Origin of the sequence: Mesorhizobium sp. NFR06, assembly GCF_900115245.1 — a bacterium.
GTDB lineage: Bacteria > Pseudomonadota > Alphaproteobacteria > Rhizobiales > Rhizobiaceae > Mesorhizobium.
On record NZ_FOVT01000003.1, the window covers coordinates 1 to 57,088 of the forward strand.

Genomic DNA, 57,088 nt, shown 5'->3' on the forward strand with positions numbered 1-57,088 from the left:
TCCAGTTCCACACACAGTTCGTCGAGCGTCAGATCGCCATTCTCGGCCATCCGCTGGCGCACGAAGTCGGCGTGAGCGGCCAACTTGCCGCCGCCAGTGCCATGGCCTTGCCGGCGCGGCTCAAGCGAGCCCCGCTCGGCGCGCAGCTTCATCAGATCGTTCACGAACTTCGGCGAAACCCGGAAATGACGCGACGCCTCACGGTTGCTGTTGCCCTCATCCACAAACGCCGCAACACGCTTACGCAACGCCATCGGTAACGGCTTGCCCATCACGGTTCTCCCTTCCGCCGCAATGAATCATCAAACCGTCATTCAGGGAATCCCGAATCCTTTAAAGGGCGACGTGCTTTAGAACTCGATCCCCTGCTGCGCTTTCACGCCGCCCGAGAAATGGTGCTTGGTCAGCCCCATCTCCGTGACGAGGTCGGCCGCCTCGACAAGCAGCGGCTTGGCGTTGCGGCCGGTGACGATCACATGCAGATCGTCCCGGCGCGCCTTGAGCGCCGCGACGACCTTCTCCAGATCGAGATAGTCGTACCGCAGCGCGATGTTGAGCTCGTCGAGCACCACGAGGCTGATCGACGGATCGGCCATCAGCTCAAGCGCCTTGGCCCAGGCGGCTTCGGCGGCGGCGATGTCGCGCTTCAGGTCCTGCGTTTCCCAGGTGAACCCCTCGCCCATCGCATGCCAGACGACGCGGTCGCCGAAGGCTGCGAAAGCGTCCTTCTCGCCGGTATGCCATTTGCCCTTGATGAACTGGACGACGCCGACACGCTTGCCGTAGCCGAGCATCCGGAGCGCCAAGCCGAAGGCGGCCGTGGTCTTGCCCTTGCCCGGCCCGGTGTTGACGATCAGCAATCCTTTCTCGATCGTCTTGCCGGCCACTTCCGCATCCTGCACCGCCTTGCGCTTGGCCATCTTGGCGCGATGGCGCTCGGCTTCCTTGTCATGGATCTCGGTCATGTCATTTCACCTTGAGCGGCAACCCCGCCACCATCATAAGCACGCTGTCGGCTATCGCCGCGACCTGCTGGTTGAGGCGACCCGCCGCGTCGCGGAACCGGCGCGCCAGCGCGTTATCGGGCACGATGCCGAGACCAACTTCGTTCGAGACCACGAACCACGGCCCACGCGGCCGCGACAGCACATCCGCCAGTTGCCGGCATTCGGCCTCGACATCATGTTCGGCCAGTATCTGGTTGGTGAGCCACAGCGTCAGGCAATCGATCAGCACAGGCTGGTGATCCGGCAAGGCCTGGACTGCGCCGACCAGGTCGAGCGGCGCATCAATGGTCACCCAGCCTTCGCCCCGCCGCGACCGATGCAGCGCGATGCGTTCGCGCATCTCGTCGTCATAGGCCTGCGCCGTGGCGATGTAGGCCCAAGGCGATGGAAACGCCGTCGTCAGGCTTTCGGCATGCCTGCTCTTGCCCGAGCGCGCACCGCCGAGGATGAAAGTCAGTTTCCGATCGGAAGCTGTGCCGCCGCTCGCGGCTGTCGCGCCGGTCATTCCTGGCCTTTCATTCTCGGATGAATCTTTGTCGTGGCTATGAACAGCCAACGGCGCGCGACTTTAGGCAGAACCGCCGTGGCCGGCAAACCAAATTCCGGCACCGCAAGCACGATTGCGGCAAGGCTTTCGTGCTACGCAGCGGCGATGCGGGCGGCGACGAGCTGCTGCAGCCGCCACAGATGCGCGTCACGGATGCCGCGCTGCTCGAGATTCTTCACCGTGTTGTAGAGATAGTCGGCGCCCGAGCCCCAATGGCCGCAGGATGTGGCAAGCCTCTCCACCACTTCGTCCTCGCTGAGCGGGCCGGCATAAGTGGTGCCCTGGCGATTGATGACGAAGACCAGCGCCCGCAACGGTCCCTCGTCGGTTGAAAGCTGCAGCAGGCGCGGCCAGTAGCTCGTCGGCTTCAAGGTCATCTCGCGCCGGAAAAGCTTGTCCAGCGCTTGCCTGCGGTTGTCCTCGACCAGCCGGAAAGCAACCCCTTTGCACTGACCTCCGCGATCGAGCGCCATCATGAGGCCGGGTTGCTCCTTGGTGCCGCGCCAGCGCGTCATCTTCATGCAGAACGAGCGGTGCCAGCCGCGCGCAAGCGCCACGCGTTCCTCGGTGTGCTCGATCTCCGGCTTCCAGATCAGCGAGCCATAGCCGAACAGCCAAAGCGGCTCGGTCGCGGGAAGCTGCGCCTCGAACGCGTCGAGCATCGCCTCATAGTCGCCGTCATCTAGATGCGACGCGTGAGGATCAGGCCCCGTGTCCTCGACCACGCGAAAACAGCGGGCGACCAGTTCCTCGGTAAGCGACATGGTTCTTGGCAGCATACACCCGACTTTAAGGTCCCCGCGCCGGCGCTACAATCGGGGAGGACCGACAATTGACAACGGCTTTGCCCGGGTGTCGGCTGTCCTCTGCCAGGGAGAAGCCGATGCAGCCCAATCCAAGCGATCGCGATCCTTACAACGGCCTGACCAGCCTCGAGCCGACTTTGCCGTCGGCCGCTTATTGGGACGCCGATGCGTACCGGCGCGATCTGGACGCCATCTGGTATCGAAGCTGGCTGATGATCTGCCGCGAGGCCGATCTCGCCGAACCCCTCGCTTTCCGCACGATCCGCATCGGCTCGCAGGAGATCCTCGTGCTGCGCGACGAGACCGGGAGCCTGCGCGCCTTCCACAACACCTGCCGGCATCGCGGCTCGCAGCTTTGCCAGGAAAGCGCCGGCCGGCTGAAAGCCAGGCTGCTGACGTGCCCCTACCATGCCTGGTCCTATTCGCTGCGCGGCGACCTGGTGCGCGTGCCGTCGAAATCACTGCCCGAGGGCTTCGACAAGGCCGACTATCCGCTCTATCGCGTGGCGCTTTCGGTGTGGCGTGGCCTCGTCTTCATCAATCTTTCCGACGGCCCCGCCGGCTCGGCGGAAAGCGCCTTTGACCGGGCCTCCGGCGATCTTTCCAACTGGCCGCTTGAGACGCTTGTGACCGGCCACCGGCTCACCAAGGTGATGAACTGCAACTGGAAGATTTTCTGGGAGAACTTCAACGAATGCCTGCACTGTCCAGGCGTTCACAAGGATTTGTCGCGGCTGGTGCCGATCTATGGGCGAGGCCTGATGGCGAGGCATGACGATCCGGAATGGATCCGCCACGCTGACAACGATGCGCCGGAATTCTCCGGCCGCCTGCGCGCCGGGGCCGAGACCTGGTCGAAGGACGGACACGTCCACGGCCCGATCTTTCCCGGCTTGACACCGGCCGAGCGCGCCGCCGGCCAGACCTATGCCACGTCGCTGCCCTCGATGTTCATCGTCGGCCATGTCGATTACATGCGCATCGTGCGGCTGGCGCCGCTCGGCCCCGAGCAGACTGAGCTCACCGCCGAATGGCTGTTCGCGCCGGATGCGCTGGGAAGGACCGATATCGACAACATCGTCGCCTTCGGCACCCAGGTGCTCGAGGAAGACGCGGCGATCTGCGAGGTCAATCAGAAGGGCCTGCGCTCGATGCGCCATCAGGCCGGCGTGCTGATGCCGGAAGAATACGACCTGCATCGTTTCCACGACTGGGTGCGCGAGCGCCACGCCGCATATCAATCCGGATCAAAATGACTTCGGCAGATAGCGCCAGGTGACGAAGCCGCAGAAAGCGGCCAGAATTCCGAGGGTGACAAACACCGAGCCAAGGCCGAAGAAGGAGAGCACCACCGAATAGACGAGCGGCGGCGTCAGCTCGGAAAAATCGAGATAGGTGCGGTAGACCGCCGCCATCTGGGCCTTCTCGTAAGCGCGCACCGAGCGCAGGAAGGCGGTCGAGCCGAGCGCGTCGAGCGCGATGGTGAACAAGGCGCCGCAGAGCAGCAGCGCGCCGGAGAGCAACGGCGCGGCCTCGCCGATGCCGCCCGCCGCAAACAACGCTGCCGACATGGCGAAATAAGCGAAAGTCATGACGCGTCGCCCGCCGAAGCGCTTGCCTGCCCTGCCCCAGAAGATCGCCACGAACAAAAGCGCATTGCCTGCCGAAACCAGCAATCCGCCGGCGAGTTCGCCCTGGCCGGTGATCACCATGAACAACGGTCCATAGACGAAGAACGTCGTCCAGAAGCAGGAGCGGCCGAAGGCGATCAGCCAGGCGAGCCGCAGCCTCGGCTGCGCGACAAAGCGGCCGATATTGGCAAGCGGATTGGCGGGGCGCGACTTGCCGGGCCGTATCGACTGGTTGTCGGTCAGCCGGTAGAACCAGAACAGGCAAAGCAGCGCGAACGCAAACACCACGACTGCGCCATGCGCGGCATAGATGCCAAAATGGGTATAGAGGAAGATGCCGAGCGTCGGCCCGCCCGTCCAGGCGAACATCGACCATGCCATGCGCAGCGATTCCGCTTGCATGAAGTCGGTCTTGCGGATGTGGTCCATGATGTAGAGGTTGAGCGTGATCGACAGCGCGCTCGCCCCCATGACGCGGCAAAGCATGCCGGCGATCTGTCCCGGCAGCGTGTGGGTGACGAAGAAGGCTGAGCCGATCGCAAGCAACAGACAGCCGGCCGTGTAGACCCAGCGTCGCGCGAAGCGACGGATGAGCATCGGCATGAACAGCGTGACCGAAAGGCCCATCAGCGACACGATGGTGTAGAGGATCGAGACGATCCGTTCGTTGTGCAGGATCTCGTAGGCCTCGATCGGGATCACGCTGGAGACCGTGGCGCGGGCGAACGATTCCACCGCATAGAGCGAGGCGAAGGTGCGTGCGTCCGCCGGCCGCAAGGCCGGAAGCCAGATCGGATGGCGCACATGGGTGGACATCGCCCCTCCGAAACGTGAATCACGCCCCAAATCTGGCCGGACCAGACGCGGGCCAGTAGCAGGAAACCGACCCCGAGAGGCCGAAAAGCGAAGCCTGCCAAAGGCTTTCCGCCGCTGGCCTAAAGCGACGGCCCTTGCGGGGAGCGGCGCGCCCTGCCTTCTGTTGCCACGCAGAACCGTGATAGTCGTTCGGCAAGACTGAATCGGATTGCGAGATCAATGAGCTTTCAAACGTCCAGCGAACCCGTTCAGGACACCCCAAAGCACGGCCGCATACAGGCTATCGACATCCTGCGCGGCATCGCGCTGATTGCGATGGCGAGCTATCATTTCACCTGGGATCTCGAAAACTTCGGCTACACCGCGCCCGGCCTCACCGCCGTCGGCTGGTGGAAGCTCTATGCGCGCTGCATCGCCTCGACCTTCCTGTTCCTGGTCGGCGTCAGCCTGTTCCTCGCCCATGGACGCCAGATCCGCTGGCCTGGCTTCTGGAAGCGCTTTGCCATGGTCGCCGGGGCGGCGATCGCCATTTCCGCCGTTACTTATTTCGTCACGCCGGACGGGTTCATCTTCTTCGGCATCCTGCATGAGATCGCCCTGGCCAGCCTGCTCGGCCTCGCCTTTCTCAGGCTGCCCTGGCTGCTGACGGCCATCATTGCCGCAGCCGTCATTGCCGCGCCTTACTATCTGCGCGCGGAGTTCTTCGACCATCAGGCGCTGTGGTGGGTCGGCCTTTCCGTCACGAATCCGCGTTCCAACGACTATGTGCCACTTTTCCCGTGGTTCGGCGCTGTTCTGCTGGGTATCGCCGCGGTGAAGCTCGCCTCCTCATCCGGCCTCCTCGCCCGGTTGGGAACGCGGGTGCCCGGCCGCTGGTCCAACCCGCTGACCTTCATCGGCAGGCATAGCCTGGCCTTCTACCTCATCCACCAGCCGTTGCTGTTCGGCTCGGTGTGGCTGTTCTCCCAGGTCATGCCCGCCGCCCCTCAGGATAGGGAAGCCGGGTTCCTGCGGGCTTGCCAGGCCCAGTGCGAACAGCAGCGGGACAGCAAGTTCTGTTCCAGCTATTGTGGCTGCATGCTGGACACGCTGAAGGGCGAAGGGTCTCTCGACAAGCTCTACGCCAACGACCAATCCAGCGTCTGGAAATCGCATCTGGCCGATCTGGCGAGCACCTGCACCGCCGCCACGGAGGATCAGATGCAGGGAGGGCAGCAATGACAGGTATCGCAAAGCCCAGACACGGGATCATTCCATGGCCGCCGGTGATCTATGTGGTGGCGATCGCGCTCAGCGTCGTCCTCGGCATGCTCTACCCGCTGCCGTGGATCGGCGACATCTTCGGCGATCTCCTGTTCGGCGTCGGCTGGGTGGCGCTGTTCGGCGTCGCCATGCTCTGGGTCACGGCCATTCGCGTCATGATGCGGGCCAAGACGACATTGGATCCCAATGCCGAGCCCGATCATCTGGTCACGTCGGGTCCCTTCGGCATAACCCGCAACCCGATGTATCTTGCGAACACGCTGCTGCTGATCGGCGTCGCCTTCATCACCGGCATCGCCTGGTTCTTGCTCCTTGCTTTCCTCGCCGCCTTCGCGACGCAGAAACTGGCGATCGAGAAGGAGGAAAAAATCCTGGCGGCGAAGTTCGGCAAGAAGTACCGCGACTATGCCAAGCGGGTGCGACGCTGGATTTGAGGCCGCGTTGCCTGGATCGGTCGCGCGTCAAGCGACCTCAGTCGGCAGATCGCGTACCTTCGCGTTTGGCCGGAACGCCCGATCCCTCGTCATCCTAGGGCGAAGCAAGGAGCGGAGCGACGCGCGCAGACCCTAGGATCCATGCCATGACGCTAAGGCGTTGCAACGGTTCAGAATTCTGCTCCGCTGTACTCTACGATCAAGGTAACGGCATGGATCCTAGGGTCTCCGCGACGCCGCTCCGCGGCTGCTCCGCCCTAGGATGACGAAGCTCGAAAGCTCCTGCTAATCTCGAACGTTTGCGATAATTAGCCCTGCAATCTCCGGCTTGCTGTGCTTCACGTATTCACGCCCAACTCAGCCAACCGTTCCACGCAGGACTCCTCAGCCTGGTCGAGCTCGGCCAGAGTCTCTTCGAGGTCGCGCCGCTTCTGGCGCAGGTCCTCGCGCTTTTCCTCGATGCGCTTGATCATCAGCTTGAGCTGGCCGACCTCGCCGGGCGGCTCCTTGTACATCTGGATGATCTCGCGGATCTCGTTGATCGAGAAACCGAGCCTTTTTCCGCGCATGATCTGGCGAATGAGATGCCGGTCGGAGGGGCGAAACAGCCGCGTGCGGCCGCGCCTCACCGGCTGCACCAGCCCTTCATCCTCGTAAAAGCGCAACGTCCGCGTCGACACATCGAATTCACGCGTCAGCTCGGTGATCGTGTAATATTCCCGCATTCCCGCTCCCAAGCCCGGGCATCGCCGTTTGGAGCGTCGCCCTTCCCTCCGATTAGACCCATCCCGCGCCGGAATCGGCGCGCGACCCCGGGACAACCTCGCATGGCATTTACGTAAAAGTCAATTAACGGCAGGTTGCTGATTTTAGGGAACCCTAAACCACCAGGTCGCCAACCCGAGGAAGGCGAAAAAACCGACGCAGTCGGTAACGGTGGTGACGAAGACGGCCGATGCCACCGCCGGATCGATCTTGAAGCGGTCGAGCACCAGCGGGATGAGGATCCCGGCAAGTGCCGCGGCGAACATGTTGATGATCATTGCCGCCGCGATGATGCCGCCCAGATTGGAGTCGCGGAACCAGAAGCCGGCGACCATGCCGATAAGCACCGCAAAGACAATGCCGTTGATGAAGCCGACACCCAGTTCGCGACGGATGATGCGGGCGGCGTTGTAGATATCGAGGTCCTTGGTCGCCAGCGCGCGCACGGTGACGGTCATGGTCTGCGAACCGGCATTGCCGCCCATGCCGGCGACGATCGGCATCAGCACCGCTAGCGCCACGATATGCTCGATCGTGCGGTCGAACAGGCCGATCACCGAAGCGGCGAGGAAGGCGGTCACAAGGTTGACCAGCAGCCAGGGCACGCGCGAGCGCGAGGTGGCGAGCACAGTGTCGGACAGTTCTTCGTCGCCGACGCCGCCCATGCGCAAAAGGTCCTCCTCCGCCTCCTCCTGGATGACGTCGACCACGTCGTCGATGGTGAGCACGCCGACCAGCCGCTCGTTCTCGTCGACCACGGCCGCGGAGAGCAGGTTGTATTGCTCGAACTCCCGCGCCGCCTCCTCCTGATCCATCGTGGCCGGGATCGCATGCAAGGTCTCATGCATGACCTCCTCGACCTTGACCGCGCGTTTGGTGCGCAGGATCTGGTCGAGGTCGATGGCCCCCATCAGCTTGAAGCTCGGGTCGATGACGAAGATCTGGCTGAAGCGCTCGGGCAGGTTCTTGTCCTCGCGCATGTAGTCGATGGTCTGGCCGATCGTCCAGAATGGCGGCACGGCGACAAACTCGGTCTGCATGCGCCGCCCGGCGGTCTCTTCCGGATAGTCCAGCGCCCGCCGCAGCCTGATGCGCTCGGTGAACGGCAGCTGCGACAGGATTTCGTCCTGGTCTTCCTTCTCGAGGTCCTCGAGGATGTAGACGGCATCGTCTGAATCGAGTTCCTGCACCGCCTGCGCGATCTGCGCGTTGGGCAAATTGTCGACGATGTCGAGGCGGATCGCCTCGTCGACCTCGGTCAGCGCCGAGAAGTCGAAATCGGAGCCGAGCAATTCGACCAGCGCGCGGCGCTGTTCGGGATGAAGCGCCTCCAGCACGTCGCCGAGCTCCGACTGGTGCAGGTCGTCGACTTCGCGCTTGAGCGTGATCGTGTCACGGTCGGCGATGGCTGCGCCGATCCGGGCAAGGAAAGAGGCACGGACGGCGCCGTCCTCGCCATAGACATCGGCGTGGTGCTCCTCGGCGGGCGCGGCGCCCGTCGTCTGTCTGTCCTGGCCTTCCACCAGCATCTCCCGCCAACAGGAATCCCGAAGGGTGTCAAAACTGGTCTAGTGCATGATCCCGAAAAGAGGAAACCGCTTTTGGGAAAATCCAAGACCGGCTCGGCAGATAGCGCGGCAATGAGATTCGTCTTTGCAGGATGTCACGCTAGAGCCCGGAATGGCCAAGGAAATGTCGCGGCGATCCACCCTCCAGAGACGCTAGATTGCGATGCGTCGCGGGTGTGACAATGGCTTCAGCCGACGCGACAGCGCATGTCGCTGGGGAAAGAGCACGCCTTCACCGTTGAGGCAGAATTGCCATGACGCGCGATCCAGCCGGATCGGGACGTCCCCCAATCGGTCGAGGACAAACGCTGCCCTTGAACATCAAGTCTGGAAAGACGAACGAGGGAAATACCGAGCGGCGCGTTCGCGTGGTCGTTGCCGAACGCAATCCATTCGTTGTTTCGGCGCTGCGCGAAATGCTGGAATGCGACGGCCGCTTCGATTTGCTGGGTGCCGTGCACAGCGGCGCGCAATTCCTGGAACTGGCCGCCACCACGAATTTCGATGTCGCCGTCATCGGCTGGAAACTCGGCGATATGGATGGCGCAGATGTGCTTACAGAGGTTCAAAACCGCCAGCTTGGCGTGCGCATCACGGTCTTCTCCAACGACCACGACATCGGCATCCTGAAACAGTGCGTCCGTCTTGGCGCGCAGGGCTACTGCTTCCAGTTCGACGATCCGCCGGTGATCTTCGAAACGATCCTGGCCGTCGCGCATGGCCGTATCTGCATCCCCTATATCGACATCAACAAGGTCAACGACACGCCGCTGTCCCGGCTCACCGTGCGCGAGCGCGAATTGCTTGCGGTGCTTTCCGACGGCTGGACCAACCTGCAGATCGCCACCCGGACCGGGATTTCCGAGAATACGGTGAAGTATCACTTGAAGAATCTCTACGACAAGCTGGACGTGCGCAACCGCGCCATGGCCGTCGCGCTCTATTCCAGCGAGAAAGGCCGCACGCCCAAATCGCCTATCGGGTAGGCCGGTCGGGTAGGATCGTGCCACCCGCAAGGGCCAACAACTTACCCGGCAAGGTGTTGTTGCGAAGGCTCTTCAAAACGAGAATTCCTCCACAATCCCAAACGACCGGAGGAGTTCGCGCATGGCTGGGTTCACGCATCTTTTCATCCCGGGGCCCACCAATATTCCCGAACAAGTCCGCCAGGCCATGAACCTGCCGATGGAGGACATGCGCGCCGCCTCCTTCCCCGACCTGACGCTGCCGCTGTTCGAGGACATCAAGAAGGTTTTCAAGAACGAGACCGGCCGCGTCTTCATCTACCCCTCCTCGGGCACCGGCGCCTGGGAAGCGGCGATGACCAACGTGCTCAGCCCTGGCGACAAGGTTCTGATGTCGCGCTTCGGCCAGTTCTCGCATCTGTGGGTCGACATGGCCGAGCGCCTCGGCTTCGATGTCGACGTCATCGATTGCGAATGGGGCACGGGCGTTCCGCTCGAAACCTATGCCGAGCGGCTGAAGGCCGACAAGGCGCACCTCATCAAGGCGGTATTCTGCACGCAGAACGAGACCGCGACCGGCGTCACCAGCGATGTCGCCGGCTGCCGCGCCGCGCTCGACGCGGCGAACCACCCGGCCCTGCTTTTCGTCGATGGCGTCTCGTCGATCGGCTCGATCGACTTCCGCCAGGAGGAATGGGGTGTCGACTGCGCCGTCAGCGGCTCGCAGAAGGGCTTCATGCTGCCCGCCGGCCTCGGCTTCCTGTCGGTCAGCAAGAAGGCGCTGGCTGCTTCGCGGGTGGCGACGCACCGGCATTGTTATTTTTCCTTCGAGGACATGATCCGCACCAACGACGCCGGCTATTTCCCCTACACGCCAGCGACGCAGTTGCTGCGCGGCCTGCGCGCCTCGCTCGACCTCATCGCCGAGGAAGGACTGGACAACATCTTCGCCCGCCACCATCGCCTGGCGGAAGGCGTGCGCAAGGCGGTCGACGCCTGGGGCCTGAAACTCTGCGCCAAGGCGCCGAAATGGCATTCCGACACGGTGAGCGCCATCCTCGTGCCGGACGGCACCGACAGCGCCGACGTCGTCAAGCGCGCCTACCAGCGATACAACACCTCCCTCGGCGGCGGCCTCAACAAAGTGGCCGGCAAGGTGTTCCGCATCGGCCATCTCGGCTGGTTGAACGAGGTGATGGTGCTCGCATCGCTCTCCGCCGCCGAACTGACGCTGCTCGACTGTGGCGTCGACCTGGCGCCCGGCTCAGGCGTCGGCGCGGCGATCGAGCATTTCAGGCGCACCGCCGCAATGCCGGTCGCAAAGGCAGCGTGAGGGGCGCATCATGAGCCACACCATCAACCACCTCAAGAAACTCAGGCTGCAGCGTAGCGAGCTGGCCGTGCCCGGCTCCAGCCCGGAGATGATCGACAAGGCGGCGAACAGCGCTGCCGACTTCGTCTTCCTCGACATCGAGGACGCAGTCGCGCCGCCCGACAAGGAGCGCGCCCGCAAGAACATCATCCAGGCGCTGAACGACATCGACTGGCGCGCCAAGGGCAAGACCGTCTCGGTGCGCATCAACGGCCTCGATACCCACTACATGTACCGCGACGTCGTCGACGTCATGGAACAGGCCGGCGACCGGCTGGACACCATCCTGGTGCCGAAGGTCGGCGTGCCGGCCGACCTCTATATGGTCGAGGCCATGGTCAACCAGATCGAGATGGCCAAGGGCTTCAAGACCCGCGTCGGCCTTGAAGCGCTGATCGAGACCGCGCTCGGCATGGCCAATGTCGAGGCGATCGCCGCCACGCCCGGCCGGCTGGAAGCCATGCATTTCGGCGTCGCCGACTACGCCGCCAGCAACAAGGCGCGCACCGTCAACATCGGCGGCCTCAATCCCGACTATCCCGGCGACCAGTGGCATTTCGCGCTGTCGCGCATGACGGTCGCCTGCCGCGCCTATGGCTTGCGCGCCATTGACGGGCCGTTCGGGGATTTCTCCGACCCGGAAGGCTACACGGCGGCCGCCCGGCGTGCTGCCGCGCTCGGCATCGAAGGCAAATGGGCGATCCACCCTTCGCAGATCGCCTTGGCCAACGATGTGTTCTCGCCGCCGGAGAAGGAGGTCACACGCGCCAGACGCATTCTCGAGGTGCTGAAGGAGGCGGAGGCGCTTGGCAAGGGTGCGGCGGCGCTCGACGGCAAGATGATTGACGCGGCGTCGGAACGCATGGCGCGCAACGTGCTGGTGGTGAACGAGGCGATCGAGCGCGCCGGCCAACTTGGTTAGCTGACAAAAGCCACACGCCGCGCATTAAGGCATTAAGAATTTACCGGGAGGACATGATGGACATTCACGAATACCAGGCCAAGGAACTGCTGGCCCGTCACGGCGTGCATGTGCCGCGCGGCGGTCTTGCCTACAGCCCCGAGCAGGCGACTTACCGGGCGCGCGAGATCGGTGGCTCGAAATGGGTGCTGAAGGCGCAGGTTCATTCCGGCGCGCGCGGCAAGGCCGGCGGCATCAAACTCTGCTCCAATGATGAGGAAATCTCCAACGCGGCGGAGGGCATGCTCGGGCGCAAGCTGGTAACGCACCAGACTGGCCCGCGCGGCAAGCTGATCTCGCGCCTCTATCTCGAGGAAGCCGTCGACATCGCGCAGGAACTCTATCTCGGCTTTGTGCTCGACCGCAAGGAAGAGCGCGTCATGATCGTGGCCTCGGCCGCCGGCGGCATGGAGATCGAGGACATCTCCGAAAAGAAACCGGATTCCATCATCCGCGCCACCGTCGATCCCGGCGTCGGCATGCAAGGCTTCCAGGCGCGCGAAATCGCCTTCGGCCTCGGGCTTGAAAGCAGCCTGATCGGCAAGGCCACGGAAACAATCCTCGGCTGCTACCAGGTGTTCCGCGACTACGACGCCTCGATGCTGGAGATCAACCCGCTGGTGGTGACGCGCGACGGCAGCCTCGTCGCGCTCGATGCAAAGATGTCGTTCGACGAGAACGCGCTGTTCCGCCGGCCGGAAATCTCCGAACTGCGCGACAAGAGCCAGGAAGATCCGCGCGAAACTTTCGCCAGCGACCGCGGCCTTTCCTATGTCGGGCTGGACGGCAATATCGGCTGCATCATCAACGGCGCTGGGCTGGCCATGGCGACGATGGACATGATCAAGATCGCCGGCGGCGAGCCTGCCAACTTCCTCGACATCGGCGGCGGCGCTTCGCCCGAGCGGGTGGCGAAATCCTTCCGCGCCGTGCTCGGCGACAGACAAGTCGAGACCATCCTGGTCAACATCTTCGCCGGCATCAACCGCTGCGACTGGGTGGCCGAGGGCGTCATCAAGGCGATCCGCGAGGTCGGCGTCGAGGTGCCGCTGGTGGTGCGGCTCTCAGGCACCAAGGTCGAGGAAGGACGCAAGATCCTGGCCGATTCCGGCGAGAAGGTGATCGTCGCCGACACGCTGGCCGAAGCGGCCGAAAAGGCCGTCGCCGCCTGGCGCGCGGCCACCAAGAACAAAAAAGCAGCCTGAGGGAGGTCGACAAATGGCAATCCTGCTCAACCGCAGCACGCGCGTCATCGTTCAGGGTTTCACCGGCAAGATCGGCAGCTTCCATGCCGACGACATGAAGCGCTACGGCACCAAGCTGGTCGGCGGCGTCACCCCCGGCAAGGGCGGCCAGACGCATCTCGGCCTGCCCGTTTTCAACACCGTCAAGGGCGCGGTGCGCGAAACCCGCGCCGAGGCCAGCATCGTCTTCGTGCCGCCGCCCTTCGCCGCCGATTCGATCATGGAGGCGGCGGATGCCGGCATCAAGCTTTGCGTCTGCATCACCGACGGCATCCCCTCGCAGGACATGATGCAGGTCAAGCGCTACATGCGCCGCTACCGCTTCGAGGACCGCATGCGGCTGGTCGGCCCGAACTGCGCCGGCGTCATCACGCCGGGACAGGCGCTGATGGGCATCATGCCGGGCAGCATCTATCTGCCTGGTCGCGTCGGCATCGTCGGCCGCTCCGGCACGCTCGGCTACGAGGCCGCCTCGCAGATGAAGGCACTGGGCATCGGCGTGTCGACCAGCGTCGGCATCGGCGGCGATCCGATCAACGGCTCGTCCTTCAAGGACATCCTGCAGCTTTTCGAGCGTGACGAGGACACGGACGCCGTGGTGATGATCGGCGAGATCGGCGGCCCGCAGGAAGCCGAAGCCGCGATCTGGGCGCGCGACAATATGAGGAAGCCGCTGATCGCCTACATCGCCGGCCTATCCGCGCCGAAAGGCCGCCGCATGGGCCATGCCGGCGCCATCATCTCGGCCTTCGGCGAGTCGGCGCAGGAAAAGGTCGAGATCCTGAAGGAAGCCGGTGTCGTCATCGTGCCGACCCCTGCCTCGTTCGGCGAGGTCGTGGCCGACACGCTGGCGCGGACGAAGAAAGCGGCATGACCGCTGCCCATGGAACGGCAGGAAATTCGATGAAACCGCGTTTGATTGTCACCAGGAGATGGCCGGCGGCCGTCGAAGCGATCCTCTCCGACCGCTTCGACACGACGCTTAACGCCAGCGATACGCCGCTCAGCCCTGCCGCAATGACGTCGGCCTTCGCCGATTTTGACGCGATCCTGGCAACGGTCAGCGACCGTTTGCCTGGCGCGGTATTTCCCGAGGGCGCCGCCCGTACCCGGATCATCGCCAATTTCGGCGTCGGCTTCAGCCACATCGATGTCGCGGCGGCCAGCGAACGCGACATCGTGGTGACCAACACGCCGGGCGTCTTGACCGATTGCACCGCCGACCTTGCGCTCAGCCTGATGTTGGCTGTCGCGCGCCGGACCGGCGAGGGCGAACGACAGCTGCGGGCCGGAGAGTGGCCTGGCTGGTCGCCGACTCACATGGCCGGCGCGAAGGTGTCTGGCAAAACCCTGGGCATTGTCGGCATGGGGCGCATCGGCAAGGCGACAGCCAGGCGCGCGCATTTCGGCTTCGGCATGAAGATTGTGTTCTTCAACCGGTCGCCGGTGGATGATGAGGAGACGCGCGCCATGGGCGCGGAGCAGATGCCGACCTTGGACGATGTGCTCACGGCGTCCGATTTCGTGTCGCTCCACTGTCCGGGCGGTGTGGAAAACCGCCATCTGATCGATGCTCGAGGCTTGCGCTTGGTGAAACGCGGCGCGTTCCTGATCAACACGGCGCGTGGCGACGTCGTTGACCAGGATGCCCTGATCGGCGCGCTGGAGAGGCGCGAGATCGCCGGGGCGGGTCTCGACGTCTTTGCCGACGAACCGGCGGTTCCGGAGGCACTCAAGCAATTGGAGAACGTCGTGCTGCTGCCGCATCTCGGCAGTGCGACCGAGGAGACGCGGGTGGCGATGGGCATGAAGGTGGTGGAGAACCTGACCGCCTTCTTCGAGGGTCGCCCGGTCCCCGACCAGGTCGCCTGACAGCCGGCGCCGCCTTCGATTTGAGGGGGGCGCCAATGCGACAATCGATGCGGATGGGTCAGCGGTTGGAACAGAGCAGGCGCATCAAGTTTCGCGAGGACGAGCGCAGCCTTTTGTTGCGCCTGCTGCTTCAGGTCGCCAGCGCGCGCGAGCCCGAGATCGCCGCGGTTCTGAACGGACGCAGGTCGCTTGTCTCGCTTGCCGCCGAGCAGCGCATCCCAGCGCTTCAGGCGACCGGCGTATGGTTCCAGTTGCTGACAATCGCCGACGAGCTGCTTGCCATGCGGGCACGTCGCGAACTCGAGCAAGGTGCTGGTGTCGACGAGGTGCCCGGGTCCTTCGCCAGCGTGATCGCGCAGATGGCGGCGAACGGGCGCTCGGCAGAGCAAGTCCAGGCGGCGCTCGATGAGCTTTGCGTCGGCCCGACGATGACCGCGCACCCGACGGAGGCCAAACGCGTCACGGTGTTGGAGATCCACCGCCGCATCTATCGCAAGTTGACTGAGCTCGACCAGCCGCGCTGGGCGCCACGCGAGCGCGACCTTTTGGTCGCCGATCTGGAAAGCGAGATCGAGCTCCTTTGGATGACGGGCGAGCTGCGACTTGAGCGCCCGACGGTCGAAGGCGAAATCGCCTGGGGCCTGCACTTCTTTCGCGAGGTCATCTTCGAGGCGACGCCGCAGCTCTACGGCAAGCTTCAAGGCGCCTTCGAGCATCACTACCCGGGAAAGCCGATCAGAATTCCCTCTTTCATGCGCTATGCCTCGTGGATCGGCGGCGACCGCGACGGCAATCCGAACGTGACGGCCGCGGTCACCGCCCATGCCATGGCCGAATACCGCAACACCGCCATAGGTTGGTATCTGACGCAGGTGCAGCGGCTGGTGACGGTGCTCAGCGCCAGCTCGAACGTCATCGGCCTGCCGGCCAGCTTCAAACCGCTGCTGCAAAAGGCGCTCGAGAAAAGCGGACAGGCGCAGGAGATTGCCGCCCGGAACCCGGACGAGCCGCTTCGCCAGTTCGCCTCGGCCTCGCTTGCCCGGCTGGTGGCGACGCGAGACGGCGGTGCGGTGGCGTATCTTTCGGCAGAGGCGTTTCGAGCCGATCTGAACGCCTTGTCTTCAGTGCTCGACGCGATTGGAGGGCGTGCTGTCGCCAGGCGTTTCGTCCAGCCTCTGCTTTGGCAAGTGGGGAGCTTCGGCTTCCGCACGGTCTCGCTCGACATGCGCCAAAATTCCACCGTCGTCAACCGGGTGCTGGCCGAGTTGTTTGCGCTGACAAATCCGGCCGATCCGGTCGCAGCCGGCACGCCGCAATGGTCGGCGCGCATTCGCGCGGCCCTCAGCCAGGGCGAACGTCTGGAGATCGACCCAGGCCGGCTCTCGCCTGAAGCGGGTGAACTGCTTTCGACATTCGCGGTTATCCGAGAGCATATCTCCAGCGCGGATGCGGATGGTGTCGGCGCTTTCGTTCTCAGCATGACGCGCTCGGCCGACGACCTGCTTGCGGTCTATCTGCTGGCGCAATATTGCGGACTTTCGACCGGTCTTGGTAGCGACCGCACGATCAGGCTGCGGATCGTGCCGCTGTTCGAGACCATCGCCGATCTACAAGCCGCCCCCGGCATCCTGAACGGATTGCTCGACGTTTCGCTGGTGCGGCGGACGGTGCGGGATTTCGGCGCGCGCCAGGAAATCATGCTTGGCTATTCAGACTCCAACAAGGACGGCGGTTTCCTGGCCTCCAATTGGGAACTGGCAAAGGCGCAGAAGCGCCTCGCCGCCATCGGCCGCAAGCACAAGGCCGGGATCAGTTTTTTCCACGGCCGCGGCGGCTCCGTCAGCCGTGGCGGCGCGCCGACCGGCCGGGCTATCGCGGCACAGCCGCAAGGCACGGTAGCGGGAACCATGCGGGTGACCGAGCAGGGCGAGGTCGTTTCGTCGAAATTCGCCAATCGCGGCACCGGCCTCAACCAGCTCGAGATACTCGCCGCCGGCGTGCTGGCCCACAGCGCCGGATCGCCTGGCGATGCCGGGACGAGGGAAACGCCGGAATTCGACGAGGCGCTGGAAGCGCTGGCGGGCATGTCGCAGGCATCCTATGCCGCGTTGATCGCCGAGCCCGGCTTTCTCGATTATTTCAACCAGGCGAGCCCGGTCGCCGAGCTGGCGCTGCTCAAAATGGGCTCGCGGCCGGATCGCCGTTTCGGCGCCAGCGGCATTGCCGACCTGCGCGCCATTCCATGGGTGTTCGCCTGGAGCCAGAACCGTCACCTGTTGACCGGCTGGTATGGCATCGGCAGCGCGCTGAGCTCCTTCGTCACGGTGCGCGGCGAGGCCGGGCGCGACCTCCTGGCGCGCATGTTCGAGCACTCGCGCTTCTTCCGCCTGATCGTCGACGAGGCCGAGAAGACGCTTTACCAGTCCGACATGGAGATCGCGCGGCTCTACGCCGGCCTCGTGTCCGACGGCGATGCGGCTGGGCGGATCTATTCCCGCATCGCCGCCGAATACGAGTTGACGCGACGCCTGATCGGCGACCTGACGGGCGGCGATCTTTCCGCGCGCTTTCCGATGTTCAAGCGGCGTTTCGACAATCTGCGGCGACTGATGGACGACATTCACCGGCTGCAGGTCGATCTGCTGCGTGAAGTTCGGGCAAACACCGGCACGGCGGATCAGAAGCGGGCGACCGATGCCCTGCTTGTGTCGATCAACTGCATCTCGGCAGGCTTGGGCTGGACCGGGTAGCTCAGGTCCTTACCGTCGTTGTCCAAGACTGGAATCTGTAGCGTCGCACTTTCGGCTACCAGTTACTAACGCTGCGTCGTAGCGTGAGGAACAGGCGTTCTTGCGCAGCTTGACCTCAACCGCATTGACGGAAAAGCGCCTACGCATCGCGCCTTTCGGAAAATTCGCAACAACAGCGCCCTGTCCATTGCCGCTATAAATTCGCGTATATCGTGGCGGAAGAGTCGCATGTCGTTCACGATTGTAGATTGGCGCGAGACGATAGCTTCAGAGTCTCGTCTGCAGGAAGAACCAAAAAGCTCGCCCTTCTTCAAAAAAGCCATTGATCGACAATCAATACTGCGCGTCCCTGTAGAGGGACAGGAAGCATATTGGGGGAGAATTTCGCATGCTTATCAATGTCCTTATGGCAGCCGTGGCTCTTTGCCCCGCGCTGTTAGTAGTAGCAATATGGCAATTCTTTCAGATCAGAAATGAGCGTAAGATCGCTTTACAGAGTGAGGCTTTGCACGCGGAGCAGATCCATCGAATGGAGGCAAGGTACAAACCCATAATGGATATGGAAGCCGAGGTAGCTCGCCTGACCGTAGATGCAAGATTTGAGGAGAATAGGATTGCGATCTTGCGCTCCGATTACTCGGATAAGAAAACAATCTATGACCGATTGCTAAAGGAAGTGGCGGCATTCGATCACAAGCTCGCCTTCGCCGAAATGGGAGTCTACGAGCCGCACTTCGACTTCACGGACAGCGAGGAATACAAATCTGCGATCCTATCGGTTCGCGAACAGCAAAAGTCCATAATTTCGGCTGATGCCGCCGTAATCTGCACAACCAAGTGGTCCGTCGATGGAAGCGCAGCAAAGGGTCAGACGATGACCCGTCGGAACACGCAGGCGTCAGGCTCTCGAGTTCGTTGAACACGCCGAACGGTCAGCATTTCCGGATGCCATCTGAACTGGCTGAGCTCAATCGCTTGGCCAGCACTCGGCGTGCCCATTGATATCAACTATCGCAAGGGGGGAATGGTGCGGTCGAGAAGACTCGAACTTCCACGGGTTGCCCCACAGCGACCTCAACGCTGCGCGTCTACCAATTCCGCCACGACCGCACGTGGTAGGAGCCGGAACCGTCCGGCCCGGGGCCTGTAGCAAATCGTTTCCGGCGAAACAAGTGCGCCGTGCGGAATAATCGTGGGCCGCCGCCACAATGCTCCTCAGACCGGCGAGGTGGCGGCGGAACTGGACGTTTCAGCCGATTGCCGCCATATGATTGGCAAATGCATGTCGCCTAAATTGCGTAAGGCGGTTTGGAACAGCGGCATGTGTGGTCGAAGACTGAGAGTTTCATGACAGAACGCACCCAGATCGCCACGTCGTTCCTGCCCATGCCCGGTTCGGCGCCGGTCGAATGGGTGATCGAACCCGGGCTTACGTCCTATCCGGACGCGCTGGCCGTCATGGAGGCGCGCGCCGAGGCGATCCGCAGCGGCGGCGCCAACGAGATGGTCTGGCTGGTCGAGCATCCGCCGCTTTACACCGCCGGCACCAGCGCCCGCAGCGAAGACCTGATCGAGCCTGATCGCTTCCCAGTGTTCGCGGCCGGCCGTGGCGGCGAATACACCTATCATGGGCCGGGACAGCGCGTGGCCTATGTGATGCTCGACCTGAAGCGCCGGCGCGAGGACGTCCGCGCCTTCGTCGCCGCGCTCGAACAATGGATCATCGTCACGCTTGCTGCCTTCAATGTGCGCGGCGAGCGTCGCGAGGACCGCGTCGGCGTCTGGGTGGTGCGGCCGGATCGCCCTACCCTGCCGGACGGCTCGGCCGCTGAAGACAAGATCGCGGCAATAGGCATCCGGCTGCGGCGCTGGGTGAGTTTTCACGGCATCGCCATCAATGTCGAACCGGAGCTTTCCCATTTCGGCGGCATCGTGCCCTGCGGCGTCTCGGACCATGGCGTGACCAGCCTTGTCGACCTTGGCCTGCCGGTCACCATGGCCGATCTCGACCTTGCGCTGAAATCCGCTTTCGAGGACGTATTTGGCCCCGCGGCGGTGCCGGTTCCCGAACTTGCTCGAAAGGCGGGCTGAGCCCCCCACTACATCAACTGGGCGGACGCCCAGAGCATGCCGTAGCCGTGGATGGCAAACACCGCGAGCAGCGCGCCGGCCATCGCCAGCCGGTCGAAAGCTTTGATCGGCTTCAGCTCATGACGCGGCTTCACGCCGCTGCCCATGGTGATCAGGCTGAGGATCGAAAACACCGCGCCGGCTATGAGCAGGAAGCTCGGGGTGAAACCCGCCAGCCAGCCGAGAGCAAGTAGGCCCGACAGCAGCAGGAAGGACGCCAGCGCGAGCGCCGCCGGACCCGGGCATATCTGGCGCAGCACCTGACCGCCGTCGAATTTCCACACCGGCACCAGATTGGCGATGTTGAACAGCGACGCGCAGCCGGCAAGCGTGGCCAGCAGCATGGCGGCCAAGCGATGTCCTTCGCCATTGGCGAAGCCGCTGGCGGCGATCAGCACCGGCACCAGGAAAGCCGAAAAGCCGGCGCCCATCAGCGCCACGAAGGCAACCTCGAAGCGGCTGTCGTAAGGTCTGCCGCCGATGGCGATGCCGCCAAGCAGCGGAATGAAGATCATCCGCGCGCGGCGATGGCCCGTCAGCCGGAAGGCCGCCATGTGACCGAGCTCGTGCAGGGCAACCACCGAAGTCAGGATCGTGGCCAGCGCGAATCCACCGAGGTTGAGGCCGAAGAACGGCCACAGGATGAAGGCGCGGCAAAGCCGATCTGGCTCAGCGGGTGCTCGAACCAGCCGCCCTTGCGGTATTTGCCGGTTGCCGCCCAGGTCTCCAGCTTGCTCAGTTCGCGGCGCATGGCAAAGAAGCGGAAGATCAGGAACGCGACGCCGCGATAGCGATCGGTCTGAGTAAGGGTGACCCGCGTGGCATCGCCCTCGGATACGAGCTGCGCGGTCTCGCGATAGTTCGCCCAGAACGACGGATCGAGCGCCGTGTCCTCGACGACCGCCATCGAGAAGTGGCTTCCGTCCCTCACATCCTCGAACCGCGCCTTGCGTTCGATCGGCCGGCCGTCCCGGCCTTCCCAGGAGAGCCGGATCAGCGCCGTCCCCTCGCCATCCAGGGGCGCGGCGGAAAGAATTTCGCCCGACCACCCGGCATCGCTGCCGAACGGCCACAGCGCCTGCCAGAGCCGATCGCGGTCGGCCTTGATCACACGGCTGACCGTCACCGTGCACAATCCGAGCGGCACGGTCATCAAAAGAAAGATCAGTCCAAGATTGCCGGCCACGAGGGTGACCGTGACGATGACCGACACTGTCTTCGCTCCTGTCTTGAAGGAGCAGCCTAGCGGCAGCGCGGCCAAGAAAGACTTAACAACGGGTGGGCCCTTGCCCATCCCAGGTGGGCTCTTGCCGTCCCAGGGCGGGCTCTTGCCCGTCCCAGGGCGAGCCCTTGCCCGCCCGAACAACGGGCGGGCATTTGCCCGTCCCGTGCAGCGGCAAGGCCGCCTGATCACATGGCGCCGATCCAAATCGCCATGGAAACAAGGAAGGTGCTCATGCAAACCAGCGAGACGACATCCTGAACCAGATCAGACATAACTCTCTCCGTTGTTAGTATGTTCGCAGTTTGTTCTAATTTTGTTCGAATGTCAACGACTGTCGAGAACACGCCGGAACGAATCCGGGCGGTCCCTTTGGGCAGGGTTAAGGAAAGGTTGACGAGGGGTCGCTGCGTGAGCAGGCGCTGCCTTGGCGATTGGCCAGCACGCCCATCGCTTCGTCATTCCAGGGCGAAGCAAGGAGCGAAGCGACGCGCGCAGAATCCTAGGGTCTGCGCTCCGCTTCGCGGAGCTTCGCCCTAGGATAACGACGCTGGGCAGGCACGCCTCCTACAGAGGCACCACCTTGCCCTCGGCCAGCGTCACCCGCCGGTCCATGCGCGAGGCGAGCTCATGGTTGTGGGTGGCGATCAGCGCCGCAAGGCCCGACTGCCTGACCAGCGCTTCCAGCGCATCGAACACATAGGAAGCGGTGACCGGATCGAGATTGCCGGTGGGCTCGTCGGCTAGCAGCACCAGCGGCGCGTTGGCGACCGCGCGCGCGATCGCCACGCGCTGCTGCTCGCCGCCCGAAAGCTCGGCCGGCCGGTGCTGCGCGCGCTTGCCGATCTGCATATAGTCGAGCAACTGTGCCGCCCGCTCGGATGCTTCCTTGCGGCCGAGCCCCTTGATCAGCTGCGGCATCATGATGTTCTCGAGCGCCGAGAACTCCGGCAACAGATGATGGAACTGATAGACGAAGCCGACATCGTTGCGGCGGATCGCGGTCCGCTCGTCGTCGGACAGCCGGCCGCAGGCGCGGCCGGCGAGGATCACGTCGCCCGCATCGGGCCGCTCCAGCAGCCCCGCCGTGTGCAGCAGGGTGGACTTGCCGGTGCCCGACGGCGCCACCAGCGCCACCATTTCGCCGCGCCTGAGCGAAAAGTCGGCGCCGTTCAAAATGGTGAGCTTGCGCGGCCCCTGAACGTAGTGCCGCTCAACGCCCCTCAGCTCGATAATGGCCTCGGCCATCATTCGTACCTCAAGGCTTCGACGGGATCGAGCCGGGCGGCACGCCAGGCCGGGAACACCGTCGCGAGGAACGACAGGCTGAGCGCCATGATGACGACATAGGTCGTCTCGCGCGGGTCCATCTTCGCCGGCAGCTGGCTGAGGAAATAGAGCTCGGGATTGAACAGGATCCTGCCGGTCATCCAGGAGAAGAACTGGCGGATCGATTCGATGTTGAGGCAGATCACGACGCCAAGCAGCACGCCGGCGATCGTGCCGGTGACGCCGATCGCCGCCCCCGTCATCAGGAAGATGCGCAGGATCGCGCCGCGCGAGGCGCCCATCGTGCGCAGGATGGCGATGTCGTGGCCCTTGTCCTTCACCAGCATGATCAGGCCGGAAATGATGTTGAGCGCCGCTACCAGCACGATCAGCGTCAGGATCATGAACATGACGTTGCGTTCGACCTGCAGCGCCGAGAAGAAGGTCTCGTTGCGCTGGCGCCAGTCGACGAGATCGACCGGTCGCTGCGCCGCCTGCTCGACCAGCGGTTTCAGCGCGTCGACATTGTCGGGATTATCGACATAGATCTCGATGGTCTGCGCGCGCCCGTCCATGTTGAAATAAAGCTGCGCTTCGGTAAACGGCATATAGACGATCGAGCTGTCATATTCCGACATGCCGACCTCGAAGATCGCCGCCACCTTGTAGCCCTTCATGCGCGGCGTGGTGCCGAGCGGCGTGACGTCGCCGTCGGGAGAAATCAACGTGATCGTGTCGCCGAGCACCAGCCCGAGACTCTCCGCCATGCGCTTGCCGATCGCCACGCCTTCGCCGGCATCGAAACCGTCGAGCGTGCCCTGCTTGATGTTGCTGGCGACGATCGAGATCTTGCCGAGGTCCTCGCCGCGGATGCCACGCACCAAGGCGCCGGTGCCGCCGCCGACATTGCCCTGCGCCAGCACCTGGCCGTCGATCAGCGGGATTGCGTATTTGACGCCGGCGACGCCGTTGATGCGGCTCGCCACCTGGGCGTAGTCCTCCAGCGGCGAATCGAGCGGCTGCACGATGAGATGGCCGTTGACGCCGAGGATGCGGGTCAGCAGTTCGGCGCGGAAACCGTTCATCACGGCCATGACAACGATCAGCGTCGCGACGCCCAGCATGATGCCGAGGAAGGAGATCGAGGCGATGACCGAGATCACCGTCTCCTTGCGGCGCGAACGCAGGTAGCGCCACGCCACCATGCGTTCGAACCCGGAGAAAGCGCCCGCTCCCGATCTGGCCGCTGCCGCCGCCTCGCTCATGCGGCGGTACCCAGGCGCTTCTTGGCTTCGGCGATCGGCAGCGTTTCGCGCTCGCCCGACTTGCGGTTCTTGATCTCGACCTCGCCGGCCGCCACGCCGCGAGGGCCGACGATCACTTGCCACGGCAGGCCGATCAGGTCGGCGGTGGCGAACTTGCCGCCCGGCCGCTGGTCGGTGTCGTCATAGAGCACGTCCTTGCCGGCTGCGTTAAGCGCCGCATAGAGCTCGTCGCAGACGCGGTCGCATTCCGCGTCGCCAACCTTCATGTTGATCAGGCTGACGTCGAAAGGCGCCACCGCTTCCGGCCAGACGATGCCGTTCTCGTCATGGCTCGCCTCGATGATCGCCGCGACCAGCCGCGACGGACCGATGCCGTAGGAGCCGCCCGAGGCGTAGTGATCCTTGCCGTCGGGACCGGTCACCTTGGCGTTCATCGGCTTGGAATATTTCTCGCCGAAATGGAAGATATGGCCGACTTCGATGCCGCGCGCCGAGAGCCGGTCGCCTTCGGGGACCTTCGCCCAGGCCGCTTCGTCATGCATCTCGTCGGTCGCCGCATAAGGCGTCGTCCACGTCTTCACGATGTCGCCGATCTCGGCGTCGTTGGCGAAATTCGTGTTCGCGCCCGGCACGTCGAGCGACAGATAGGCGCGGTCACAGAACACCTGGCTTTCGCCGGTCTCGGCCAGGATGATGAATTCATGGCTGAGGTCGCCGCCGATCGGACCGGTGTCGGCGCGCATCGGAATGGCCTGCAGGCCCATGCGCGTGAACGTCCTGAGGTAGGACACGAACATCCGGTTGTAGGCCGCCCTGGCGCCTTCGAAATCGAGGTCGAAGGAATAGGCGTCCTTCATCAGGAACTCGCGCGAACGCATCACGCCGAAGCGCGGGCGCACCTCGTCGCGGAACTTCCACTGGATATGGTAGAGGTTGAGCGGCAGGTCCTTGTAGGATTTCACGTAGGCGCGAAAAATCTCGGTGACCATCTCTTCGTTGGTCGGACCGTAGAGCATGTCGCGATCCTGGCGGTCCTTGATGCGCAGCATCTCCTTGCCGTAGTCGTTGTAACGGCCGCTTTCGCGCCACAGGTCCGCCGACTGGATGGTCGGCATCAGGATCTCCAGCGCGCCGGCGCGGTCCTGTTCCTCGCGAATGATCCGGCAGACCTTGTCCAAAACGCGCTTGCCCAGCGGCAGCCACGAAAAGCTGCCCTGTCCCTGCTGGCGGATCATGCCGGCGCGCAGCATCAGCCGGTGCGAGACGATTTCGGCCTCGCGGGGATTTTCTTTGAGAATGGGCAGGAAGTAGCGCGACAAACGCATGGACTGGTCCGTGAATGAAGATGGCAGCGGGGAATCGGCGCAACCGAGGCTGCTTGCCCGGGCTTCATAGCCATTTCATGGCCGAATGGAAACCCGAGTGCCCCAAAGTATCGGACCCTTCCGCACCTTACCAAAAAAGGCGATTTTAGCTGCTAAATGCCGCAAATGGCTATTTGATCGATTCACAAGCAAGCCCTGCCGCACTATTGTGCAGTGCAGCACGATATTGCCTGTTTCGAGGCAAAATTCTTCGTGACATTTTCACCTGCGTTGGTCTAGTGTGCGCCGATAACCGAGAGGGCGGAGAAAAATCTGCTCTCCTACGCGGTCAAAGTCTTGGGAGGATGCGATCTAGGCGCGGTAACTCGCTGCCGCCGGACACCGGAAACGGATCGGACGCGTTTAAATTGCAAGGCCTCGTGCCTTGCATTTTTTTTGTGCAATCATCTGCTTAGCACGACCATCTGCCAAACAGCATCAGCCATGGTTAGCCGCCGAAATCGGAAGCCGGCTTCCGACCTCAACCATGGCGCGCGCGTGCTGCTCAATACTTGAGAAAACTGCGCTCAAAACGTCAGTGACTGGCATCCGGCGTGAAGTCCGGCATGATCCGCATGATGTCGTCGAAACTGAACCCCAGCCCCATCGTGAGACCATAGAGAATGCCCATAACGATCACCGTCACGATCGTCGCACGGACGAAGGCGCGCAGCATATGCGGCCCGCGGGGCGCGCTGGAAACGGTGCCAAGCGTGACATCCTGATCGTCGTCCTGCGTGCGCAGGCTGAACGGCAGAACGACGAACAGCACCAGCCACCAGGTGACGAAGAACAGCGCGGCGAACAAAATCCAGTTCATGCCTGCTCCAGTTCGACGAGCGTGCCGAAGAAATCCTTGGGATGCAAAAACAGCACCGGCTTGCCATGCGCGCCCGTCCTGGGGTTGCCGTCGCCCAGCACGCGCGCGCCGCTTGCCTTCAAACGGTCGCGGGCAGCCAGGATATCGTCGACCTCGTAGCAGACATGATGCATGCCGCCCGAAGGATTCTTCTCCAGGAACGCCGCGATCGGCGAGGCATCGCCCAGCGGCTCCAGCAACTCGATCTTGGTGTTGCCGACATCGACGAACACCACGCTCACGCCATGCTCCGGCAGCGCCTGCGGCTCGCTCAATCGCGCGCCGAGCGTATCGCGGTAGGCGGCCGTTGCCGCGGCCAGATCGGGCACGGCAAGCGCGACATGATTCAAGCGTCCAAGCATTGGCGGTTTTCCTCAGGCAGTAGGCAGAAGGCAAGAAGCAAATCTGGCGAACTAAAAAAGCAATCGCCTTTCCTATTGCCTACTGCCTAATCCCTACAGCCTACTCCTTCATCTCGTCACAAACACCGTCACCAGCGGCTTCTTGCCCCAGGCTTCGTTGGCTGCGCCGCGCACGGCCCGGCGCACGGCTTCCTGCACCAGATCGAGGTCCTTTCGGCGCTGCCGCGGGATGGAGTCCACCGCGCCGACTGCCGCATCGAGCATCAGGTCCTCCAGCGTCTCGCCGCGGGCGTCGGCCTCGGCAACGCCGATCGCCACCAGATCGGGGTCGCCGGCCAGCTCGTATTTGTCGTCGAGCACGACATTGACCGCGACATGGCCGGCGAAGGACAGCTTGCGGCGGTCGCGTATGCCCATCGCCTGGTCGGTGCCGATCAGCAGGCCGTCCTTGTAGACCCGGCCGAACGGCACCTGGTCGATGATCGTCGCCGGGCCTGGCCAGAGTCTGAGCATATCGCCGTCGCGCACCTGCGCCACCTGGCCGATGCCCGACATCGACATCAGCGAACCCTGCGCCACCAGATGCGCCGCCTCGCCATGCACGGGAACGCCGATCTGCGGCCGCACCCATTCATACATCTTGCGCAATTCGCTGCGGCGCGGATGGCCGGAGACATGCACCAGCGCGTCGCCGTCCTCGATGATCTTCATGCCGAGGTCGATCAGCCGGTTCTTGATCTCCAGGATCGCCTTCTCATTGCCGGGAATGGTGCGCGAGGAGAACACCACCGTGTCGCCGGCCGTCAGCGCCACCGACTTCATCTCGTCGCGCGACATCTTTGCAAGCGCGGCCAGCGGCTCGCCCTGGCTGCCCGTGCAGATGACCACCAGGTTCTCGCGCGGGATATAGCCATAATCTTCCTCGGAGATGAACTCCGGAAGGCCGTCCATGTAGCCGAGCTCGCCCGCGACATCGATGACGCGCTTCAGCGAGCGGCCGAGCACCAGGCATTGCCGGCCGGCATCGCGCGCCGCCCTGGCGATCGAGACGATGCGCCCGACATTGGAGGAGAAGGTGGTGACCGCGACACGGCCCTTGGCGCTTTCGATGACGCCCTTGAGGCCCTCGCCGACCGCCACTTCCGACGGCGACTCCCCTTCCCTCAGCGCATTGGTGGAATCGCAGATCAGCGCCAGCACGCCCTTGTCGCCATAGGCGCGAAAACGCGCCTCGTCGGTTTTCGGGCCGATCGTCGGCGCCGGGTCGATCTTCCAGTCGCCGGTGTGGATCACGGTGCCGGCCGGCGTGGTGATCGCCAGCGACATCGGCTCGGGGATCGAATGCGCAACCGGGATCGCCTCGATCTCGAAAGGTCCGATGGTAAACTTTTCGCCGGCTCGATAAATCACTGCCGGAATCTTCGGGGCGTTCTGCTCGCCCTGCCGCTTGGCTTCCAGCAGGCCGGCGGTGAACGGCGTCATCCAGACCGGCGCCTTCAGCCTCGGCCAGATGTCGAGCAGCGCGCCGTAATGGTCCTCATGCGCGTGGGTGATGACGATGCCGCGCAGGCGGTCGAGGTTCTCCTCGATGAAGCGCGTATCGGGCAGGATGAGATCGACGCCTGGATGTGCCGAGTCCGGGAAGGTGACGCCGACATCGACCACGATCCACTCGCGCGCGTCAGCCGGCCCGTAGCCGTAGAGGGCGAAGTTCATGCCGATCTCGCCGACGCCGCCCAGCGGTGCGAAAACGAGTTCGGCGTTTTCCTTATTCGCCATGAATTCTTTCCTTCCTGGCCGCTTCGGCCAAGCCAATCGAGCAATTCCAGGAAAGGTGTCTAACGTTTTTCCATCGGGAATTGCGCAAAAACAAAACTAGACCCGCGCCGAGGCGACGGCGCCGAAATGCACGTCGCCGGCCGCGATCGTCAGAACCGATCCGTCATCGTCGCGGATCACGAAACGGCAGTCCTCGTCAATGGTTTCGAAGACGCCGCGCACGACATTGCCGTCAATTCTGACAGCAACCTCACCGCCAAGGCCTGCCGCGCGGCCAAGCCACCTGTTTCTGATGGCATTGAGCCCGCGTCCCTCATCCCACAGCCTGGCATTCTGGCTCCAGGCGTCCGACAGCGCCAGGAACAGGGTTTCGGCATCGCAATCGGCGCCCAGCGCCTGCAGCGACGTCGCCGGATAAGGCAAATCCGGCGGATAGGCCACGACATTGACGCCGATGCCGACGGCAACCGCGAAACGGCCACCTTCCAGCATGGTCGATTCAAGCAATATGCCGGCAAGCTTGGCGCCCGCGGCCAGCACATCGTTCGGCCATTTCAGCTCGAAACGGTTGCGGCCCTGGCTGGCGCCATCGACGGCGACGGCGATCCGACCCTTCGGCACGACGGCGTCGAGCGCATCGGCGAGCGCAAGGCCGGCGACAAAGCCAAGCGTCGCTGCAAGCCTTAGCTCGCCACCGGGCACCAGCAGCAGCGTCGCCGCCAGATTGCCTTCGGGCGTCGCCCAGACGCGGCCGCGCCGGCCGCGGCCGCTATCCTGCCTTTTGGTGACGACCCACAGCTTGCCGGGATCGCCGGCGCGCGCATGGTCCAGCGCCAAGCTGTTGGTGGAACCGACGCTGTCATGCGCCTCGAGCCGGAACCCCTCCGACGCCGCGGTTGGAGCCAGCCGAAATGCCATCCCGTTAGAAGAATGTCTTCGCGGCGGCTTCGGCATAGCTGCCGATCGGCCCGCCGATCAGCACATAGAACAGCACGAAGGCGCCGCTGACGCCGAGCACGAGGCGCAGCTCGCTGGCCATCGGCACGAAGCCGCCGACCGGCTCGTCGAACCACATGATCTTGATGATGCGCAGGTAATAATAGGCGCCCACCACCGAGGCCAGCACGCCGATGATCGCCAGGGCGTAGAGATGCGCGTTGATGGCGGCCAGGAACACGTACCACTTCCCCCAGAACCCGGCGAGCGGCGGAATGCCGGCCAGCGAGAACATCAGGATTGTCAGGATGGTGGCCATGATCGGATTGGTCGAGGCGAGGCCGGCAAGATCGCTGATCTGCTCGACATTGCCCTCCTTGCGCCGCATGGCGAGGATGAAGGCGAAGGTACCGAGCGTCATCACCAGATAGATCAGCATGTAGATGGCGACGCCGCGCACGCCGGCCTGGCTGTTGGCGGCGAGGCCGACCAGCGCGTAGCCCATATGGCCGATCGAGGAATAGGCCATCAGGCGCTTGATGTTGGTCTGGCCGATGGCCGCGAAGGCCCCGAGCGCCATCGAGGCGATCGAAATGAAGACGACGATCTGCTGCCAGTCCGCCGCGATCGGCCTGAACGCGCCCATGGTGACCCGCACGATCAGCGCCATCGCCGCCATCTTCGGCGCTGCCGCCAGGAAGGCGGTGATCGGCGTCGGCGCGCCTTCATAGACGTCCGGGGTCCACATGTGGAACGGCACGGCCGAGATCTTGAAGGCCAGGCCGGCAAGCACGAACACCAGGCCGAAGACGAGGCCGAGCTGGCGCTCGCCGCCGCCCAGCGCCGTCGCGATCTCCTGGAAGCCGGTGTTGCCGGTGTAGCCGTAGACGAGGCTGATGCCGTAGAGCAGCATGCCCGACGACAACGCGCCGAGGACGAAATACTTCAGTCCCGCCTCGGTCGAGCGCAGATTGTCGCGGTTGATCGCCGCCAGCACATAGATCGCCAGCGACTGCAGTTCGAGCCCGAGATAGAGCCCGATCATGCCGTTGGCCGAGATCATCAAAAGCATGCCGAGCGTGCAGAGCACGATCAGCACCGGATATTCGAACTTGTCGAAATGCTCCTGCCTGGCGAAGCGCATCGACATAACGAGCGTCACCGCCGAACCGATCAACGCCAGCATCTTCATGAAGCGGCTGAAGGAATCCTGGACGAAGGCGCTGCCATAGGCGGCCCCCTCTCCGCTCGAGAGGGCCAGCCACAGGCCCGCGACGACAAGCACCGCGACCGCGAGCCCGGTCACCGTCATCGTGTTGTTGGTGCGCGAATAGGCTCCGATCATCAGGAGCACGAGCGCGCCGGCGGCGAGGATCAGTTCCGGCGTCGAGAGTGAAAGGCTGGAGAGAAGGTCCGGCGTCATGGTTTATCCCCAGTCAGTTCGCCGCCGCGGTCTGCGCGGAATTGATGGATGCGGTGACGTTGGTGACGAGCGCCTTGACCGATTGGGCCGTCGCGTCGAACACCGGCGCCGGGTAGACGCCGAAGAAGATGACCAGCACCACCAGCGGATAGATGATCGCCTTCTCGCGCGTCGACAGGTCGAGCAGGTTCTTCAGGCTGTCCTTGGTCAGCGCGCCGAAGATCACCCGGCGATAGAGCCAGAGCGCGTAAGCCGCCGACAGGATGACGCCGGTGGCGGCAAAGAAGGCCACCCAGGTGTTCACCCGGAACACGCCGAGCATGGTCAGGAACTCGCCGACGAAGCCGCTGGTGCCCGGGAGCCCGACATTGGCCATGGTGAAGATCATGAACACGGCGGCGTATTTCGGCATGTTGTTGACCAAGCCGCCATAGGCGTCGATCTCACGCGTGTGCATGCGGTCGTAGATGACGCCCACGCATAGGAACAGCGCGCCCGAAACCAGGCCGTGACTGAGCATCTGGAAGATCGCGCCCTGCACACCCTCCTGGTTCATCGCGAAAATGCCCATGGTGACGAAGCCCATATGGGCGACCGACGAATAGGCGATCAGCTTCTTCATGTCCTCCTGCATCAGCGCCACCAGCGAGGTGTAGATGATGGCGACGACCGACAGCGTGAAGATCAGCGGCGCAAACATCGCCGACGCTTCCGGGAACATCGGCAGCGAGAAGCGCAGGAAACCGTACCCGCCCATCTTCAAGAGGATGGCGGCCAGGATGACTGAGCCCGCCGTCGGCGCCTCGACATGCGCATCGGGCAGCCAGGTGTGCACCGGCCACATCGGCATCTTCACCGCAAAGGAGGCGAAGAAGGCGAGCCACAGCCAGGTCTGCATGTTGGCGGGGAAGTGATGCGTCAGCAGCGTGGTGATGTCGGTGGTGCCAGACTGGAAGAACATCGCCATGATGGCGAGCAGCATCAGCACCGAGCCGGCCAGCGTATAGAGGAAGAACTTGAACGAGGCATAGACGCGCCGCTTGCCGCCCCAGACGCCGATGATGATGAACATCGGGATCAGGCCCGCCTCGAAGAAGACGTAGAACAAAACGATGTCGAGCGCGCAGAACACGCCGATCATCAGCGTCTCGAGGATCAGGAAGGCGATCATATAGGCCTTGACCCGCTTCGAGATCGCGTCCCACGAGGCCAGGATGCAGAGCGGCATCAGGAAGGTGGTCAGGATGACGAACAGCATCGAGATGCCGTCGACGCCCATGTGGTAGGAAATGCCCGAATCCAGCCAGGCGTGTTTCTCCACGAACTGAAAGCCGGACTGCGAATTGTCAAAGCCCTTCCAGATGAACAGCGACACCACGAAAGTGAACGCCGTCGTGATGAAGGCGATCGAGCGGATGTTGCGGCGCGCGTTTTCGCTGTCGTCGCTGATCGGCAAAATGAGCAGAACACCAACCAGCGGCAGGAAGGTGACCAGCGAGAGGATTGGCCAGTCGGTCATCAGAGCATCATCCAGGTGACGAGAGCGGCCACGCCGATCAGCATGGCGAAGGCATAGTGGTAGAGATAGCCGGTCTGCAGCTTGACGACCCGGTTGGTGACGTCGACGACGCGCGCCGAAACGCCGTCGGGACCAAGCCCGTCGATGACGGCGCCGTCACCGGTCTTCCACAGGAACCTGCCGAGGCGTTTTGCGGGCCGCACGAACAGGAAATCGTACAGCTCGTCGAAGTACCACTTGTTGAGCAGGAAGCCGTAGAGCAGGCGATGATTGGCGGCGACGCTTCGCGGCAGTTCCGGCGAGCGGATGTAGAACTTCCAGGCGACCGCCAGGCCGATCAGCATGGCGACGAACGGCGCCAGTTCCACCCAAAGCGGCAACTCGTGGATCTCATGCAGGATGTGGTTGTCCGGCAGCGTGAACAGCGATGCCTTCCAGAATTCGGCATAGCCCTCGCCGATGAAGGCGCCGTGGAAGATGATGCCCGCAAACAGCGCGCCTGCGGCCAGCACATAAAGCGGCACCAGCATCACCGGCGGCGATTCGTGGACGTGATGCATGACCTCGTGGCTGGCACGTGGCTCGCCGTGGAAGGTCATGAAAATCAGCCGCCAGGAATAGAAGCTGGTGAAGCAGGCGGCGACCACGAGCAGGATGAAGGCGAAAGCCGCGACCGCGTTGTGGCTGGCAAACGAGGTCTCGATGATGGCGTCCTTGGAGAAGAAGCCGGCGGTGCCGATCACCGTAGCCGGAATGCCGACGCCGGTCAGCGCCAGCGTGCCGATCACCATCATCCAGTAGGTGGCGGGGATGAGCTTCCCCAGGCCGCCCATCTTGCGCATGTCCTGCTCGTCGGAGACGGCGTGGATGACCGAGCCCGAACCGAGGAACAGCAGCGCCTTGAAGAAAGCATGCGTGAACAGATGGAAGATCGCCGCGCCATAGGCGCCGACGCCGAGCGCGACGAACATGTAGCCGAGCTGCGAGCAGGTCGAATAGGCGATGACGCGCTTGATGTCGTTCTGGACGAGGCCGACGGTCGCCGCGAAGAAGGCGGTGAAGGCGCCGATGAAAGTGACGACGGTCAGCGCCGAATGCGACAGCTCGAACAGCGGCGAGAGCCTGGCCAGCATGAACACGCCGGCCGTCACCATGGTCGCGGCATGGATCAGTGCCGAGACGGGCGTCGGGCCCTCCATGGCGTCCGGCAGCCAGGTGTGCAGCGGCACCTGCGCCGACTTGCCCATGGCGCCCATGAAGAGCAGCAGGCAGACCACCGTCAGCGCCGACTGCTTGTCGAGCGCGTGGCCGAGGAAAGTGAGCACGCCGGCGCCCGCCGGTGCGCCCTCGGCCGGCAGGAACGATGCCGCATTGGCAAACACGGTGCTCAGATTGACCGAGCCGAACAGCACGAACACGCCGAAGATGCCGAGCGCGAAGCCGAAGTCGCCGACGCGGTTGACGACGAAAGCCTTGATCGCTGCCGCATTGGCCGACGGCTTCTTGTACCAGAAGCCGATCAGCAGGTAGGAGGCGAGACCGACGCCTTCCCAGCCGAAGAACATCTGGACGAGATTGTCGGCCGTCACCAGCATCAGCATGGCGAAGGTGAACAGCGACAGATAGGCGAAGAAGCGCGGCCGGTCCGGATCGTGGTGCATATAGCCGATCGAATAGATGTGAACCAGCGACGACACGGTGTTGACGACGACCAGCATCACCACCGTCAGCGTGTCGATCCTCAGCGCCCAGGCGGCGTCGATGCCGCCCGACTGGATCCAGCGCAGCACCGGCACGGTGAACACCTCGCCATGGCCGAAGCCGACGGTGAAGAAGGCGATCCAGGACAGCACCGCCGCGACCACCAGGAAGCCGGAGGTGATGTATTCGGAGGCCTTGGCGCCGAGCGAATTGCCGAACAGGCCGACAATCAGGAAGCCAAGCAGCGGAAGGAAGACGATAGCCTGATACATGGTGGTTCCCGTCAACCCTTCATCGAGCTCACGTCTTCGACCGCGATCGAACCGCGGTTGCGGAAGAAGACGACAAGAATGGCAAGACCGATCGCCGCCTCGGCGGCCGCGACCGTCAGTACGAACAGGGCGAAAACCTGTCCGACGAGGTCATGCAGCGCGGCCGAGAAAGCGACGAAGTTGATGTTGACCGCAAGCAGGATGAGCTCGATCGACATCAGGATGACGATGATGTTGCGGCGGTTCAGGAAAATGCCGAACACGCCGAGCGTGAACAGGATCGCCGATACCGTCAGATAATGTGCAATGCCGACGACCATCTCAGATGCCCTCGCCCGATTTGACCTTGCGGATTTCCATGCCTGTCGCCGGCGTGCGGCCGACCTGGGCGGCGATCGACTGCCGCTTGACGCCCTCCTTGTGGCGCAGCGTCAGCACGATGGCGCCGATCATGGCGACCAGCAGCACCAGGCCGGCGATCTGGAAGTAGTAGAGGTAGTCCGTATAGAGGATGTCGCCGAGCGCGGCCGTGTTGGAACGCGTGGCGAGATCCGGCGTCGCCTGCGCAACCGTCGAGGCAAGCTGCGGCGCGAATGTGTAGCCGCCGAGCACGACGATCAGCTCCGCCGCCAGGATCAGCCCGACCATCGCGCCGATCGGCGCATATTGCAGCGCGCCCTGTTTCATCTCCGCGAAGTCGACGTCGAGCATCATGACGACGAACAGGAACAGCACCATCACCGCACCGACATAGACGACAAGCAGGATCATCGCCAGGAACTCGGCGCCCGTCAGCATGAACAGGCCCGCGGCGTTGAAGAAGGTGAGGATCAGGAACAGCACGGAATGCACGGGGTTGCGCGACGAAATGACCATGAAGGCCGACGCCACGGCGATAAAGGCGAAGAGGTAGAAGAAGGCCGCCTCTAGTCCACTCAGCATGGGTTCCCCCGGGTTCCTGTCCGGACATGGCTGATTGCCCTGTCCGATGTTCGCCGCCGCCTCCGGCTGGCAAAGTTGCGTGTTCCTAGCGCATGTTCCGATCGGGTTCAAAGACCCGATCGAAAGAAACATGCGCCACTCTTTCATTCCGAAGGGTGATCTTGTCCGAAAGTCTGCAACGTTTCGGGATCATCCTCTGGACGAGGCCCCTCCTCGTCCATGCGTCAAATGTCAGCGATAGGGCGCGTCGAGCGCGATGTTACGCGCCAGCTCCCGCTCCCAGCGATCGCCATTCGCGAGCAGCTTTTCCTTGTTGTAGTAAAGCTCCTCGCGCGTTTCGGTCGCGAATTCGAAATTCGGTCCTTCGACGATCGCGTCGACCGGGCAGGCTTCCTGGCAGAAGCCGCAATAGATGCACTTCACCATGTCGATGTCGTAGCGCACGGTGCGGCGCGTGCCGTCGTTGCGGCGCGGGCCGGCCTCGATGGTGATCGCCTGCGCCGGGCAGATCGCCTCGCAGAGCTTGCAGGCGATGCAGCGTTCCTCGCCGTTCGGATAGCGGCGCAGTGCGTGCTCGCCGCGGAAGCGCGGGCTGGTCGGCCCCTTCTCGTGCGGGTAGTTGATCGTCTCCTTCGGCGCGAAGAACTGGCGCATCGACAGGAAGAAGGCGCTGACGAAATCCTTCAGCAACAGCGCCTTTGCGGCTTGGCCAAGAGCGGACATCACGCAAACCCCGTGATCTTGAGGAAGGCCGCGGTGGCCACGACCATGAACAGCGAGATCGGCAGGAAGACTTTCCAGCCCAGCCGCATCAGTTGGTCGTAGCGGTAGCGCGGCACGAAGGCCTTCACCATCGAGAACATGAAGAAGACCAGGCAGACCTTGAGGACGAACCAGATCAGCCCCGGCACCCAGGTGAAGGGCGCGAAGTTGAACGGGGGCAGCCAGCCGCCGAGGAACAGGATGGTGGCTAGCGCGCACATCAGCACGACGGCGACATACTCGCCCAGGAAGAAGAGCAGGAACGGCGTCGACGAATATTCGACCATGTGACCGGCGACCAGCTCCGATTCGGCTTCCACCAGATCGAAGGGCGGACGGTTCGTCTCGGCCAGCGCCGAGATGAAGAACACGATGAACATCGGGAACAGCGACAACCAGTGCCAGTCGAGGAAGGTGTTGGGCAGGCCGAGCCGGGTTCCCAGCCCATCCTGCTGCGACAGCACGATGTCGGAGAGGTTGAGCGAGCCGACGGTGAGCAGCACGGTGACGATGACGAAGCCGATCGAGACTTCGTAGGACACCATCTGCGCGGCCGAGCGCAATGCGCCGAGGAACGGATATTTCGAGTTGGACGCCCAGCCGCCCATGATCACGCCGTAGACCTCGAGCGAAGAGATGGCGAAGACATAGAGGATGCCGACATTGATGTTGGCGATCGCCCAGCCCTCATTGACCGGAATGACGGCCCAGGCCGAGATCGCCAGCACCGCCGACACCAGCGGCGCCAAAAGGAAGACGCCCTTGTTGGCGCCGGACGGGATCACCGGTTCCTTGAAGACGAATTTCAACAGGTCGGCGAAGGCCTGCAGCGTGCCCCAGGGGCCGACGACGTTCGGGCCGCGGCGCAGTTGCACCGCCGCCCAGATCTTGCGGTCGGCATAGAGCACGTAGGCGACGAACACCAGCAGGACGACGATCAGCACGACCGACTTCAGGAGGATCAGCAGCGCCGGCAGCACGTAGAAGGAGAAGAAGGTGTCCATGCTTATTCCGCCGCCTGCTTGAAGCCGCTCTTGGCCAGCGCCGAGCATTCAGCCATCACGGCCGAGGCCCGCGCGATCGGGTTGGTGAGATAGAAGTCCTTCACCGGCGAGGTGAAAGTGCCCTTGTTCAGCCGGCCCCCCAGCTTCGCCGCCTTGGCGACGTCGTCGCCGCTGCCGGCCAGCACCTGGTCGATGCGGGCCAGATGCGGGAATTCGCCATAGAGCTTGGCGCGCAGTTGCGCCAGCGAATCGAAAGGCAGCTTCTTGCCGAGCACGTCCGACAGGGCGCGCAGGATCGCCCAATCCTCGCGCGCCTCGCCTGGCGCGAAACCAGCGCGATTGGTCTGCTGCACGCGGCCTTCCGTGTTGACATAGGTGGCGGACTTTTCGGTGTAGGCGGCCGCCGGCAAGATGACGTTGGCGCGATGCGCGCCGGCATCGCCATGCGTGCCGATATAGACGACGAAGGCGCCGCCGGTCTTGGCCATGTCGATTTCGTCGGCGCCGAGCAGGAACAGCACGTCGGTATTGCCCAGCATGCCGGCGACGTTCTTGCCGCCCTCGCCCGGCACGAAGCCGACATCGAGACCGCCTACCCTGGCGGCAGCGTTGTGCAGCACCGCAAAGCCGTTCCAGTCGGCGGTGACCGCATTGACGGCGACCGCGAGCTTCGCCGCCTGGCCGAGCACCGCGGCGCCATCGGCGCGCGCCAACGCGCCCTGGCCGACGATGATCAGCGGGTGCGTGGCCTTGCTCAGCACGTCGAAGAACTTGCCGTTGCCCTCGGCAAGGTCCTTCAGCGATTCCGGGCCGGCGCCGATCAGGTCGTAGTCGTAGCGGGTGTCGCCGATCTCGCCGATGACGCCGACCGGCAGATTGCCGACGCGCCAGCGCTTGCGGATGCGCGCGTTCAGCACCGAAGCCTCGAAGCGCGGATTGGCGCCGATGATCAGCACCGCATCGGCCTGCTCAATGCCTTCGATGGTCGGATTGAAGATGTAGCTGGCGCGGCCAAGCGACGGATCGAGCGCGGCGCCATCCTGGCGGCAGTCGATGTTCTTGGAACCGAGCGCCGCCATCAGAAGCTTGAGCGCGTAGATTTCCTCGACCGCCGCGAGATCGCCGGCGATCGCGCCGATCCGCTCGGGCGCCGTCTTCGAGACCTCGTCCTTGATGGCGGCGAAGGCTTCCGCCCAGCTTGCTGCTGCCAGCTTGCCGTTCCTGCGCACATACGGGCGGTCGAGGCGCTGCGTGCGCAGGCCGTCCCAGATGAAGCGGGTCTTGTCGGAGATCCACTCCTCGTTCACCGCCTCGTTGACGCGCGGCAGGATGCGCATCACCTCGCGACCGCGGCTGTCGACGCGGATCGCCGAGCCGACGGCGTCCATGACGTCGATCGATTCGGTCTTGGTCAACTCCCACGGCCGCGCCTGGAAGGCGAACGGCTTGGAGGTCAAAGCCCCAACCGGGCAAAGGTCGATGACATTGCCCTGCAGTTCGGACGTCATCGCCTGTTCGAGATAGGTGGTGATCTCGGCATCCTCGCCACGGCCGATCAGGCCGAGCTCGGAAATGCCGGCAACCTCGGTGGTGAAGCGGACGCAGCGCGTGCAGTGGATGCAGCGGTTCATCACCGTCTTGACCAGCGGACCGATATACTTGTCTTCGACCGCGCGCTTGTTCTCGTGATAGCGCGAGGAATCGACGCCGAAGGCCATCGCCTGGTCCTGCAGGTCGCATTCGCCGCCCTGGTCGCAGATCGGGCAATCGAGCGGATGGTTAATCAGCAGGAATTCCATCACGCCTTCGCGGGCCTTCTTGACCATCGGCGTGTTGGTGAAGATTTCCGGCGGCTCGCCGTTCGGGCCGGGACGCAGGTCGCGCACGCCCATGGCGCAGGACGCCTGCGGCTTGGGCGGGCCGCCCTTCACCTCGATCAGGCACATGCGGCAGTTGCCGGCGATCGACAGCCGCTCATGGAAGCAGAAGCGCGGCACTTCCGCGCCGGCGTCCTCGGCCGCCTGCAGCAGCGTGTAGTGGTCGGGTACCGTGATCTCTTTCCCGTCGACCTTGAGCTTTGCCATTCGCCTCAAACCCCTGCGGATATTCCGCAATCCGTTTTTCCAGGCGCGACCTGAGCCGCGCCCGGCATTTCAATTACTTCTTTGCGGCGAGCGCCGCCGCCTGGACAGTCCAGTCGTCGCGGCCGATACGGCCGGCGAGCGACAGGTAATCTTCCACCCAGGCGATCTCTTCCGAAGTCCAGGCGGCGATCTGGTCATAAGTCCAGATGCCGAGGCCGTTGAGCACCTTCTCCAGCTTCGGCCCAATACCCGAAATCGCCTTCAGGTCCGACGGCTTGGCCGGCTTGTCGACGGCCTTCGGCTGCCGGAAATCTTCGGGCATCAGCCCGGTCGCTGCCGGTTGGGCGACGATATCCGTGCCGGTCGCGTCGAGCGCCTTCTCGGTCGCGTTCGCCGTGATGTCGGTCACATCGCGGGCGAAGGTCTGCGCCTCGGCAATCAGCGTCTCGGTCGCCTTGCGCGCCTTGGATGAATTGGCGGCCGCTTCGCTCTGTGCCTCGAGGTCGTCGAAGAAAGGCTGGAACATGCGCTGCGACGCTTCCAGCGCACCGGTGAACGCGCCCATCCACATGCCGACTGCATGGTTGGCAAGACCGATGCCGAGTGCCGACACCGCGGCAGCACCCGCGACCGGATGCGCCATGAGATTGACGGCGCTGGCCATCTCCTTCGGCATCATCTTGGTCAGGTCCTGGTTCATCTTCTCGAGTTGGTCCAAATCAGGCATGAATGGATAGGGTATCGAATACGGCGCCATAGAGATCTCCTGGTCGTTTCTTCGTATGCCCCGCCCCTGCTTTTAGTCTTCGGGCCAAGCCCGTATTTCGAAGTTCTATTCCGCCGCCACCATCACCGGCTCGACCCGGTGCGCATTGCGCGAAAACTCGTCGATGCGGCGTTCCACCTCGCCGCGGAAATGGCGCATCAGGCCCTGGATCGGCCAGGCGGCAGCATCGCCCAGCGCGCAGATCGTGTGGCCCTCGACCTGCTTGGTGACGTCTAGCAGCATGTCGATCTCGCGCTTCTGCGCCTCGCCGCGCACCAGCCGCTCCATCACCCGCCACATCCAACCGGTGCCTTCGCGGCAAGGCGTGCACTGGCCGCAGCTCTCGTGCTTGTAGAAGTAGGAAAGCCTGGCGATCGCCTTCACGATATCCGTCGACTTGTCCATAACGATGACAGCCGCGGTGCCGAGGCCGGATTTCAGGTCGCGCAGCGCATCGAAATCCATCGGCGCGTCGATGATCTGCTCGGCCGGCACCAACGGCACGGAGGCGCCGCCCGGGATGACGGCGAGCAGGTTGTCCCAGCCGCCGCGGATACCGCCGCAATGAGTCTCGATCAACTCGCGGAACGGGATCGACATCGCCTCTTCGAAGGTGCACGGATTGTTGACGTGGCCGGAGACGCAGAACAGCTTGGTGCCGGCATTGTTCGGGCGGCCGAAGGATGAGAACCAGGCAGCGCCCCGGCGTAGGATGGTCGGTGCCACGGCGATGGATTCGACGTTGTTGACCGTCGTCGGGCAGCCATAGAGGCCGACATTGGCCGGGAACGGCGGCTTCAGCCGCGGTTGGCCCTTCTTGCCCTCGAGGCTTTCGAGCAACGCCGTCTCCTCGCCGCAGATATAGGCGCCGGCGCCGTGATGCATGTAGATTTCGAAATCGTAGCCGGACGTGTTGTTCTTGCCGATCAGCTTGGCCGCATAGGCCTCGTCGATGGCGCGCTGCAGCGCCTCGCGCTCGCGAACGAACTCGCCGCGCACATAGATGTAGGCGGCGATCGCGCCCATGGCGAAGCCCGCGACCAGCGCGCCCTCGACCAGCGTGTGCGGATCGTTGCGCAGGATATCGCGGTCCTTGCAGGTGCCGGGCTCGGATTCGTCGGCATTGATGACGAGATAGCTCGGACGGCCGTCGCTCTGCTTGGGCATGAACGACCATTTCAACCCGGTCGGGAAGCCGGCGCCGCCGCGGCCGCGCAACCCGCTAGCCTTCATCTCGTTGACGATCCAGTCGCGCCCCTTGGCGATGAGGCCGGGCGTGTCGTCCCAGATGCCGCGCGACTGCGCCCCGGCCAGCGACTTGTCGAAGAGGCCGTAGATGTTGGTGAAGATGCGGTCTTTGTCCTGAAGCATTTCTCGTCCCTCAGACCGGCTTCTTGCCGAAGACGCGGATGTATTCGGCGACGCCGCCCTTGGCCAGCGCCTTGGCCTGCCTCATCCAGTCGTCACGCTCGATGCGGCCGCGGAAGTTGAGATAGCCGTCGACCCATTCGCGCTCGGCTTTCTTCCAGGCCGCGACCTGCGCGAAAGTGTAAATGCCAAGCGAATGCAAGGTGCCCTCGATCTTCGGCCCGACGCCGGAGATCAGCTTGAGGTCGTCGACCGCCGCCGGCCGCGAGATGCCGGCCGGACGGTTCTTGTCCTCGAGTGAAGGCTTCGCCGTTTTGGCGACGGGCTGCTTGGTTTCCGGCGCCTTGAAGGCTGTGGCCGGCTCGGCTTTCGTCTTCGGCCCGCTGCGCGGCTTGGAAACCGCCTCGACTTCCGGAGAGGCCTGATTGGCGTTGGCGGCCGAATGGCGCGGCGCCCTGACGCTGGCCGCCTTCTCGGCGGCCGGGGCAACCTTGACCGGCGACGGCGTCGTCAACGCCGGGCTGGTCTCAGGCGCATCGGTCTTCGGCTTGCTGGATTTGGACGGCGCGACCGGGCCTGGGACCGGCGACGCGGCGGATGCCGGAGCTGCGGGTGCAGCGGGCGCCACTGGTGCCGCCTGCGAGGCGGCGGCGCCACCCCTGGCGGCCTTCGCCGCCGCCTTGGCTTCCTTGTCGCGTGTCGACTTGAGGATCGCCTTCTCGCTCGTCAGCGTCGTCAGCCCGGAGGCCGGCTCGGAGCCGATGCGGCCGTTCTGCGGCCCAGGATTGACTTCGGCGCCTTTGCCGGCGTCATAGAGATCGATAATTTCGGCCAGCCGCTCCGGCGTCAGGTCTTCGAACGTGTCCTTGAAGATCATCACCATAGGTGCGTTGACGCAAGCACCGAGACATTCGACCTCCTCCCACGACAGCGTGCCCTTGTCGTTGGTGTGGAACTGGTCGTGATGGATTTTCGACCGGCAGACATCCATCAGCGCTTCCGACCCGCGCAACATGCAGGGCGTTGTGCCGCAGACCTGGATATGCGCGCGGGTGCCGACCGGATTGAGCTGGTACTGCGTGTAGAAGGTCGCGACCTCGAGGCCGCGGATGCGCGGCATGCCCAGCATGTCGGAGATCGTCTCGATCGCCGCCTTGGTAACCCAGCCTTCCTGCTCCTGCGCGATCATCAGCAGCGGGATGATGGCCGACTGTTCGCGCCCCTTCGGGTATTTGGCGATCCACTGCTGCGCCGCCGCCGCGTTCGCTTTGTTGAAGGCGAAGGAAGCGGGCTGGACGCTGGCATCTGCGAGACGACGGACTGACATTTAGCGATCGACCTCACCAAACACGATGTCGAGGGAGCCAAGCACGGCGGTGACGTCGGCCAGCATGTGGCCGCGACACAGGAAATCCATGGCTTGCAGATGTGCGAAACCGGGTGCGCGAAGCTTGCAGCGGTAGGGCTTGTTGGTTCCGTCGGAGACCAGGTAGACGCCGAACTCCCCTTTCGGCGCCTCGACGGCGGCATAGACCTCGCCGGCCGGCACACGGTAGCCCTCGGTGTAGAGCTTGAAGTGATGGATCAGCGCTTCCATCGAGCGCTTCATTGCCGCCCGTTTCGGCGGCACCACCTTGCCGTCGAGGTTCGACACCGGGCCGGCGCTTTCCTTGCCGAGCAGGAGATCGACGCACTGGCGCATGATCTTGGCCGACTGGCGCATTTCTTCCATGCGCACGAGATAACGGTCGTAGCAGTCGCCGTTCTTGCCGATCGGAATGTCGAAATCCATCTCGGAGTAGCATTCATAGGGCTGCGATTTGCGCAGGTCCCAGGCAGCACCCGAACCGCGCACCATCACGCCGGAGAAACCCCAGGCCCAGGCATCGGCCAGCGACACCGTGCCGATGTCGACATTGCGCTGCTTGAAGATGCGGTTGCCGGTGAGCAACCGATCGAGGTCGTCGACCGACTTCAGGAACGGGTCGATCCACTTGCCGATATCCTCGACCAGCTGTTGCGGCAGGTCCTGGTGCACGCCGCCCGGCCGGAAGTAGGCCGCATGCATGCGCGAGCCGCTGGCGCGCTCGTAGAACACCATCAGCTTTTCGCGCTCGACGAAGCCCCACAGCGGCGGGGTCAGCGCGCCGACGTCCATGGCCTGCGTCGTCACATTGAGGATGTGCGACATGATGCGGCCCATCTCGGAATAGAGCACGCGGATCAACTGGCCGCGCTTCGGCACCTCGATGCCGAGCAGGCGCTCTGCGGCCAGCGCGAAGGCATGCTCCTGGTTCATCGGCGCGCAATAGTCGAGCCGGTCGAGATAAGGCACGGCCTGGAGGTAGGTCTTGGCCTCGATCAGCTTCTCGGTGCCGCGATGAAGCAGGCCGATATGCGGATCGACACGGTCGACGACCTCGCCGTCCAGCTCCAGCACCAGGCGCAAAACGCCATGCGCCGCAGGATGCTGCGGACCGAAGTTGATGTTGAAGTTGCGGACGGAGGTTTCAGCCATTGTGGCGCCTCAATTCGTCTTGGCTTTTTCGTCTCCGGGCAGGACGTAGTCCGTCCCTTCCCAAGGAGAAAGAAAATCGAAATTGCGGAATTCCTGCTTGAGCTCGACCGGCTCGTAGATGACCCGCTTGGCCTCGTCGTCGTAACGAACCTCGACGAAGCCGGTCAGCGGGAAATCCTTGCGCAGCGGGTGCCCCTCGAAACCGTAATCGGTGAGGATGCGGCGCAAATCCGGGTGGCCGGAGAAAAGCACCCCATAGAGGTCGTAGGTCTCGCGCTCGTACCAGTCGGCGCCGGGGTAGACGGCGGTCAGCGAAGGCACCAGCGTCTCCTCGTCGGCCTGGACCTTGAGGCGGATGCGCACGTTCTGCCTCGGCGACAGGAGGTGGTAAACGACGTCGAAGCGCCTGGCGCGCGAAGGATAGTCGGCGCCGCAGATGTCGATGATCGAGATGAACTGGCAGCGCGGATCGTCGCGCAGGAAGGTCGCCACCTGGATCAGATTGCCGGGGTCGACGGACACCGTTAGTTCGCCATAGGCAAGCACGGCTTCGCCGATGCGGCCGGAGAGCTTCTCGCCGAGATAGGTGGAGAGTTCGTTCAACGCCTGGGTCATCGGCTCACCGTTCGATCGTGCCGGTGCGGCGGATCTTCTTCTGCAGAAGGAGAATGCCGTAGAGCAGCGCTTCCGCGCTCGGCGGGCAGCCGGGCACATAGATGTCGACCGGCACAACGCGGTCGCAGCCGCGCACCACCGAATAGGAATAGTGGTAGTAGCCGCCGCCATTGGCGCAGGAGCCCATCGAGATGACGTAGCGCGGCTCGGGCATCTGGTCGTAGACCTTGCGCAGCGCCGGCGCCATCTTGTTGGTCAGCGTGCCGGCGACGATCATGATGTCGGACTGGCGCGGCGACGCGCGCGGCGCGACGCCGAAACGCTCCGAGTCATAGCGCGGCATCGAGGTGTGGATCATCTCGACCGCGCAGCAAGCGAGGCCGAAGGTCATGAACATCAACGAGCCGCTGCGCGCCCAGGTGATCAGCGCCTCGGTCGAGGTGACAAGAAAGCCCTTGTCGGCCAGCTCATTGTTGATTTCGAGGAAGAAGGGATCGTCCTCCCCCACCGGCCTGCCGGTGTTGGGGTCGATGATGCCCTTGGGCTTCGGCGCGACGAGGGTGCCTGAACTGTCGTTCAATCCCATTCCAGCGCTCCTTTTTTCCATTCGTAGGCAAAGCCGATGGTCAGCACCGCCAAAAACACCATCATCGACCAGAAGCCGAGCATGCCGACCTTGGAGAACGACACTGCCCAGGGAAACAAGAAGGCGACCTCGAGATCGAAGATGATGAACAGGATCGACACCAGATAGAAGCGGATGTCGAACTTCATGCGGGCGTCGTCGAACGAGTTGAACCCGCATTCATAGGCGGAAAGCTTTTCCGGATCGGGATTGCGATAGGCCACCAGGAACGGAGCGATGATAAGCGCCAGACCGACGACCATCGCCACGGCGATGAACAGCACGATAGGCAGGTAGGAACTTAGGAGTGCGCTCATGCGGCGACTTTCCTTCGGCGGGCCATTCACTTTGATTACAGCAACGGACTCTAATGCGGAAGCGTGACAGTTTAACCGCTGAACCGTTTTAGGGGGCCTATGCTGCAACGCGGCGAGGGTTAGCGCAGCGGTTTCGGTGACGCAAGTCAAACCTTGTTCAAATCGCGGCGCTGGACGCCATATCGGAAGAAACTGGTCCGATCCGCTCCTGTTTGATTTCCTTCACTTTTTACTCCACTTTTCTCTCCTGACACATCTCCCGCCATTTGCCTGCTAGCATGATCGGAAACACCGGCTAAAAACCAGCAAACGATCACGGCAAGGGCACCTGATGAAGGAGAAAATCTCGCTCGCCATGGCCAGGCGCGTCGCGCTGGGCGCGCAAGGATTCAACGACCCTCGCCCCGGAGGAATTCCCGACCGCCGTCACCTTGCGCGCGTGCTTTCGAGGACTGGCCTCTTGCAGATCGATTCCGTCAGCGCCGTGGTGCGCGCTCATTATATGCCGCTCTATTCGCGCCTCGGCCCCTACCCGCTAACACTGCTCGATAACGCCGCGGTCACCCGCAGGCGCACCGTCTTTGAATATTGGGCACATGAGGCGTCGTTCCTGCCCGTCGAGACCTATCCCCTGATGCGCTGGCGCATGCAGCGCGCCGAGCAGGGCGACGAGATGTATCTCGGTCTCGCCAAATGGGGCCGCGAGCGCAAGGCGATGATCGACGAGATATATAAAGAGGTAGCCGAACGCGGGCCGATCGCCGCCTCCGATATCGAAGGCCACAAGGGCAATGGGGGCTGGTGGGGCTGGAGCGAGGCCAAGCACGCTTTCGAATGGCTGTTCTGGGCCGGGCGCATCACGACCGCCTACCGGCGCGGCTTCGAACGCTATTACGACTTGCCCGAGCGCGTTTTGCCGCAGGCGGTGCTCGATCTGCCGGTGCCGTCGGTGGAGGACGCGCATCGCGAACTGCTGCGCATCTCCGCTCGCGCCCATGGCATCGCGACCTATGGCGACCTGCGCGACTATTTCCGCCTGGCGCCGGGCGACACGAAGGAACGCATCGAGGAACTGGTCGAAACGGGCGAGTTGCTGCCGGCGAAGGTCGAAGGCTGGGACAAGCCGGCCTATCTCCATAAGGATGCCCGTTTTCCTCGCCGGATCGAGGCGCGCGCCCTGCTCGCCCCCTTCGATCCCGTGGTTTTCGAGCGCACCCGAACGGAGAAACTCTTCGATTTCCGCTACCGGATCGAGATCTACACGCCGGCCGAGAAGCGCCAGTATGGTTACTACGTGCTGCCGTTTCTGCTCGGCGACCGGATCGTCGCCCGCGTCGATCTCAGGGCCGACCGGCCGGCCAGCGTGCTGCGCGTCCATGCCGCCTATGCCGAGACCGGCGCGCCGCCGGAGACAGCAGCCCAGCTCTTTGACGAGCTCAAGCAGATGCAGGCTTGGCTCGGCCTGGAGGCGATCGAAGTGACGCCGGCCGGCGACCTCGGTTCGGCGCTGGCCGACATCGCGGTGTCGTAGCCGCGCGTTGACAGGCGCATAGCCGTAAGCCTAAATCCGCCGCAGACGGTCTTCTCCCGGCAAAGGGAGGAGCCAAGAGGGAATGCGGTGCGGGAAATCCCAAATCCGCGGCTGTCCCCGCAACTGTAAGCGACGAGCCTTGGCCGAAAACCACTGGGAATCCCCGGGAAGGCGGCACCGAGGCGATGACCCGCGAGCCAGGAGACCTGCCGTCTGAGACTTTAAGTATCCGATCGCCCGGCGGGTTTTCCGGGCAAGGAGCCCTGGTTTTGGACAGCAACGGCAGTTTTCCGAGTAATATCGCGGACGTTTCGTCCGGATCTGACGACGCGCTGGCGGAGGTCACCCTCATCGTCTGCTCGTCCTGCCGTGACGAAACCGGCTCCGATCCCCATCCGCGCGCCGGCGCACTCCTTGCCGAAGACACGCGCCGCGCCGCATCGGGTGAAAACATCCGCATCCGCACCGTCGAATGCCTCGGCAATTGCAAGCGCCGCCTGAGCGCGGCGCTTTTGCGCGACGGCTGCTGGAGCTACGTCTTCGGCGACCTGGACACCACCAGCGGCGCCGATCTCGTCGCCGGCGCAAAGCTTTTCGCCACCTCGACCGACGGTCTGATCCCCTGGCGCGGCCGGCCCGATTCCCTCAAGCGCGGCCTCGTTGCCCGCATCCCACCTCTCGACATGCTGAAGGACTGACCATGAACGCCCCAGCCGCCAATCTCTCCCGCGTGCCCTGCACCGTCGTCACCGGCTTCCTCGGCGCCGGCAAGACGACGCTGATCCGCAACCTGCTCGAAAACGCCAAGGGCAAGCGGCTGGCGATCATCGTCAACGAGTTCGGTGATGTCGGCATCGATGGCGAGATCCTCAAAGGCTGCGGCGTCGACACCTGCCCCGAGGAAAACATCGTCGAGCTCGCCAATGGCTGTATCTGCTGCACGGTCGCCGACGACTTCGTGCCGGCGCTCGACCAGATCCTGTCGCTCAACCCCAAGGTCGACCACATCCTGATCGAGACCTCCGGCCTCGCTTTGCCGAAACCGCTCGTCCAGGCTTTTCAATGGCCGACTGTAAGGAGTCGCGTCACGGTCGACGGTGTCATTGCAGTGGTCGACGGCCCGGCGCTAGCCGACGGGCGCGTTGCCTCCGACATGGATGCGCTGCAGGCCCAACGCGCCGCGGACGACTCGCTCGATCATGACGATCCGGTCGAGGAAGTGTTCGAGGACCAGATCGCCTGCGCCGACCTGATCATCCTGTCGAAGAGGGACCTGATGGATGCGGCCGGCTGCGCCCGCGCCAACGCCGTCATCGGCGAGCATGTGGCGCGCGCGGTCAAGGTCGTGCCGACCGTCCACGGAAAGGTCGATCCATCGGTGCTGCTCGGCCTCGGCCTCGCCGTCGAAGACGACATCGAGAACCGCAAGACCCATCACGACGGCGAGCTCGACCACGAGCATGACGATTTCGACTCCTTCGTCATCGATATCACGTCGATTGCCAATCCCGATGAGTTGGCAAAGCGCGTCGCCCTTGCCGCCGAGCAGGAAAACGTGCTGCGCGTCAAGGGTTTCGTCGAAGTCGGCGGCAAGCCGATGCGGCTTTTGCTGCAGGCCGTCGGCCCGCGCGTCAATCACTATTACGATCGCGCCTGGACGGCTGGGGACGACCGCCGCTCGCGGCTCGTCGTCATCGGCCTCAAGGGGCTGAATCGCCCGGCGATCGAGCGTATCCTCGCCGGCTGAGGCCAACACGACAAGCCATGCATATCCTCACCACGACATCCGCTTCGCTCGACGATCTCGCCGAGCCGATCGACCTCAGGCAGACGCCTGCGGATGTCGTGGCGCTGTCCTTCACCGACAGCGACCTGGCCGGACTGGCCGCCGCCTGGAAGGCAGACTCGGAGCGCCTGCCGTCGATGCGGCTGGCAGCACTTCGCGACCTTCGCCACCCGATGTCGGTGGACCTGTGGATCGACAGCGTCGCGCGCCATGCCAAGGTGGTCCTCGTCCGCATCCTCGGCGGTTACGAATGGTGGCGCTATGGCTGCGACCAACTCGCGGCGGTCGCGCGCGAGCGCGGCATCAAGCTCGCGCTGCTGCCCGGCGAAAGCCATGACGAGGATTTGCGCCTGATTGAAGCTTCCACGCTGCCACGCGAGGAGCTCGATGCGCTGTTGGGTTATTTCCGCGAGGGCGGCCCGCAGAATATGACAGCGCTGATGCAGCGACTGGCAGGGCTGGCTGGATCGGATGTGACGGCGGCTGAGCCGATGGCGGTGCCAAAGGCTGGGTATTACGATCCAAGCCGCGGCGTCGTCTCCCTCCCCCTTGAGGGGAGGGTCCGGCCGCAGGCCGGGGGTGGGGTCGCCCACGACGCGCGCCGACCTAAAGAAACGCCACATCCAGTCGTACCGACCCCACCCGGCCCTGCGGGCCACCCTCCCCTCCAGGGGGAGGGAGACGTCGCAACTGTCATCCCCATCCTCTTCTACCGCTCGATGGTTCTCGCCGCCGACGTCGCGCCAATTGATGCGCTCGTTGATGCCTTGCGCTCGCAGGGCATGGCGCCAGTGCCGATCTTCGTCTCAAGCCTCAAAGACCCGACGTCGCTGGCCTTCGTCGAGAACGCCGTCGCGTCGCTGAACCCCACCGCAATCATTACCGCCACTGCCTTCGCTTCCGGCGCCGAGCCCGGCGCCGAAACCCTCTTCGACCGCGCCGGCGTGCCGGTCTTCCAGGTCATCGTCGCGACGACGCGGCGCGAGGTCTGGGAGAAGAACCAGCGCGGTCTGGCGCCCGCCGATCTCGCCATGCATGTCGTGCTGCCGGAACTCGACGGCCGTATCCTGGCCGGCGCGATCTCCTTCAAGGGCGAGGTCGAGACCGATCCGGCGCTGGCCTTCCGCGCCTTTGCCAACCAGCCGGAAGCCGATCGCGTCGCCCAGGTCGCCGCCCGCGTCGCGGCGTTCATACGTCTGCAGGGGACGGAGCGCGCCAGGCGCAAGCTGGCGATCCTGCTCCCCGATTATCCAAGCGCGCCCGGGCGGACCGGCTATGCCGTCGGCCTCGATGTGCCCTCCAGCGTGCTTGCGATGCTGCATGACCTGAAGGGACAGGGCTATGCGGTTGAAGGGATTCCGCTATCCCCGCGCGCGTTGCTGGATGCGCTGGAGCTGGGTGGGCTTGACCTCTCCGTAGAGGACTACTTCGCCTTTTTGACCGAACTGCCAGACGCCGCACGCAACGCTGTCACCGCAGCGTGGGGCAACGCCAATCACGAAGCTCACGTCAATGAACGCCGACCTTCGCAGATAAGCCGCGAGAACCGCTTCCGCATCCGCGCCGTCACCTTCGGCAACGTCACTGTGGCGCTCGCCCCCGACCGCGGCCGCTCCGCCGATCGCCGCGTCGATTACCACGACCCGACGCTGCCGCCGCGCCACGCATTGATCGCCTTCGGCCTCTGGTTGCGGAAATCTCTCGGCGTTCACGCCATCGTCCATGTCGGCGCGCACGGCACGCTGGAATGGTTACCTGGCAAGACGGTCGCGCTCTCCGGCGCCTGCTTCCCCGAGATCGTCACCGGCTCGCTGCCGGTGATCTACCCCTTCATCGTTTCCAATCCCGGCGAGGCGGCGCAGGCCAAGCGCCGCATTTCGGCTGTCACCCTTGGCCATCTGCCGCCGCCGCTGACCGGCGCCGGCCTCGACGAGGACCAACAGAAGCTCGAACGGCTGGTGGATGAATATGCCCAGGCCGACGGCCTCGACCGCCGCCGCCGCGACCGCTTGGCCAAGCTCATCGTCGAAAGCGCGCGGCAGTCGGGTCTGGCCGGCGAGGCCGGCGTCGCCGGCACAGACGCGCCCGACGAGGCGCTGCGCCGCATCGATGCCTGGCTTTGCGACCTCAAGGATTTCGCCGTCAAGGACGGGCTGCACGTCTACGGCCGCGCGCCGGGAGACGAAGCAGATCCGCTGCGCCGCCAAAGCGCCGAGGCCGAAAAGGCTGCCCTGCTCGCCGCGCTCGATGGCCGCCACATCAAGGCAGGGCCCGCCGGCGCGCCGGCGCGCGGCCGCTCCGACGTGCTGCCCACCGGCCGCAACCTCTTCACTTCCGATCCGCGCACGATGCCGACCCCCACTGCCTATGACCTAGGCCAGGCGGCGGCGGCGGAAGTCGTGCGCAACTACATGCAGAGCCATGGCGACTGGCCGCGCTCGCTGGTGATCGATCTTTGGGGCTCGGCCTCGCTGCGCACCGGCGGCGAGGAAATTGCGCAAGGCCTTGCCCTGATGGGTTGCCGGCCGCAGTGGGATGCGGCGACGGGCCGCGTCACCGGCATCGAGGTGCTGCCGCCGGCAGCGCTCGGCCGCCCGCGCATCGATGTTACCTGGCGCATTTCCGGCCTGTTCCGCGACATGTTCCCGACCCAGATCGCGCTGATCGACGCAGCCGCGAACGCGGTCGCCGGCCGCGACGAGGACGATTCCGAAAATCCCCTCGCCGCCGCGACCCGCGCGGGCAAGGTCGGGCCGCGCATTTTCGGCACTTCGCCGGGCACTTACGGCGCCGGCGTGGAGGATTTGCTGTCGCGCGGCGAATGGCGCGTGCGCGAGGAGATCGGCCGCGCCTATCTCGACGCCACCTCGCACGCCTATGGCGGCGCCGACGGCGAAGCGGTCTCCGCACCGGGCGCCTTCGAGGGCCGCATCGCCGAGGCCGATCTCCTCGTCCACACCGGCGACGACCCCGGCCGCGACATCCTCGAAGGCTCGGCCGACGTCGCCTTCATCGGCGGGTTTTCGGCAGCCCTTGCCGCGCTTGGACGCAACGCCGACGTCATCGTGCTTGACACGACCGATCCCAAAAAGCCGAAGCCGCGTTCGATCGGCGAAGCGGTGTCGCGCGTGGTGCGGGCCCGCGCGGTCAATCCACGCTTCATCGCCGGCCAGATGCGCCACGGCCCGCGGGGCGCCTCGGAATTCGCCGAAACGGTCGATCGACTCGTTGGTTTCGCGGAGACCACACATGCCATTTCGGGTGCGCTGATCGAGGCGGTGCATGACGCCTATGTCGGCGACCCGGACATCCGCGCCTTCCTGCTGCGCGAGAACCCCGCCGCTGCGAAATTCATCGCCGAGCGGTTTCTCGACGCGCGGCGGCGCGGCCTTTGGCATCCGCTGCGCAATTCGATAGACGACGATCTCGCAGCCTTGATCGCCGAGGCCCAGGCAAGCGGGGTGGCGGCATGAACGCGTTTTCGCGACGCGGCGCCTGCCCTGCCCTCGGTGCTCCGATGCAGACCGGAGACGGGCTGCTCGTCCGGCTCAATCCGGTCGCTGGAGGACTTTCGCCCAAGTCGCTGGTCGGACTCGTCGAATCCGCCCTGCGCCACGGCAACGGCATCGTGGAAGTGACCGCGCGCGGCAGCCTGCAGATCCGCGGCCTGACCGCGGAAAGCGCGCGGCTGCTGGCGGCTGAGGTGGATGCGCTGGGTATTGCGGTGCGCAGCGGCGTGCCCGTCGAGACCGGGCCGTTGGCAGGGATTGACCCGGAAGAAGTTGTCGATCCACGCCCTCTGGCTGAGCGGATCCAAACTGCGATTGAAGAGGCTGGGCTGACGGCAAGGCTGGGGCCGAAGGTGTCGGTGGTTATCGACGGCGGCGGGCAACTGACGATGGACGCGGTGACGGCTGACGTGAGGCTGAAGGCGGTGCGGGCTGAGGCGGGCCGCCAGTGGAGCGTGTCGGTTGCCGGCGACGTGCGCAGTGCGAGGCCGCTCGCCACTGTCGATGTGGACGCCGCGCGTGACATCGCTGTGGCGGCACTGCGGATGGTGGCCGAAAAAGGCCGCGGGGCGCACACACGGGATTTGTCGGATCGTCAGTGGACGTCTCTCGCAGGCCGGCATTCCTTCGCGCCCCCCTCTGTCCTGCCGGACATCTCCCCCACAGGGGGGGAGATCAGCAGCTTCGCCGGCGGCTCCCTCTTAGCAGCGAACTCCCTTGTTTCGACGTCTGCGATTGGCGAAACCGGCGGCGCCAGCCCAATCTCCCCACTTGTGGGGGAGATGTCCGGCAGGACAGAGGGGGGCGCCGTGGAGCGCCCCCGCTCGCCGATCGGCCTCTTAAACCTGAACAACAGCCACGCCCTCGGCATCGCCCTGCCCTTCGGAAGCATGCCGGCGCAGACCCTTGTCGACCTTGCCAAACAGGCCTCGGAACTCGGCGCCACCGAAATCCGCCTCGCCCCCGGCCGCGCCTTGCTTTTCCTCGGCCTCTCCCAAACCGCCTGCTCCCCGCTGCAATCCTCCGCCGCCCTCCTCGGCTTCGTCACCTCCCCCAGCGACCCCCGCACCCGCATCGCCGCCTGCCCCGGCACGTCGGCCTGCGCTTCCGGCCGCATCGCCACCCGCGCCATCGCCGAGAAAATCGCAGCCGAAAGCGCCGACCTCCTCGATCCCTCGCTAACCCTCCACATTTCCGGCTGCGCCAAGGGCTGCGCGCATCCCGGCGCGGCCGCACTCACTCTGGTCGGCGACGAAAACGGAGCCGGACTTGTCGTGGACGGGACGGCAAAGGCCCTTCCTGCGGGATACAGGCCGGGCTATGACGCCGCGCGCGGGGTCGCCGCCATTGCGGCGGCGCTCCAAAACGCACGACATCCTGGCGAGACTGCCGCCGCCTGCCTGGCAAGGCTTGGCGCGGCCGGCATCGCCGAACTCTATCGACGGAACTAAAGAATGGCCGCCTACGACTATATCCATGACGGGACGGCGATCTACGAGCGCTCTTTCGCCATCATCCGCGCCGAGGCGGACCTCGTGCGCTTCTCTGAGGCGGAAGCGGATGTCGCAATCCGCATGATCCATGCCTGCGGCCAGGTCGAAGCCGCCAGCCATTTCGTTTTCTCGAACGGCTTCGTCGATGCTGCCCGCGCGGCCCTTGCTGCCGGCGCGCCGATCTTCTGCGATGCGGAGATGGTCGCCCACGGCGTCACCCGCGCCCGCCTGCCGGCCGGCAATGAGGTGGTCTGCACGTTGCGCGATCCGCGTACTGCCGAAATCGCCAAGGCAATCGGCAACACGCGCTCGGCGGCCGCGATCGACCTGTGGGGCGAGCGCATGGCCGGGTCGGTCGTCGCCATCGGCAACGCGCCGACCGCGCTGTTCTACCTTCTGGAAAAGCTGCGCGACGGCGCACCGAGGCCGGCCGCGATCATCGGCATGCCGGTCGGCTTCGTCGGCGCTGCCGAATCCAAGGATGCGCTGGCCGAGAATTCCTACGGCGTGCCCTATGCCATCGTGCGCGGCAGGCTGGGCGGCAGCGCCATGACCGCCGCCGCGCTCAATTCATTGGCCAGGCCGGGCCTGTGAACGCGCTTTCAAAGGGACGCCTTGTCGGCGTCGGCACCGGCCCCGGCGATCCGGAGCTTTTGACGCTGAAGGCGGCGCGTGCGCTGGCCGAGGCCGATGTGGTCGCCTATTTCGCCAAGCGCGGCAACAACAGCAATGCGCGCGCCATCGTCGAGGCACGCTTCCGGCCGGACATGATCGAGCTGCCGCTGCTCTATCCGGTAACGACGGAGATCGACAAGGATCACGACGACTACCGCTCGCAGATCACCGATTTCTACGAGCAGTCCGCCGAACACGTTGCCGGGCACCTGACCGCCGGCAGGATGGTGGCGGTGCTGTCGGAGGGCGATCCGCTCTTCTACGGCTCCTACATGCACCTGCATGTGCGCCTGGCGCACCGCTTCCCGACCGAGGTCATCCCCGGCATCACCGCCATGTCCGGCTGCTGGTCGGCGACCGGCCTGCCGATCGTCCAGGGCGACGATGTGCTGACCGTGCTGCCTGGCACGATGAGCGAATTCGAGCTGACCCGTCGGCTGGCCGACACCGATGCCGCCGTCATCATGAAAGTCGGCCGCAACTTGCCGAAGATCCGCCGCGCGCTGGAAGCGACCGGCAAGCTGGCGAAGGCCGTCTATGTCGAGCGCGGCACCATGCCGGGCAGCGTCTCGATGCGGCTGGCCGAAAAGCCGGACGACAAGGCCCCCTATTTCGCCATCGTGCTGGTTGCCGGCTGGTCGGCCCGTCCCGGAGCCGGAGCAAAGCCATGAGCGGCCGCCTCACCGTCATCGGCCTTGGCCCCGGCAATGCCGACCAGGTCACGCCGCAGGCAAGCCAGGCAGTGGCCGAAGCCTCCTTCTTCTATGGCTACAAGCCCTATCTCGATCGGCTGGATCTGCGGCCTGACCAGACCCGCATCGCTTCCGACAACCGCGAGGAGCTCGCCCGCTCCAACGAGGCGCTGGCCAAGGCGGCCGAGGGCCACAGCGTCGCTGTCGTTTCCGGCGGCGATCCCGGCGTCTTCGCCATGGCCGCGGCCGTCTGCGAGGCGATCGAAGCCGGGCCTCCCGAGTGGCGAGCTGTCGAGCTCTCGGTCGTTCCCGGCGTTACCGCCATGCTGGCCGTCGCCGCCCGCATCGGCGCGCCGCTCGGCCATGATTTCTGCGCCATCTCGCTTTCGGACAATCTGAAGCCCTGGGAACTGATCGAACTGCGCCTGCTGGCGGCGGCCGGCGCCGGCTTCGTCATTGCGCTTTATAACCCGATCAGCAAGGCCCGCCCTTGGCAGCTTGGCCGCGCCTTCGAATGCCTGAAGGCGATCCTGCCCGGCACCACGCCGGTGATCTTCGGCCGCGCCGCCGGCCGGGCCGACGAGCGCATCGAGGTTTTTCTGCTGGCGGACGCCGATGCGGAAAAGGCCGACATGGCGACTTGCATCATCATCGGCTCGCCCGAGACCCGCATCATCAAGCGCGGCGAAAAACCCACGCTGGTCTACACGCCGCGTTCGGCAACGGGGTCGAAAAGATGATCGACTTTTGCCGCCAGCGCATCGACGGTTTCAGCCGAGGGAACGTCCGGCAAGGTCGGGCGGCGGATCATGACAACTTCGACGCAGAGCGCCCGTGCCGCGGCGATCTTGCCGTAGGTCGCTTCGCCGCCGCTGTTTTTCGAAACGATGGCGTCAATACCATGCTTTTCGAGCAGCGCCCGTTCATCCGCTTCCGGAAACGGTCCGCGTGCCAGCAGATAGAGAGCATCCGGCATCGCGAGCTTCGGCTCGACCGGATCGACGCTGCGGATCAGGTAGCGGTGCTGTGGAGCAGCCTCGAAGCCGCCGGCTTCCTGGCGGCCGATCGCCAGGAAAACCCGGCGCGGCGCCGTGCCGAGAGCACTTGCCGCCTCCGTGACATTGTCGACCAGCGTCCAACGATCGCCCGCGACAGGTTCCCAGCCGGGGCGCCGCAGCGCGAGGATCGGCACGCCGGATTGCCGCGCCGCTTCGGCGGCGTTGGCCGAAATACGGGCGGCGTATGGATGCGTGGCGTCGATCAGCAGATCGACCTGCTCCGCGCGAAGATGGGCAGCCAGCCCTTCCGCGCCGCCAAAGCCGCCGACACGCACTGGCACGCCTTGCGCGACCGGGCTTTCGGTGCGGCCGGCCAGCGACAGCGTGACCGAGAAATCCTTGCGACCGGCGAGCTTTCCCGCCAGTTGCCGGGCTTCCGTCGTGCCGCCGAGGATCAAAATACGATGGGTCATCATGCCTGCTAAGGATCCGCGTGCCGCCAAGCTCACCCAGAAATGGCTAACGGTGGTCGGCATCGGCGAGGACGGTGTAGCGGGTCTCGGCGACGAGGCCAAGCGCAGGATCGCGCAAGCCGAAGTCGTGTTCGGCGGCAAGCGCCACCTCGCCCTTGTCTCATCTCTGGCCAACGGTGAAGCGCGCCAGTGGTCGACGCCGTTCGACGCCGAAATGCGCGATGTGCTGGCGCTTGCGGGTAAAAATGTCTGCGTGCTGGCTTCCGGCGACCCGTTCTTCCATGGCGTCGGCGTTACGCTGGCGCGCAAGGTGAAGCCGGATGCGATGCTCGTCCTGCCGGCGCCATCGTCGCTTTCGCTGGCGGCATCGCGCCTGGGCTGGGCGCTGCAGGATGTCGAGACCATCTCGCTGCATGGCCATTCGATCGATCTGGTCCGGCCCCTGCTGCACCCCTGTGCGCGTATCCTTGCCCTGACGTCGGACGCCGACGCACCGGCGGCCATCGCCGCGCTGCTCGACGAACTCGGCTTCGGCCCTTCGCGGTTGACGGTCCTGGAAGCACTCGGCGGTGCGGATGAGGCGAGTCGCACCGCCCGCGCCGATGCCTTCAGCCTCAAAAACATCAACCCGCTCAACGTGCTGGCGCTGGAAATTGAAGCGACGCCGGATGCGCGCGTCCTGCCCCTGACCGTCGGCCTTGCCGACCACCTGTTCGAGCATGACGGGCAGATCACCAAGCGCGAGATCCGCGCCATGACGCTGTCGGCGCTGGCGCCAAGGCGCGGCGAGTTGCTGTGGGACGTCGGCGCAGGCTCCGGCTCGATCGG

At 64.4% G+C, this 57,088-nt stretch carries 52 protein-coding genes, 1 tRNA gene, 1 pseudogene and 1 riboswitch (1 of these 55 cut by a window edge); of the genes and pseudogenes, 21 read left to right on the top strand and 33 right to left on the bottom strand.

The window, feature by feature from the left end; translation table 11 throughout:
• From F3H96_RS06765 to F3H96_RS06780, 4 genes and pseudogenes are all read right to left on the bottom strand, one after another.
• Positions 1–272 (bottom strand): annotated as a pseudogene (locus tag F3H96_RS06765) (hypothetical protein); the annotation flags it as partial.
• Positions 273–350: 78 nt separating this feature from the next.
• Positions 351–965: a cob(I)yrinic acid a,c-diamide adenosyltransferase gene (gene cobO, locus F3H96_RS06770; RefSeq protein WP_149791179.1), complete on the bottom strand. Its 615-nt coding sequence runs from the start codon at positions 963–965 to the stop codon at positions 351–353.
• A 1-nt stretch (position 966) separates the two neighbouring features.
• Entirely contained in the window at positions 967–1,512 is a 546-nt protein-coding gene (gene cobU, locus F3H96_RS06775; RefSeq protein ID WP_149791180.1) for a bifunctional adenosylcobinamide kinase/adenosylcobinamide-phosphate guanylyltransferase, read from the bottom strand.
• 134 nt (positions 1,513–1,646) lie between these two features.
• Positions 1,647–2,333, bottom strand: coding sequence for a gamma-glutamylcyclotransferase (locus tag F3H96_RS06780; protein WP_149791181.1), 687 nt, complete (start codon positions 2,331–2,333; stop codon positions 1,647–1,649).
• 104 nt (positions 2,334–2,437) lie between these two features.
• On the opposite strand from F3H96_RS06780, the gene F3H96_RS06785 reads away from it, so the two are divergent.
• Positions 2,438–3,616 (top strand): aromatic ring-hydroxylating dioxygenase subunit alpha, encoded by a 1,179-nt coding sequence (locus F3H96_RS06785; protein ID WP_149791182.1) that lies wholly within the window; start codon positions 2,438–2,440, stop codon positions 3,614–3,616.
• Here the strand turns inward: F3H96_RS06785 and F3H96_RS06790 are convergent.
• Positions 3,608–4,807 carry an MFS transporter gene (locus tag F3H96_RS06790; RefSeq protein ID WP_149791183.1) on the bottom strand — a complete coding sequence of 400 codons (1,200 nt, stop codon included), beginning with the start codon at positions 4,805–4,807 and terminating at the stop codon, positions 3,608–3,610. The two genes, F3H96_RS06785 and F3H96_RS06790, sit on opposite strands and share 9 nt — an antisense overlap.
• A gap of 219 nt (positions 4,808–5,026) precedes the next feature.
• On the opposite strand from F3H96_RS06790, the gene F3H96_RS06795 reads away from it, so the two are divergent.
• Together F3H96_RS06795 and F3H96_RS06800 are read left to right on the top strand one after the other, a co-directional pair.
• A complete protein-coding gene (locus tag F3H96_RS06795; protein WP_149791184.1) occupies positions 5,027–6,028 on the top strand; it encodes a DUF1624 domain-containing protein in 1,002 nt (333 codons plus the stop codon).
• Positions 6,025–6,504 carry an isoprenylcysteine carboxylmethyltransferase family protein gene (locus tag F3H96_RS06800; RefSeq protein ID WP_149791185.1) on the top strand — a complete coding sequence of 160 codons (480 nt, stop codon included), beginning with the start codon at positions 6,025–6,027 and terminating at the stop codon, positions 6,502–6,504. The genes F3H96_RS06795 and F3H96_RS06800 overlap by 4 nt, the downstream gene beginning before the upstream one ends.
• 338 nt (positions 6,505–6,842) lie before the next feature.
• Here the strand turns inward: F3H96_RS06800 and F3H96_RS06805 are convergent, their stop codons facing one another.
• Positions 6,843–7,229: a MerR family DNA-binding transcriptional regulator gene (locus tag F3H96_RS06805; RefSeq protein ID WP_027168973.1), complete on the bottom strand. Its 387-nt coding sequence runs from the start codon at positions 7,227–7,229 to the stop codon at positions 6,843–6,845.
• Between the two features lie 144 nt (positions 7,230–7,373).
• Positions 7,374–8,792: a magnesium transporter gene (gene mgtE / locus F3H96_RS06810; protein ID WP_149791186.1), complete on the bottom strand. Its 1,419-nt coding sequence runs from the start codon at positions 8,790–8,792 to the stop codon at positions 7,374–7,376.
• Between the two features lie 359 nt (positions 8,793–9,151).
• On the opposite strand from mgtE, the gene F3H96_RS06815 reads away from it, so the two are divergent.
• The 8 genes from F3H96_RS06815 to F3H96_RS06850 all read left to right on the top strand — a co-directional run bounded on the left by F3H96_RS06815 (position 9,152) and on the right by F3H96_RS06850 (position 18,920).
• Entirely contained in the window at positions 9,152–9,823 is a 672-nt protein-coding gene (locus F3H96_RS06815; RefSeq protein ID WP_244619927.1) for a response regulator transcription factor, read from the top strand.
• A gap of 121 nt (positions 9,824–9,944) precedes the next feature.
• The gene (locus F3H96_RS06820) at positions 9,945–11,135 is read left to right on the top strand and encodes an aminotransferase class V-fold PLP-dependent enzyme (protein ID WP_149791188.1); all 1,191 of its coding nucleotides are present in this window, start codon (positions 9,945–9,947) and stop codon (positions 11,133–11,135) included.
• Positions 11,136–11,145: 10 nt separating this feature from the next.
• A complete protein-coding gene (locus tag F3H96_RS06825; protein WP_149791189.1) occupies positions 11,146–12,096 on the top strand; it encodes a CoA ester lyase in 951 nt (316 codons plus the stop codon).
• Between the two features lie 56 nt (positions 12,097–12,152).
• A complete protein-coding gene (locus F3H96_RS06830) occupies positions 12,153–13,340 on the top strand; it encodes a malate--CoA ligase subunit beta (RefSeq protein WP_149791190.1) in 1,188 nt (395 codons plus the stop codon).
• Positions 13,341–13,353: 13 nt separating this feature from the next.
• A complete protein-coding gene (sucD, locus tag F3H96_RS06835; protein ID WP_140689771.1) occupies positions 13,354–14,253 on the top strand; it encodes a succinate--CoA ligase subunit alpha in 900 nt (299 codons plus the stop codon).
• A 29-nt stretch (positions 14,254–14,282) separates the two neighbouring features.
• On the top strand, positions 14,283–15,251 hold the full coding sequence (locus F3H96_RS06840; protein ID WP_149791191.1) for a D-glycerate dehydrogenase: 969 nt from the start codon (positions 14,283–14,285) through the stop codon (positions 15,249–15,251).
• A 35-nt stretch (positions 15,252–15,286) separates the two neighbouring features.
• The gene (locus tag F3H96_RS06845) at positions 15,287–18,001 is read left to right on the top strand and encodes a phosphoenolpyruvate carboxylase (protein ID WP_244619928.1); all 2,715 of its coding nucleotides are present in this window, start codon (positions 15,287–15,289) and stop codon (positions 17,999–18,001) included.
• A 388-nt stretch (positions 18,002–18,389) separates the two neighbouring features.
• The gene (locus F3H96_RS06850) at positions 18,390–18,920 is read left to right on the top strand and encodes a hypothetical protein (protein WP_149791192.1); all 531 of its coding nucleotides are present in this window, start codon (positions 18,390–18,392) and stop codon (positions 18,918–18,920) included.
• A 106-nt stretch (positions 18,921–19,026) separates the two neighbouring features.
• On the opposite strand, the gene F3H96_RS06855 is transcribed toward F3H96_RS06850, so the two are convergent.
• Positions 19,027–19,111, bottom strand: a tRNA-Leu gene (locus F3H96_RS06855).
• Between the two features lie 237 nt (positions 19,112–19,348).
• Between F3H96_RS06855 and lipB the strand changes: the two genes are divergently transcribed.
• Positions 19,349–20,092, top strand: coding sequence for a lipoyl(octanoyl) transferase LipB (gene lipB / locus F3H96_RS06860; protein ID WP_149791193.1), 744 nt, complete (start codon positions 19,349–19,351; stop codon positions 20,090–20,092).
• A gap of 8 nt (positions 20,093–20,100) precedes the next feature.
• Here lipB and F3H96_RS30985 read toward each other — a convergent pair whose 3' ends face one another.
• The 24 genes from F3H96_RS30985 to F3H96_RS06975 all read right to left on the bottom strand — a co-directional run bounded on the left by F3H96_RS30985 (position 20,101) and on the right by F3H96_RS06975 (position 45,103).
• Positions 20,101–20,712 (bottom strand): hypothetical protein, encoded by a 612-nt coding sequence (locus F3H96_RS30985; protein ID WP_244619929.1) that lies wholly within the window; start codon positions 20,710–20,712, stop codon positions 20,101–20,103.
• A gap of 5 nt (positions 20,713–20,717) precedes the next feature.
• Positions 20,718–21,344 carry an SRPBCC family protein gene (locus tag F3H96_RS30990; protein WP_244619930.1) on the bottom strand — a complete coding sequence of 209 codons (627 nt, stop codon included), beginning with the start codon at positions 21,342–21,344 and terminating at the stop codon, positions 20,718–20,720.
• Positions 21,345–21,920: 576 nt separating this feature from the next.
• Positions 21,921–22,604 carry an ABC transporter ATP-binding protein gene (locus F3H96_RS06870; protein ID WP_188131312.1) on the bottom strand — a complete coding sequence of 228 codons (684 nt, stop codon included), beginning with the start codon at positions 22,602–22,604 and terminating at the stop codon, positions 21,921–21,923.
• On the bottom strand, positions 22,601–23,887 hold the full coding sequence (locus tag F3H96_RS06875; protein ID WP_149791195.1) for a lipoprotein-releasing ABC transporter permease subunit: 1,287 nt from the start codon (positions 23,885–23,887) through the stop codon (positions 22,601–22,603). The genes F3H96_RS06870 and F3H96_RS06875 overlap by 4 nt, the downstream gene beginning before the upstream one ends.
• Complete coding sequence (proS, locus tag F3H96_RS06880; RefSeq protein ID WP_149791196.1) at positions 23,884–25,212, bottom strand: proline--tRNA ligase; 1,329 nt, start codon at positions 25,210–25,212, stop codon at positions 23,884–23,886. Before proS ends, F3H96_RS06875 begins: the two co-directional genes overlap by 4 nt.
• A 574-nt stretch (positions 25,213–25,786) precedes the next feature.
• Positions 25,787–26,071 carry a DUF1467 family protein gene (locus F3H96_RS06885; RefSeq protein ID WP_149791197.1) on the bottom strand — a complete coding sequence of 95 codons (285 nt, stop codon included), beginning with the start codon at positions 26,069–26,071 and terminating at the stop codon, positions 25,787–25,789.
• Positions 26,068–26,472 (bottom strand): methylmalonyl-CoA epimerase, encoded by a 405-nt coding sequence (gene mce / locus F3H96_RS06890; RefSeq protein ID WP_149791198.1) that lies wholly within the window; start codon positions 26,470–26,472, stop codon positions 26,068–26,070. The genes F3H96_RS06885 and mce overlap by 4 nt, the downstream gene beginning before the upstream one ends.
• 108 nt (positions 26,473–26,580) lie before the next feature.
• The gene (locus F3H96_RS06895) at positions 26,581–28,251 is read right to left on the bottom strand and encodes a ribonuclease J (protein WP_149791199.1); all 1,671 of its coding nucleotides are present in this window, start codon (positions 28,249–28,251) and stop codon (positions 26,581–26,583) included.
• Between the two features lie 96 nt (positions 28,252–28,347).
• Entirely contained in the window at positions 28,348–29,169 is an 822-nt protein-coding gene (locus F3H96_RS06900) for a biotin--[acetyl-CoA-carboxylase] ligase (protein WP_149791200.1), read from the bottom strand.
• Between the two features lie 4 nt (positions 29,170–29,173).
• Entirely contained in the window at positions 29,174–30,610 is a 1,437-nt protein-coding gene (gene nuoN / locus F3H96_RS06905) for an NADH-quinone oxidoreductase subunit NuoN (RefSeq protein ID WP_149791201.1), read from the bottom strand.
• Positions 30,611–30,623: 13 nt separating this feature from the next.
• Complete coding sequence (locus tag F3H96_RS06910; RefSeq protein WP_149791202.1) at positions 30,624–32,129, bottom strand: NADH-quinone oxidoreductase subunit M; 1,506 nt, start codon at positions 32,127–32,129, stop codon at positions 30,624–30,626.
• Entirely contained in the window at positions 32,129–34,102 is a 1,974-nt protein-coding gene (gene nuoL, locus F3H96_RS06915; protein ID WP_149791203.1) for an NADH-quinone oxidoreductase subunit L, read from the bottom strand. Before nuoL ends, F3H96_RS06910 begins: the two co-directional genes overlap by 1 nt.
• Positions 34,103–34,113: 11 nt before the next feature.
• Positions 34,114–34,422 carry an NADH-quinone oxidoreductase subunit NuoK gene (gene nuoK, locus F3H96_RS06920; protein ID WP_149791204.1) on the bottom strand — a complete coding sequence of 103 codons (309 nt, stop codon included), beginning with the start codon at positions 34,420–34,422 and terminating at the stop codon, positions 34,114–34,116.
• Between the two features lies 1 nt (position 34,423).
• The gene (locus F3H96_RS06925) at positions 34,424–35,044 is read right to left on the bottom strand and encodes an NADH-quinone oxidoreductase subunit J (protein ID WP_149791205.1); all 621 of its coding nucleotides are present in this window, start codon (positions 35,042–35,044) and stop codon (positions 34,424–34,426) included.
• 231 nt (positions 35,045–35,275) lie between these two features.
• Complete coding sequence (nuoI, locus tag F3H96_RS06930) at positions 35,276–35,767, bottom strand: NADH-quinone oxidoreductase subunit NuoI (RefSeq protein WP_149791206.1); 492 nt, start codon at positions 35,765–35,767, stop codon at positions 35,276–35,278.
• The gene (nuoH, locus tag F3H96_RS06935; RefSeq protein ID WP_149791207.1) at positions 35,767–36,810 is read right to left on the bottom strand and encodes an NADH-quinone oxidoreductase subunit NuoH; all 1,044 of its coding nucleotides are present in this window, start codon (positions 36,808–36,810) and stop codon (positions 35,767–35,769) included. The genes nuoI and nuoH overlap by 1 nt, the downstream gene beginning before the upstream one ends.
• A gap of 2 nt (positions 36,811–36,812) precedes the next feature.
• The gene (gene nuoG / locus F3H96_RS06940; protein WP_149791208.1) at positions 36,813–38,894 is read right to left on the bottom strand and encodes an NADH-quinone oxidoreductase subunit NuoG; all 2,082 of its coding nucleotides are present in this window, start codon (positions 38,892–38,894) and stop codon (positions 36,813–36,815) included.
• Between the two features lie 73 nt (positions 38,895–38,967).
• Positions 38,968–39,651 (bottom strand): NADH-ubiquinone dehydrogenase, encoded by a 684-nt coding sequence (locus F3H96_RS06945; RefSeq protein ID WP_149791209.1) that lies wholly within the window; start codon positions 39,649–39,651, stop codon positions 38,968–38,970.
• Positions 39,652–39,726: 75 nt separating this feature from the next.
• The gene (nuoF, locus tag F3H96_RS06950; protein ID WP_149791210.1) at positions 39,727–41,031 is read right to left on the bottom strand and encodes an NADH-quinone oxidoreductase subunit NuoF; all 1,305 of its coding nucleotides are present in this window, start codon (positions 41,029–41,031) and stop codon (positions 39,727–39,729) included.
• 10 nt (positions 41,032–41,041) lie between these two features.
• Positions 41,042–42,355, bottom strand: coding sequence for an NADH-quinone oxidoreductase subunit E (locus F3H96_RS06955; protein ID WP_149791211.1), 1,314 nt, complete (start codon positions 42,353–42,355; stop codon positions 41,042–41,044).
• Positions 42,356–43,546 carry an NADH-quinone oxidoreductase subunit D gene (locus F3H96_RS06960; protein WP_149791212.1) on the bottom strand — a complete coding sequence of 397 codons (1,191 nt, stop codon included), beginning with the start codon at positions 43,544–43,546 and terminating at the stop codon, positions 42,356–42,358.
• A gap of 9 nt (positions 43,547–43,555) precedes the next feature.
• Positions 43,556–44,161: an NADH-quinone oxidoreductase subunit C gene (locus tag F3H96_RS06965; protein ID WP_149791213.1), complete on the bottom strand. Its 606-nt coding sequence runs from the start codon at positions 44,159–44,161 to the stop codon at positions 43,556–43,558.
• Positions 44,162–44,165: 4 nt separating this feature from the next.
• A complete protein-coding gene (locus F3H96_RS06970; RefSeq protein ID WP_015317338.1) occupies positions 44,166–44,747 on the bottom strand; it encodes an NADH-quinone oxidoreductase subunit B in 582 nt (193 codons plus the stop codon).
• Positions 44,738–45,103, bottom strand: coding sequence for an NADH-quinone oxidoreductase subunit A (locus F3H96_RS06975; RefSeq protein ID WP_149791214.1), 366 nt, complete (start codon positions 45,101–45,103; stop codon positions 44,738–44,740). Before F3H96_RS06975 ends, F3H96_RS06970 begins: the two co-directional genes overlap by 10 nt.
• Before the next feature lie 331 nt (positions 45,104–45,434).
• On the opposite strand from F3H96_RS06975, the gene F3H96_RS06980 reads away from it, so the two are divergent.
• The 8 genes from F3H96_RS06980 to F3H96_RS07015 all read left to right on the top strand — a co-directional run bounded on the left by F3H96_RS06980 (position 45,435) and on the right by F3H96_RS07015 (position 55,529).
• Complete coding sequence (locus F3H96_RS06980) at positions 45,435–46,634, top strand: winged helix-turn-helix domain-containing protein (protein ID WP_149791215.1); 1,200 nt, start codon at positions 45,435–45,437, stop codon at positions 46,632–46,634.
• Between the two features lie 29 nt (positions 46,635–46,663).
• A riboswitch (cobalamin riboswitch) is annotated at positions 46,664–46,863 on the top strand.
• Between the two features lie 40 nt (positions 46,864–46,903).
• A complete protein-coding gene (locus F3H96_RS06985; RefSeq protein WP_149791216.1) occupies positions 46,904–47,332 on the top strand; it encodes a DUF1636 family protein in 429 nt (142 codons plus the stop codon).
• 2 nt (positions 47,333–47,334) lie between these two features.
• The gene (cobW, locus tag F3H96_RS06990; protein ID WP_149791217.1) at positions 47,335–48,381 is read left to right on the top strand and encodes a cobalamin biosynthesis protein CobW; all 1,047 of its coding nucleotides are present in this window, start codon (positions 47,335–47,337) and stop codon (positions 48,379–48,381) included.
• A gap of 17 nt (positions 48,382–48,398) precedes the next feature.
• On the top strand, positions 48,399–51,893 hold the full coding sequence (cobN, locus tag F3H96_RS06995) for a cobaltochelatase subunit CobN (protein WP_149791218.1): 3,495 nt from the start codon (positions 48,399–48,401) through the stop codon (positions 51,891–51,893).
• Entirely contained in the window at positions 51,890–53,380 is a 1,491-nt protein-coding gene (gene cobG / locus F3H96_RS07000; RefSeq protein ID WP_149791219.1) for a precorrin-3B synthase, read from the top strand. Before cobN ends, cobG begins: the two co-directional genes overlap by 4 nt.
• 3 nt (positions 53,381–53,383) lie before the next feature.
• Positions 53,384–54,016, top strand: a complete 633-nt coding sequence (locus F3H96_RS07005; protein ID WP_149791220.1) for a precorrin-8X methylmutase — start codon at positions 53,384–53,386, stop codon at positions 54,014–54,016.
• The gene (locus tag F3H96_RS07010) at positions 54,013–54,768 is read left to right on the top strand and encodes a precorrin-2 C(20)-methyltransferase (RefSeq protein WP_149791221.1); all 756 of its coding nucleotides are present in this window, start codon (positions 54,013–54,015) and stop codon (positions 54,766–54,768) included. The genes F3H96_RS07005 and F3H96_RS07010 overlap by 4 nt, the downstream gene beginning before the upstream one ends.
• A complete protein-coding gene (locus F3H96_RS07015) occupies positions 54,765–55,529 on the top strand; it encodes a precorrin-3B C(17)-methyltransferase (protein WP_149791222.1) in 765 nt (254 codons plus the stop codon). The genes F3H96_RS07010 and F3H96_RS07015 overlap by 4 nt, the downstream gene beginning before the upstream one ends.
• On the opposite strand, the gene F3H96_RS07020 is transcribed toward F3H96_RS07015, so the two are convergent.
• Positions 55,493–56,260 (bottom strand): cobalt-precorrin-6A reductase, encoded by a 768-nt coding sequence (locus F3H96_RS07020; RefSeq protein WP_149791223.1) that lies wholly within the window; start codon positions 56,258–56,260, stop codon positions 55,493–55,495. The two genes, F3H96_RS07015 and F3H96_RS07020, sit on opposite strands and share 37 nt — an antisense overlap.
• Position 56,261: 1 nt before the next feature.
• On the opposite strand from F3H96_RS07020, the gene cbiE reads away from it, so the two are divergent.
• Positions 56,262–57,088, top strand: partial view of a precorrin-6y C5,15-methyltransferase (decarboxylating) subunit CbiE gene (gene cbiE / locus F3H96_RS07025; protein WP_149791224.1) — the 5' portion only. It continues 415 nt past the right edge of the window; 827 of the gene's 1,242 nt are visible here — the first part of the coding sequence; it begins with the start codon at positions 56,262–56,264; its stop codon lies beyond the right edge, outside the window.

Coding starts and splice junctions, on each gene's coding strand:
- cobO (WP_149791179.1), bottom strand. CDS start 965: ATGACCGAGATCCATGACAAGGAAGCCGAGCGCCATCGCGCCAAGATG.
- cobU (WP_149791180.1), bottom strand. CDS start 1,512: ATGACCGGCGCGACAGCCGCGAGCGGCGGCACAGCTTCCGATCGGAAA.
- F3H96_RS06780 (WP_149791181.1), bottom strand. CDS start 2,333: ATGCTGCCAAGAACCATGTCGCTTACCGAGGAACTGGTCGCCCGCTGT.
- F3H96_RS06785 (WP_149791182.1), top strand. CDS start 2,438: ATGCAGCCCAATCCAAGCGATCGCGATCCTTACAACGGCCTGACCAGC.
- F3H96_RS06790 (WP_149791183.1), bottom strand. CDS start 4,807: ATGTCCACCCATGTGCGCCATCCGATCTGGCTTCCGGCCTTGCGGCCG.
- F3H96_RS06795 (WP_149791184.1), top strand. CDS start 5,027: ATGAGCTTTCAAACGTCCAGCGAACCCGTTCAGGACACCCCAAAGCAC.
- F3H96_RS06800 (WP_149791185.1), top strand. CDS start 6,025: ATGACAGGTATCGCAAAGCCCAGACACGGGATCATTCCATGGCCGCCG.
- F3H96_RS06805 (WP_027168973.1), bottom strand. CDS start 7,229: ATGCGGGAATATTACACGATCACCGAGCTGACGCGTGAATTCGATGTG.
- F3H96_RS06820 (WP_149791188.1), top strand. CDS start 9,945: ATGGCTGGGTTCACGCATCTTTTCATCCCGGGGCCCACCAATATTCCC.
- F3H96_RS06825 (WP_149791189.1), top strand. CDS start 11,146: ATGAGCCACACCATCAACCACCTCAAGAAACTCAGGCTGCAGCGTAGC.
- F3H96_RS06830 (WP_149791190.1), top strand. CDS start 12,153: ATGGACATTCACGAATACCAGGCCAAGGAACTGCTGGCCCGTCACGGC.
- sucD (WP_140689771.1), top strand. CDS start 13,354: ATGGCAATCCTGCTCAACCGCAGCACGCGCGTCATCGTTCAGGGTTTC.
- F3H96_RS06840 (WP_149791191.1), top strand. CDS start 14,283: ATGAAACCGCGTTTGATTGTCACCAGGAGATGGCCGGCGGCCGTCGAA.
- F3H96_RS06845 (WP_244619928.1), top strand. CDS start 15,287: ATGCGACAATCGATGCGGATGGGTCAGCGGTTGGAACAGAGCAGGCGC.
- F3H96_RS06850 (WP_149791192.1), top strand. CDS start 18,390: ATGCTTATCAATGTCCTTATGGCAGCCGTGGCTCTTTGCCCCGCGCTG.
- lipB (WP_149791193.1), top strand. CDS start 19,349: ATGACAGAACGCACCCAGATCGCCACGTCGTTCCTGCCCATGCCCGGT.
- F3H96_RS06870 (WP_188131312.1), bottom strand. CDS start 22,604: ATGATGGCCGAGGCCATTATCGAGCTGAGGGGCGTTGAGCGGCACTAC.
- F3H96_RS06875 (WP_149791195.1), bottom strand. CDS start 23,887: ATGAGCGAGGCGGCGGCAGCGGCCAGATCGGGAGCGGGCGCTTTCTCC.
- proS (WP_149791196.1), bottom strand. CDS start 25,212: ATGCGTTTGTCGCGCTACTTCCTGCCCATTCTCAAAGAAAATCCCCGC.
- F3H96_RS06885 (WP_149791197.1), bottom strand. CDS start 26,071: ATGAACTGGATTTTGTTCGCCGCGCTGTTCTTCGTCACCTGGTGGCTG.
- mce (WP_149791198.1), bottom strand. CDS start 26,472: ATGCTTGGACGCTTGAATCATGTCGCGCTTGCCGTGCCCGATCTGGCC.
- F3H96_RS06895 (WP_149791199.1), bottom strand. CDS start 28,251: ATGGCGAATAAGGAAAACGCCGAACTCGTTTTCGCACCGCTGGGCGGC.
- F3H96_RS06900 (WP_149791200.1), bottom strand. CDS start 29,169: ATGGCATTTCGGCTGGCTCCAACCGCGGCGTCGGAGGGGTTCCGGCTC.
- nuoN (WP_149791201.1), bottom strand. CDS start 30,610: ATGACGCCGGACCTTCTCTCCAGCCTTTCACTCTCGACGCCGGAACTG.
- F3H96_RS06910 (WP_149791202.1), bottom strand. CDS start 32,129: ATGACCGACTGGCCAATCCTCTCGCTGGTCACCTTCCTGCCGCTGGTT.
- nuoL (WP_149791203.1), bottom strand. CDS start 34,102: ATGTATCAGGCTATCGTCTTCCTTCCGCTGCTTGGCTTCCTGATTGTC.
- nuoK (WP_149791204.1), bottom strand. CDS start 34,422: ATGGTCGTCGGCATTGCACATTATCTGACGGTATCGGCGATCCTGTTC.
- F3H96_RS06925 (WP_149791205.1), bottom strand. CDS start 35,044: ATGCTGAGTGGACTAGAGGCGGCCTTCTTCTACCTCTTCGCCTTTATC.
- nuoI (WP_149791206.1), bottom strand. CDS start 35,767: ATGTCCGCTCTTGGCCAAGCCGCAAAGGCGCTGTTGCTGAAGGATTTC.
- nuoH (WP_149791207.1), bottom strand. CDS start 36,810: ATGGACACCTTCTTCTCCTTCTACGTGCTGCCGGCGCTGCTGATCCTC.
- nuoG (WP_149791208.1), bottom strand. CDS start 38,894: ATGGCAAAGCTCAAGGTCGACGGGAAAGAGATCACGGTACCCGACCAC.
- F3H96_RS06945 (WP_149791209.1), bottom strand. CDS start 39,651: ATGGCGCCGTATTCGATACCCTATCCATTCATGCCTGATTTGGACCAA.
- nuoF (WP_149791210.1), bottom strand. CDS start 41,031: ATGCTTCAGGACAAAGACCGCATCTTCACCAACATCTACGGCCTCTTC.
- F3H96_RS06955 (WP_149791211.1), bottom strand. CDS start 42,355: ATGTCAGTCCGTCGTCTCGCAGATGCCAGCGTCCAGCCCGCTTCCTTC.
- F3H96_RS06960 (WP_149791212.1), bottom strand. CDS start 43,546: ATGGCTGAAACCTCCGTCCGCAACTTCAACATCAACTTCGGTCCGCAG.
- F3H96_RS06965 (WP_149791213.1), bottom strand. CDS start 44,161: ATGACCCAGGCGTTGAACGAACTCTCCACCTATCTCGGCGAGAAGCTC.
- F3H96_RS06970 (WP_015317338.1), bottom strand. CDS start 44,747: ATGGGATTGAACGACAGTTCAGGCACCCTCGTCGCGCCGAAGCCCAAG.
- F3H96_RS06975 (WP_149791214.1), bottom strand. CDS start 45,103: ATGAGCGCACTCCTAAGTTCCTACCTGCCTATCGTGCTGTTCATCGCC.
- F3H96_RS06980 (WP_149791215.1), top strand. CDS start 45,435: ATGAAGGAGAAAATCTCGCTCGCCATGGCCAGGCGCGTCGCGCTGGGC.
- cobW (WP_149791217.1), top strand. CDS start 47,335: ATGAACGCCCCAGCCGCCAATCTCTCCCGCGTGCCCTGCACCGTCGTC.
- cobN (WP_149791218.1), top strand. CDS start 48,399: ATGCATATCCTCACCACGACATCCGCTTCGCTCGACGATCTCGCCGAG.
- cobG (WP_149791219.1), top strand. CDS start 51,890: ATGAACGCGTTTTCGCGACGCGGCGCCTGCCCTGCCCTCGGTGCTCCG.
- F3H96_RS07005 (WP_149791220.1), top strand. CDS start 53,384: ATGGCCGCCTACGACTATATCCATGACGGGACGGCGATCTACGAGCGC.
- F3H96_RS07015 (WP_149791222.1), top strand. CDS start 54,765: ATGAGCGGCCGCCTCACCGTCATCGGCCTTGGCCCCGGCAATGCCGAC.
- F3H96_RS07020 (WP_149791223.1), bottom strand. CDS start 56,260: ATGACCCATCGTATTTTGATCCTCGGCGGCACGACGGAAGCCCGGCAA.